A 56,537-nucleotide genomic window follows, 5' to 3' on the forward strand; every position below is an offset into this window, starting at 1 on the left:
CTCCTGCTTATCCTGAGTATGGTCTGGGTGTTGCCTGCCAATGCTGTGATTCACGGCTCCGCCGCAGACCCGGTTTCTGTCTCTACCGGTAAAATAAGTATCGACCAGTTACGCTGGCATGCCTCTGTCAAAGGCCTGATAACCGAAACCAGTGAATGTAGCTCGGTGGTCGTTGGCACTTCACCATTGACACTGCTGACAGCGGCGCATTGCCTGCGCAATGCCCGGCTCAACCCCGTGACTAAAACCCCTCTGATTCAACTGTTCTTGGGTGTGCCCGTGCCACCTATTCGAGCTGCGGTTTACAGCGAATATGACAGTCTGGATGAAAATATGGCCAGGGACATTGCGGTGCTGATTTTTGATGGCGATGCCCCAAGTAGTGTTGAAGCTGTTCCTGTGACACCGGCAAGTGCATCTCCCAAAGCGCTGTTATGTGGTTATGGCCAGGGCTACAAAGCGATGGTGACAGAAGTGCCCAGTTGCGCGATTAAACCCCTGATGACGGCCGATGAGGAATTTCAACGTTTTGTACCAGATACCTATGAGCCTCTGGATCCGTTGCTTTATATGCAGTTCCGCACACAGTTCGAAGCCAAAAAACTGCTACTTCGTTCCTACAATGCCTTGCTGGCCGTCAACCGGCTGCATCAGAATGAATACCAGACATCCCTGCCCATGCCCACCCGAGGCGACTCCGGCGGTCCCTGGATGATTAACCTACCTGGGCCTAAACGTGGCGTGGTGGCATTAACCAGCTTTATTGAAACCTTTTACCGCAAGAACAAACAATGGCCGTTTTTCAAACAGACACGTGCTCCACTCAGTGACTTCCCCTATGTCGCCTACGGCGTGCGACTGGATACCGATGAGGCACGGGCTATATTCAAGCAGGCAAGACTCTTGGGCGCGGATATCGACACCTGGCAGTAACTGCCTCTACAAAATCAGGCACCAAAATCAGTTTGGGCTGTCACAGATTTAAGCCCGAAGTTCAGAGGGGATGCCCCGATGATAATCAATTTCGAAGAATGGTCATTACTGGCAAAACAGGATCAGGCGGCATTTGAAAAAAAACGCGCAGCTGTGATTCGTCAATGCATTAACGAAACTGCTCAGAGCGATGCTGAACGGCGTCGTCTCAATGGTCTACAGTTTAGAATCGATATGGTTCGTCGACGTCACAGTCATGCGCTCGGCGCCTGTATCGAAATTTCAGACATGTTGATGGCACAGTTTAATCGACTGATTAAGCTGGATTTGGGACAGATTATTCAGCAGGATCGGCATGAATCGAAAAACAGCTGCCAGATACTGCAATTCAGGCCTGCATGCAAAAGCAAGAACTGGCTTGGATGAAATCCGTTTGCTGACACTTTCAGACACACACAAAAAGTTTTTCACATTACTCACATTTTCTGTGGAGAAGTATGTGGATAAGTTTCTGGAAAGACGCTAAGTGATTCTTTTATGACAAGCTTTAAAATATGGTTAATTTTTAACCAGCATCAAACAAATCAGACTTGACAAACAGGTTTGCCATTCAACGCCCACTGCCCTATCAAAGACTTAAAGACGGGCTTCTTTTTGTAACAATATTTTTTTGCGTTCACGCCCCCAACGATAGCCAGAGACCTCACCGTCCTGCCTGATTATACGGTGACATGGAATCGCCAAAGCCAGTAAATTTGCGGCACAGGCACCCGCGACCGCACGCACAGCGCTGGGCGAACCAATTTCGTCGGCAATCTGCGTATAGGTCCGGGTTTGTCCTGGTGGAACCCTCAGCAAGGCTCGCCAGACCCGTTTCTGAAACTCCGTTCCCTGGATATCAAGTTCAAGCTTGAGATCCGCATCCGGCCATTCGGCAAAATTTAAAACCTGTTGCAGACGTGACAGTAAAACCCGGTTCTGCTGCCCTTTTTGCACATGTGGATATGTTTGCTTGAGCCATTCAACCAGTGGTCCCGGTTCATCACCAAGCGCAATGGCACAAATCCCATTATCACTGCTTGCTACCAGCACGCACCCAAGTGAACAGCTGCCCAATTCGTATTCAATCATCCTGTTCCTCCTTGACTGTCATTAAAACGGGCGCGGCGAACTTCCATCTCGGTCGAGTACTCATAAAAGTGATTATGATAAAACGTGTCGGTCAGGGAATCATTGCCCCGTTGTCTTACTGAGATAAAGCTGGCCGGATGCGTTATCATCTGACTATACACTCAATCAGCTATGGAGCAGAATCTTGAGACTGAGTTTATTTTTTGCCCTATTTTCCCTCTCGTTCACAGCCTTGGCTGGCGGCGTGCCGCCGGGTGTCTATCAGCATAGTGACGATACATTACAAAAACTCTATGCAGAGCTGCATTACCTGAATCAGGTGGGTCGGGAGATACATCAGAAATATGACGACAAAATCAAAGCCGATCCTGCACAGATGCGATTCTGCCTGGGTGAATACAGCTATATCAGCAGCAGGGCGAAAGCGACCATTGGCATTGCAAACCGCCTGGGCGGTCCGAACCGGGAGGAATATATTAATACCGGCTGGCATGCCCTCGAATGTATTAAATGCAGTGGAGATGTCAGTCACTGCGATGCTATCCCGCCTACGCTTGAGACCATCAAAGCAGAATACAAATCGCAGCAGTGAAGTTTATAAGTCGAACGCAGCCAGGATGGCACAGGGCTGAGTTTTGGCGCCACAGGCGCAGTCACTGGCAAGCTTTTTCAGGCTATCTCTTGCCTGCACCATCTCCCTGATCTTTGCTTCCAGCTGCTCAAGCCGCTTCATTGCGAGTCGATAGGCCTGCTCATGATCCTGCGTGGCATCCAGCTTGATCAGCGTTTTGATCTCACTGAGGGTAAAGCCTGCTTCCTGAGCTTTCCGGATAAATTTCAACTGGCGTAGTGACGCTGGACCATAGCGCCTGACGCTGCCATCCGTTGAGGCAGGGACTGCCAGTAAACCTTTGCGCTGATAAAAACGAACCGTTTCAACGCTTACGTCTGCCATGGCAGCAAATTTTCCAATGGTCAGTGATAGCTTCTGTGTCATCAGCGCTTGACTCCGTACCCAGGTACGTACTTTATAGTAGAAATTAACCTACTGACACAAGCTGAGTCTGGTTGGCAGTGCCCCGAATGAAGATTTACATTGGCACTGCGCCACAATGCTTAGCTAAGGAGATAGCATGGCAATCGACCCGGTATGCGGTATGACTGTTGATGCAGACAACGCGCGCTATCACGCGCAGCATAATCAGCAGGATTATGTGTTCTGTTCCCAGCATTGCATGAATAATTTCAAAGCCGATCCAGGGCGTTACCTCAAGCAATCAGAAGCAGATCACAACTGCTGTGGAGGTGATGACAAAGCACCGCATACTGAAAAACGGCCACACAGCTGTTGTGGCAGTCATGAACAGGCTTACAGACCAGCAGCATCACGACAAGGCAGTGGCGATTATATCTGCCCGATGTGCGAAGGCGTGCGCCAGGCAGGGCCGGGCAGTTGCCCCAAATGCGGTATGGCCCTGGAGCCCGAATCACCGCAACTGGGGAACACCAGAACTGAATACACCTGCCCGATGCATCCGCAAATCGTTCAGGATCATCCCGGTAACTGCCCAATCTGTGGCATGGCGCTGGAAGCGAACACAGTCGAAGTCGAAGAGAACAACAGTGAGTTGAAAGATATGTCCCGGCGCTTCTGGATTGGCGCAGTGTTAACGCTACCGGTGTTTATCATCACGATGCTGCTGGATATGGCACCCGCCCTCTTGCCCGCCAGTATCCCAACACAGCGCTGGTACTGGCTGGAGTTCCTGCTGGCAACACCCGTCGTGCTCTGGGCCGGATGGCCGTTTTTCATCCGTGCTGTGCAGTCAGTCAAAACCATGAACCTGAACATGTTCACACTGATTGGCCTCGGTGTCAGCGTTGCCTGGCTATACAGTGTCATCGCACTGATTTTCCCGGCTATTTTTCCAACCTCGATGCAACATGCTGATGGTAGTGTCGCCGTCTATTTTGAGGCAGCAGCGGTTATTACCGTGCTGGTATTGCTGGGCCAGGTACTTGAACTGCGCGCCCGCAGCCAGACTAATACCGCCATCAAAATGCTGCTGGGCCTTGCGCCCAAAACAGCCAGACTGGTGACTGAGGATGGTCAGGAGCAGGATATTCTGCTTGAAGAGGTCCGGGTAGGCCAGCAATTGCGGATCCGTCCCGGAGAAAAAATACCCGTTGACGGCACGGTGATAGAGGGTAATAGCAGTGTTGATGAGTCCATGGTCACCGGTGAGCCGATACCGGTCAGTAAGCAAAAAGATGACAAGCTTATCGGTGCTACCGTCAACGGTACCGGAAGCCTGCTGATGCGTGCTGAGCGGGTCGGCAGTGACACCCTGCTTTCCCAAATTGTGCATATGGTGGCCGAAGCGCAGCGTTCACGCGCGCCGATTCAGAAACTGGTCGACAAAGTGGCGGCCTGGTTTGTGCCCGCAGTGGTACTTATCGCTATCCTCACCCTCGGCGCCTGGTTTATCTGGGGGCCAGAACCGAAACTGGCACATGCCATCGTCAATGCCGTTGCTGTGTTAATCATTGCCTGTCCCTGTGCCCTGGGTCTGGCGACGCCGATGTCGATTATGGTCGGAACCGGTCGCGGCGCCTCGATGGGCGTCTTGATTAAAAATGCTGAAGCGCTGGAAGCCATGGAGCAGATTGATACCCTGGTCGTAGATAAAACCGGCACGCTGACCGAGGGTAAACCGAAGCTGGTCATGGTTGAGTCAATGACCGATCTGGATGACAACACCCTGCTCACTCTGGCTGCCAGTCTGGAACAAGGCAGTGAACATCCGCTTGCGATGGCGGTAATTGAAGGTGCCAAAGAAAAAGGCCTGAGCTTATCCAGGCTAAACCAGTTTGACTCTGTAACCGGCCAGGGTATTAAGGGCGAGATTGACGGTCACCCTGTGGCGTTGGGTAACACTGCCCTGTTTACCACGCTGGGAATAGATTCAGCGCCATTACAGGAAAAAGCAGAGGCTTATCGCAAACAGGGCCAGACCGTGATGCTGGTTGCCGTTGATAATCAAGCAGCCGGCCTGATTGGTGTGGCTGATCCAATCAAGTCATCCACCACAGAGGCCATAAAAGCCCTGCATCAGGAAAATATTCGCCTTGTCATGTTAACCGGCGATAACCAGGTCACCGCAGAGGCCGTCGCCAGTCAGCTTGGCATTGATGATATCCGAGCCGATGTCTTGCCTGAGCAGAAAAATCAGGTGATCAAAGAGTTACAGGCAGAAGGCAGAACCGTCGCCATGGCGGGTGACGGTATCAATGATGCCCCAGCACTGGCCCAGGCAACGATTGGTATCGCTATGGGTAGCGGAACCGACGTGGCCATGGAAAGTGCCGGCATAACCCTGGTTAAAGGTGACTTGCGTGGCATTCATCAGGCATTGAAATTAAGCCGGGCGACGATGCGTAATATCCGCCAGAACCTGTTTTTCGCCTTTGTTTATAACTCGATGGGCGTACCAATCGCAGCCGGTGTCCTGTATCCCTTCTTCGGCCTGTTGCTGTCACCGATGATTGCAGCAGCAGCCATGAGCCTGAGTTCGGTATCGGTGATCGCTAATGCGCTCAGACTGCGGCGGGTGAAACTCTAATTTGTCACTGTTTAAAAATTAACCACAGAGGCACAGCGGGCGCAGAGTTATAAAATGCTCTACAGATTACGCAGATGAGCGCAGATTATTTTGGCAGAAAACATTCAAAGCTCAATTTAGAAGCCCTGTCGCTGGATAACGATATCAATGAACTGTTGTTTTAATCTGTGAAAATCAGCGAAATCTGCGGATAAATTTTTAGCCATTCTGAGCTTTGTGCCCTCTGTGCCTCTGTGGTTCAAACTTTTCAATCAGGCAAACCGTCCCTCACGGTAATCGTCAAAGGCCTGCTCAAGCTGCTCGCGGGTGTTCATCACAAACGGTCCACCCCGGGCAACGGGCTCTTTCAGCGGCTGCCCCGACACCAGTAGAAACTGGCTTTGCGTTTCTGCCAACAAGCTCACAGTCTGTCCTTTCTCCAGTACACCCAACTGCCCCTGATTCAACGGCCGTTGATGATCACCAACAGATAGCTGCCCCTCAATCACATAAACAAAACTGTTATCTGTCTCCGGAACCTGCTGTACGAAGTGGCTGCCTGCCGGTAATGTCACGTGCAGGTAGAGCGGTTTGACATAGGCGTTGTCAATCACTCCCCGGGTGCCTTGATCGGTCTGCCCGGCAACGACTTTAATCTCCCCACCATTTTCAAGGGTCTCAACCGGGATCTCAGCCGCAGAACGTTCCTGATAACGCGGTTCACGCATTTTTTCAGCGGCTGGCAGGTTGACCCAGAGTTGAAAACCGGCCAGCAAACCTGCTTCCTGCTCTGGCATTTCTGAATGGATAATGCCCCTGCCCGCAGTCATCCACTGCACGCCCCCTGTCTCGATCACACCCTGGTTACCGGCGTTGTCTTCATGCCGCATTTTGCCGGCAAGCATGTAGGTGACTGTCTCAAAGCCACGATGTGGGTGGGGTGGGAAACCGGCGAGATATTCCTGTGGTCTGTCTGAGCCGAAAGCATCGAACATCAGAAACGGATCCAGCATATTCAACTGTGGTGAACCAATCACCCGTTTCAGCTGCACGCCGGCACCATCAGAGACCGGGATGCCGTTCACGATTTGTCTGAGTTCTCTTATGCTCATCACTGTTCTCCTGCTGCAATCGCTGCCAACTGTTGTTGAATATCGCCATGATCATTGGCTGCCCTGTTCAGATCATTGGCATTCACCAGGGTGACATCATCGATACCGAGAAAGCCCATCACATGCCGTAAATAGCTCGAAGCATAGTCAACCTCGCTGCCCAGAGGAACACCGCCTGAGGCAATAACCAGATAGGCCTTTTTGCCTTTAAGCAAACCTTCCGGTCCATTTTCGGTATATCGAAACGTCACTCTGGCTCGTGCCACCTGGTCAATCCAGGCTTTGACCACCGCCGGCACGCTGAAGTTATAAATAGGCGCAGCAATCACGATATGACTGGCCTGCTTTAATTCGTTAATCAGGCGGTCCGACTCTGCCAGTGCGGCCTCCTGCTGTGCGCTGCGTTCTGCAGGATCGGTAAAATTGGCGCCGACCCACTGTTCATCAATAAACGCGATGCCGTCTGCCAGATCACGTTCAATCGTGCTCAGGCCGGTTTGTTGCTGAAGCTGCTGTACCAGTTGTGCTGAGATATCACGTGTTACCGAACCCTGAATCCGGCTACTGGAGTTGATCAGTAAAATGCTGTTGTTCATTGGATTCTCCCTGTTTTGTTGCGTTTGGTTAAACGATGGTGACAGTTTATCGTTTCCATTTTTTTGAAAAACACGCTATTAATAAACTTATTGTTTCTTATAAGAGAACATTTAATGAATCAACTGGAAGAAATGCAGACTTTAGTCCGGGTTGTGGAAGCCGGCAGTATCACCCGTGCAGCAGAACAGATGAATACCGTCAAATCGGCTGTCAGCAAACGACTCAGTGAGCTGGAAAAACGGCTTGGCGTCAGCCTGCTTAAGCGCACCACCCGCAAACAGACCCTCACTGACGCCGGCCGTGATTATTACCAGCATTGTGTGCGGATTCTGGATGATATCAATGAAGTGGAAACCGCCATCAGTGAGAGTCAGTCAGCAGTATCCGGCCGAATCAGGGTGGCGGCCCCCATCAGTTTTGGTCTGATGCATCTGAATCAGGCCATACGGCAGTTCAATCAAGCCAATCCGGATATCATTTTTGATATCGACTTTAATGACAGGCAGCAGGATCTGGTGGCAGAAGGCATCGATCTGGCCATCCGGGTATCAAACCTGGCTGACTCCAGCCTGATTGCCAGAAAACTCTCCACAACGCGTTTATTACTCTGTGGAAGCCCGGACTACTTTGCGCGCAACGGTAAACCGCAGACCGCCGAAGATTTATTCTATGGCCACGTCAAATTACATTACAGTCACGTCAGTCCGAGCTGGCAGTTGAAAAATCACCGGGGAGAACGTCTGTCGGTCAATCTGCCGACAGTCATGACGGCTAATAACGGTCAGTTTCTTATGGATGCCGCAATAGAGGGTAAAGGATTGATCCTGTCGCCGGATTTTATTTGTGCCGGGGCCATCCGCAGCGGCGAGTTACTACCCGTCCTTGATGATTGTTTATTAAATAATGATATTGGCGTTTATGCGGTCTATCCACATACCCGATTTCTGTCGCAACGCGTCAGGCTCCTGATTGAATTTCTGCGCGATTACTTTGCACAACGGCCAGACTGGCAGTGCCCGAAATAAGACACAGAATTGCAGGACCCAAGCGGTGTCAACTGAATCAAACAGCTTATCAACTGGCTCTGAGAGTCCCTTGACACGCTCTTTGATGATGCCAGATGCAGAGGATATTGACCGGCAGTGTGAGTGTAGCGATCCATCTCAATCGGCATTAACCCGGTCGATACCGCTATCCGGCCCAGGCTGAACCTAATCATAAACATCAGGGTGTTGAGCGCCAGCACAATCAGCAGGATTTTTTCTTCTTACCGGTCAGATCCTTGATGCCACTGTCATTTCAACAATCATTCATAACCCACTGACAGGATTAGTTTAGAAAGTAGTCAAAATCGCGTTTATGCCGGTCCACACTGGCTTTACCCTCCTCAATAGCTTCACTGCCCCGGTAAAATTCCAGGATGCCGATCTGAGAGAGCCTTGGCGATAAAATGATTTCCGGCGGATCGCCGGCCATGCGACTGCGGGTAATGCGATCCTGAGTGATATTAATTGAAGCGGCTATGGCATCCATCAAATCCGGTGCCTCGTCTTCTTTATCAGCATTGCTAAACAGATTACTGGTGTAATCAGCGATCATATCGGTGAAACGCTCAGTGAAACTTGGGTTGGCCGGTTCACTGGTATCGACTTTTTCCGGTGACTCGGCCCGAAAATGTTTGCCGACAATGTCGCTGTTGAGATTCACAGCAATGACAACATCTGCTCCCAGTGCCCGACAGACGGATACCGGCACCGGATTAACCAGGCCACCATCAATCAGCCAGCGGTCATCGTGCTTTATCGCCGGAAACAGACCCGGTAGTGAAATCGATGACCAGACCGAATCCAGCACTTTTCCTTTTGTATTCCATATCTCTCGTCCCGTATTGAGGTCGGTGGCGACGGTAGCAAACGCCTTATTCAAATCCTCAATCTGTTGTTCGGCGCCGACAACATATTCATCCAGAAAGTGATGTAGTCTGTGCTTATTAACGAACCCTCGCAGAGAACGGTTGATGGTGAAATAGCGAACTGTTTTCAACTTATCCAGCTCAATGACCCAATTCTGCAGTTTATTAATATTACCGCTGACATAGGCCGCACCAACCAGGGCACCAATAGAACTTCCGCACACCACATCGGGTTCGATTCCCTGCTCGATCAGGCGTTGGATGACACCGATATGGGCCCAACCTCTGGCAGCGCCACTGCCCAGCGCGAGACCGACTTTAATCTTTTTCTTCATTAATTTATTTCTATATTATTCTGAATATTACATAGGTAAATTAAAGTAAAATGAACAATAAATACTTATTTGTCTACGGCACACTGATGCACAACAGTGAGCATCCCATGCATCAGGTATTACAAGCCCATAGTGAGTTTGTCTGCCACGGCAGGATACGCGCACAACTGTATCAGATTCATGATTATCCGGGCGCGGTCCTTTCAAATATGGCTGACGACGAGGTGCATGGCGAGGTTTATCGTCTGGCCACCCCTTCAGTCCTTGCGCAACTGGATGACTTTGAGGAATGTTCAGCGGCCTTCCCCGAACCACGTGAATACCGGCGACAAACTGTAGAGGTCACAGTCTCTGGCGGCAAATCAATCAGCGCCTGGGCTTATATCTATAACCACCCGGTCGATCCGAACAAACGTATTGTCAATGGGCGTTTCCAATTAAAATCATGGCAGTGAATTAAATTTCTAAAGTTCATCAAAATCAAGTCGATAGAGAAGTTACAGAAGATGAAAGTGAAGCATGATGAACGAAATACCGCGTCTCAGTCACTACGATATGGTCACTGTCAGCAGCCCGACTCAGGTCGGTCCTGCACGTCCGATTGCGGACAAAACCAGAACCGTGTCGGAAAATGACAGAAGACAACAGCCTGACCGACGTAAACGCAATAAAAAACCGATGATTGAGCGCAGGGTCTCATCAGATCGTCGCGGCCCACGCTTTGATGCCAGAGTCTGAGGAATTAATCTGCCGCTGGAAAATCAGCCGCATTTTCAGCTATCCAGCGAAAAGCAGCCTGCTCACTGGTGAGTTTTACCCCTGTCTCCTGCTCCAGGCGATGTCGGAAAGCTTCAATATGGCAGACCTGCTCCACCATCCGCATGGCATATTGCACTGCCCTGTCCCTGAAGCCGACACCAATTAAATATTTTCTGCCTTCCCTGCTACACCAGCGCACAATGCCCTCTGCACTAAAGCCTGGCCTGCCGCATTTGATTTCGACAAAGATACTCTCACCGACCAATGCCCGCTCTTGGCTCGTAAAGCAGAGTCCGCCCTGACTGATATCTCTGGCTGGCTGAATATGATGCCGCTGCCCCAAACGGTAACTGATAGGGATGCTGCTTGGGTGGCGGATATACTGCCGTAGTTCTTCAATCATTCCAGCAACTTAGCACAAGCGGCTAAAAGTGTGAATCAATAGAGCTTTTTTAGCTTGTCATTGATTAACCCCAGCCGGCCGGTGCTGACCGCACGACGGCGAATACCACGAACCGGGGCAATAAAAAACAGATCCCCATTCTGACCTTCCAGTTGCTCCGGCACTCCGACCGATTTTGCCACCCGGGCATTGGCCCGCATATGTCGATACTCCCCGTGTACAGGAATTGCACAGGCCGGCTTCACCCACTGATACATGGCTTTCAATTCATCCTGAGCCGGATGCCCTGAAGCATGGATGGGAAGACGGCTGTTATCTACCGTGATGACATCAACCTGCATGGCTTTGAGACGATCGATTAAGGCTTCGACTGCCGCCTCGTTGCCAGGGATAACTTTAGCGCTGAATATCACCGTGTCGCCGGGTTCCAGCTGCATATCCCGGAAGCTGTTCTGACTGAGCCGATTCAGTGCCGTGCGCGGCTCACCCTGACTGCCTGTTGCCACCAATAGCACCGTCTGTCTTGGCAGGTACCCCAGATGATGCGGATCAACAAAGGTCTCCACATCGTGCCAGAAGCCGGTTCGTTTGGCTGCGGTGTAGGTATTGATCAGTGACCGTCCCAGTAGGCCCAGATGACGTCCGGTTTGCTGAGCGATATCGGCAATGGTCCTAAGCCGCGCGATATTACTACCGAAGCAGGTCACCACGACACGACCTTTGGCCTGTTCGATATGGTGCTGCAGGCCACGTCTCAACGAGGCTTCTGATGCTGACCAACCGGGCAAATCGGCATTGGTAGAGTCACACACCATGGCATCAATATTGAGTTCAGCCAGTGCCTCGAAGTCAGCTGGCTGATACCGCTCCCCGACCACAGGATCACTGTCAAGCTTCCAGTCCGCAGTATGAAAGACGCTGCCGGCCGGTGTGCTGATCAACAGGGCAAAAGGCTCGGGAATGGAATGTGTTAACTGAATCCAGCGCACATGGAATACCCCGATATCCATTTCCGCTCTCGGCTCAACGATGCTGACCGGAACCTTATCCTGCAGGCCAACCTCTTTGAGCTTGCGGCGCAGAATTTCAGCGGTGTATGCCGTGGTGTAGACCGGGCATTGAAACCGTGACCAGAGGTAAGGCACGGCACCAATGTGATCTTCGTGCGCATGGGTAATAATAAGTCCATCCAGACGATCCTTACGATCAGCGATGAACTGCGGATCAGCCATTTGAATTTCAGCACGGCTGCCGGAAATTGGCTCTCCATCGACATCGGTACGGGATTCGAAAGTCAGTCCGCAATCCACCATCAACCAGCGGCCATCATGACCATACAGGTTGAGATTCATACCGATTTCGCCCGTTCCCCCCAGGGGCAGGAACCAAAAATCTTCTGCGTCCGGCGTCATACCATCCTCATTTATTCAAAATCGGCACCATTATGCCAATTGAGACCGGATTCCGCAGTGGCTGACTGCAATCATGCTCAGCCCTGAGTGTGAATTGCCTCACAACCCGATGCCATGCCATTTGCGTTAAGCGGGCCAAACCCAGACCGTCCAACAGTGGTATAATCTGCGGCTGTTTTGAATCAAGTCATTGATTTAATGACGTTCGCGATGCACAGAGGAGGTCGCTATGACTGCATCCAATCTGATGTCTGAAGGTCTGAACCTGATGCTGGTGGGCATGGGGTTTGTCTTCGTATTCCTGACATTACTGGTTTTCGTGACCAGTTTGATGTCAAAAATCATCACACGCTATGAAAAAGATGTCGGCACCCTGCCGGAAGAAGGTATTCCCGCCCCGACGGCTGTTATCAGCCAGGCGATGAGCAACAGGCAGCACGCCAACGATGATAAAAACCTGATCACCGTCCTTTCCGCTGCGATTCACAAGTTTCGCTCTCGTCGTTAAATAAAACCGCCTGCGTCAGTCAGGCAGTTTCCGTTAGATCAAACCAAGGCCATGAACATGACCGAAGCAAAAAAACCACTTGGCATTACCGACGTCGTTCTGCGTGATGCCCATCAATCTCTGTTTGCCACCCGGCTGCGTCTCGACGACATGCTGCCGATTGCCGACAAGCTCGATCAAGTCGGTTTCTGGTCAGTGGAAAGCTGGGGCGGTGCCACTTTCGATGCCTGTATCCGCTACCTGGGTGAAGATCCCTGGCACCGCATCCGTAGCCTGAAAGCCGCGATGCCAAACACCCGTCAGCAAATGCTGCTACGGGGGCAGAATCTGCTGGGCTACCGTCATTATGCTGACGATGTGGTGAAAAAATTTGTCGAGCGTGCGGCAGTCAATGGGGTCGATGTGTTCCGCGTATTTGACGCAATGAACGACCCACGTAATCTGGAAACCGCGATAAAAGCCGTTCTCGAAAATGACCGTCATGCCCAGGGCACCATCGCCTACACCTTGAGTCCGGTCCACAACCTGCAGATGTGGATTGATATGGCAAAGCGCATCGAGGATATGGGCGCTCATTCCCTGGCCATTAAGGATATGGCTGGTTTGCTTAAGCCTTACGCAGCTTACGAGCTGGTTCAAAATCTTAAGCAAGCTATTGATATCCCGATTCATATGCAATCGCACGCCACAACCGGCCTGTCGACTGCCACCATTATGAAATGTGTTGAAGCCGGCATTGATAATGTCGATACCGCGGTTTCTTCGATGTCGATGACCTACGGTCACTCTGCAACCGAGTCTGTGGTGGCGATTTTTGAAGACACCGATCGCGATACTGGTCTGAATATGCAGCTGCTGGAGGAAATTGCTGCCTATTTCCGTGATATCCGTAAAAAATATGCCCAGTTCGAAGGCTCCCTGCGTGGTGTCGACTCCCGCATTCTGGTGGCCCAAGTGCCGGGTGGCATGCTCACCAATATGGAAAGCCAGCTGCGTGAACAGAATGCACTGGACCGGATGGATGAAGTATTGAAAGAAATTCCCCGTGTGCGTGAAGACTTAGGCTTCATTCCACTGGTCACACCCACCTCGCAAATCGTAGGTACACAGGCTGTGATCAACGTGATGACCGGTGAACGATACAAAACTATCAGCGCCGAGACCGCCGGTGTACTCAAAGGTGAATATGGTGCGGCACCCGCGCCTTACAACAAGGAGCTTCAGGACCGGGTACTGGAAGGCGCAGAACCGATCACCTGTCGACCTGCGGATCTGCTGGAACCGGAAATGGACAAACTCACCACTGAGTTGCTGGAGAAAGCCGATCTGGACGGTATTCAGCTGGCAGAAGGCGAACATCAGGTCGATGATGTACTGACTTACGCCCTGTTCCCGCAAATTGGTCTGAAATTCCTGCAAAACCGTGATAATCCGGATGCTTTTGAACCGGTACCCAGCGATCAGCCACAAGCATCAGCGACATCGGCTGCCAGTTCTGCAGGCGATCAGGAAACCTACACCATCAAGGTCAACGGTCAGGCTTATGTAGTGCAAGTTAACGAAGGCGGCGATATCAGCCATGTTGAAAGCAGTGAAACGACTGCACCACCTGCTGCGTCAGCAGAACCAGCCGGCGAAGGTGAACCGGTTACAGCGCCGTTGTCGGGCAATATCTGGAAAATTCAGGTTAGTCCCGGCCAGCAGGTCAACGAGGGTGACACCCTGCTGATCTTGGAAGCCATGAAAATGGAGACCCAGATTGTGGCATCCAAATCCGGCACTGTCTCGTCTATCTCCGTTAAACAGGGCGACGCCGTCAAAGTCGGTGACCATCTCGCCACTATTGCATAAGCAAGGATTCAATTCATGGAAAAACTGATTCACCTTTGGGAAGTGACAGGTATCTACCAGATCACCCTTGGTCAGGGCGTGATGATATTGATCGGCATGCTGCTGCTCTATCTCGCCATCAAGAAGAACTTTGAGCCATTACTGCTGGTACCAATCGGTTTCGGCGGTGTGCTGGCCAACATCCCCGGCGCCGGTCTCGCTGAAGCCGGCGGTATTCTGCATATCTTTTACACGGTGGGGATTGAGAGTGGTGCCTTTCCGCTGATTATCTTTATGGGGGTCGGCGCAATGACCGACTTCGGACCGCTGCTGGCGAACCCGAAAACCCTGTTTCTGGGCGCGGCGGCGCAATTCGGTATCTTTGCCACGTTGATGGGCGCCGTTGTTCTGTCCTACTACGGTATTTTCGACTTCAGCCTGGCGGATGCAGCGGCTATCGGTATTATCGGTGGCGCCGATGGACCCACTTCCATTTATGTGGCCAGTAAACTGGCGCCGGAATTACTGGGCGCCATTGCTGTTGCCTCCTACTCCTATATGGCGCTGGTCCCGCTAATCCAGCCGCCGATTATGCGTGCTCTGACCTCCGAGGCCGAGCGTAAAATCAAAATGGTCCAGCAACGCCATGTTTCACAGCGTGAGAAAATCGTATTCCCATTGCTGCTGTTGATTCTGGTCGCTTTCCTGCTGCCTGATGCGGCGCCACTGTTGGGTATGTTCTGCTTCGGCAACCTGATGAAGGAATGTGCCGTGGTCGATCGCTTGAGTAACACCACCCAGAACTCATTGATCAACACCGTGACTATCTTCCTGGGTCTGGCAGTGGGTTCCAAGCTCAGTGCAGAAAGCTTCCTGGATATGGCGACACTGGGCATTCTGGTCCTGGGTATGGTGGCATTTGCGATAGGTACCGCGTCCGGTGTCATCATGGCCAAGATACTGAATAAGCTGGTAAAAGCACCGATTAACCCGTTGATTGGTTCCGCCGGTGTATCGGCAGTGCCAATGGCTGCACGGGTGTCGAATAAGCTGGGGCTGGAATCAGATCCGCATAACTTCCTGTTGATGCATGCGATGGGGCCGAACGTGGCCGGGGTGATTGGTTCCGCGGTGGCGGCCGGTATCCTGATAAATTATGTTGGCGCTTAAACCCTGATAAAAACCCGCTTCGGCGGGTTTTTTATTCTTCCTCAAGCAGGCGGGCACTGGCAATTTTATCAACCGCGCCGCTGATGACACAGGCAAAACGATCAATACTGGCTGAGGAGTCAACAGATGTCATCCATTGCCCGGTTTCATTACTGTTGGGAATATGCAGGCTGATATGCTTTGTTTCAGCCAGTCTTTGCAGCTCTTTGGTACTCATGCCGGGCTTAATGAGGTTACAGAACGCTTCGACACGACTGGTATCCCAAATGTAATAAACCGGGTATAAGAGCGCAATAACAATCAAGATTTGAACCAGGCCGACCAGTCCTTTCATAAGCAATACCCCGTTAAGGTAGAATCGCTACACTAACTTTATCCGACGCAAAAATACGCGCTGTACGTCACAGATACTGATGCCTATTTTTTGCTGTTTTTACGAACAGGTCAATTTTCCTGAAATCACCTGTTATCCATATATCAAATTTCGACAAAGGCATACGATGAGTCAGACTATTCAGGTTACGCTGAGCAAGAGCCCGGTTGAGTTATACAAGATTCTCAAGTTTGAAGGTATTGCCGCCAGTGGCGCCGAGGCAAAAATGATGGTCGAACAAGGCCTTGTTCGTGTCAATAATGAAGCGGAGACACGCAAGCGCCGTAAAATTATCGGCGGTGACCGGATTCAGATTGATGACATCTATCTGGTGATATCTGACTGAGCTTCACTATCATCGGCCAACAATTTTTTAGCCTGAAGACGGGGTTTTCTAGCTGCCTGCCTCCCTGTACTGGTGCCATGACAATCGTCTCCTCTTTCAACCGTTTACTCAGGAGCCAGTGATGACTGATATCGAGTCCGAACAGAATCAGATTGTCATTCTCCTGCATGGCCTTGCCCGCTCTGCACGCTCAATGCGCAAGCTGGAAAAGGCACTGCAACAGGTCGGCTATCAGACACGCAATATCGACTATCCCTCTCGCAAGTTTCCTATCGCGAACTTGAGTCAGCAGGTTATCAGCGAGGCGTTGAGAGGGATACCACCATCGATGACAATCCATTTTGTCACGCACTCGCTGGGCAGCATTCTGGTCCGGCATTACCTGGCATCTCAACCGATCCACAACCTGGGTCGTGTGGTGATGTTAGGGCCGCCGAACCAGGGTAGTCAGATTGCTGATTGGCTTCAGCCTTACACCCTGTATCATCGTTTTTTCGGACCGGTCGCTGCACAATTAGGTACCGATCCGCAGAGCCCTCTCAAACAGTTAGGCAGTGCAAAGTTTGAGGTTGGCATTATTGCCGGCTACCGTGCTGTGAATCTTTTATGTGCACCGTTCCTGCCCAAACCCAATGATGGTCAGGTCACGGTGGCAAGTACCCGACTTGAAGGGATGCACGATCATCTCTGTCTGCCTGTCAGCCACGCTTTTATGATGAACAGGCCGATGGTCATCAGACAAGTGCTGTGTTTTTTGAAACAGGGTCATTTTGACCATAACGGGAATCATTGCTGAACGCTATCTGTCAGCAATAGCAGCTGAAATAGAAACAAGGAGAAAACATGCATATATTGATGGTTTTGACCTCTCATGACCGACTGGGCACCACTGGTAAGAAAACCGGATTCTGGCTGGAAGAGTTTGCTGCCCCCTATTATGTCTTTCATGATGCAGGGGTAAAAGTAACCCTGGCCTCGCCCAGAGGCGGCCAGCCACCACTGGATCCTAAAAGTGACAGCCCGGATTTTCAGACAGAGGCGACAGAGCGCTTCAAGCAGGATAACGCTGCTCAGAAACTGCTCGCCAACACCTTGCCCCTGGCACAGGTTCGTGCAGCGGATTACGACGCCGTGTTTTATCCAGGTGGGCATGGACCAATGTGGGATTTGGCGCATTCCTCTTACTCAATCAGTTTGATTGAATCCTTTCTCCAACAGGATAAACCGATCGGCTTTGTCTGCCATGCGCCAGCCGCTTTAGTGAATGTTCACGATAAAGACGGCCAGCCTGTGATCAATAATCGTGCCGTGACGGCATTCAGTAACAGCGAAGAAGCAGCGGTTGGCCTGACTGACATTGTTCCTTTCCTGCTGGAAGATGTACTCAAAGCCCGGGGTGGCTGCTATGTGAAAGCTGATGACTGGACTGAGAACTGCTGTGTAGATGGCCCTCTCATCACTGGCCAGAACCCTCAATCCTCAGAAGCCACAGCCGAGGCCTTGCTCGAGAGCCTCAAACTGGCCGCTTAACTGTTATAATCTGCGGTTTTAACTGAACGGAATAATACCGATGGCAAAAGCGACAGCAAGACATATCCTTGTCGACAGCGAAGAAATCTGTCTGGAACTGAAACGAGAAATCGAACAGGGCGCAGATTTTGGCGATATCGCTAAAGAGCACTCATCCTGCCCTTCAGGCCGCAGCGGCGGCGATCTGGGTGAATTCGGCCCGGGCATGATGGTGCCGGAATTCGACAAGGTCGTTTTTTCAGCACCGGTCAATACCGTGCAGGGTCCCGTGAAAACCCAGTTTGGTTATCACCTGCTGGAAGTGACCAGTCGCAGCGAATAAGACTGACAGTCTTGTGTATGAAAAGCCCCTTGATTGGGGCTTTTTTGTTTTTAACCACAGCAGTACAGATCACACAGACTGATTAAAAAGCCAGAGGCGTTTTTCAGCAACTGCGAGTCCGTGTCTGATACAGCGAATTATTTTAATTTTCCCAGTCATCTTGAGCGAAAGCCGAAGGATCTCGCCCCAACCCTGGAAAAAGATGCCTCCACTGCGGTCGGCATGACAGCCATGGAATCGTTTTCATCCCCCCTGTCATCCTGAGCGGAAGCCGAAGGATCTCATCCCAGCCCTGGAAAAGTTACCTCCACTCCAGTCGGTATGACAGCCACGGCGTCGTTTTCATCCCCCCTGTCATTCTGAGCGAAAGCCGAAGGATCTCGCCCCAACCCTGGAAAAAGATGCCTCCACTGCGGTCGGCATGACAGCCATGGAATCGTTTTCATCCCCCCTGTCATCCTGAGCGGAAGCCGAAGGATCTCATCCCAGCCCTGGAAAAGTTACCTCCACTCCAGTCGGTATGACAGCCACGGCGTCGTTTTCATCCCCCCTGTCATTCTGAGCGAAAGCCGAAGGATCTCATCCCAACCCTGGAAAAGATGCCTCCACTACGGTCGGCATGAGAGCTATGGAACCGTTTTCATTCCCCCTGTCATCCTGAGCGGGAGCAGAAGGGTCTCATCCCAACACTAGAAAAGATGCCTCCACTACGGTCGTCATGACAGCTATGGAATCGTTTTCATTCCCCCTGTCATCCTGAGCGGAAGCCCAGGGATCTCATCCCAGCCTTGGAAGAGATGCCTCCACTACGGTCGGCATGACAGCTATGGAACCGTTTTCATTCCCCCTGTCATCCTGAGCGTGAGCCGAAGGATCTCATCCCAACCCTAGAAAAAATACCTCAAGAACGGACGCCATAACAGGTTTGCTGGATACCGCCGTTCAGATCACTATGACAATCTTGTGTAGTCACTACTCTCTGTGAAGTCTGTGTCTGTGTTTTAACAACATCAGCGGACAAGACGATAATCCGGCAAATGCGCAAGCAGTTGCTTACCGTAACCTTTCGTTAACAAACGCCGATCCAGAATCGTAATGCGGCCGCTATCCGTCTCTTTGCGTAGCAAACGCCCACAGGCCTGAATCAGTTTTACGCTGACTGCCGGCAGAGACAAGGCTGTAAATGGCTGACCGCCACGGCGAATGATCCATTCCTGCTTGGCTTGCTCTATAGGCCGGGTAAAGACAGGAAACGGCAGCTTGGTGATAATCACATGCGTGCACAGATTACCCGGCAGATCCACGCCCTCGGCAAAGCGATCCATGCCGAAAATAATGCTACCGTGACCCGCTTCCACTTGGCGAATATGGCGCTGCACCATGTTTTTCGGTGACAGCGTATCCCCCTGAATCAATACCAGCCGGCTGATCTCAGCAGGCAACTGCCGATACACCGCTTCCATCACCTCACGGGAAGTAAACAGCACCAAGGTCGCTTCAGAGGTATCAATCACCTCTTTCAACCTGGTGACTACCTCCCGACGCCACTGTTGTTGCTGTTCATTAGGCAGGTATTGCATCGCCGGCAGATTCAGGGTGGCCTGATCGTTGTATTTGAATGGCGACGGCACCGCCAGAAAATGCTGCTCATCAAACCGGTGCAGACCACAGTCCATTCGGAAACGATGAAACAACCCCATTCCCCGCAAAGTCGCTGAAGTCAGCACAACACCGAATGCCCGTGTCCACAGACTGCGATCCAGAAAATAGGCCGCTGTCATGGGCCCGGCATGAATCACCAGGGTTTGTTGTTTGGCAAACTGGTCCACAGATAGCCAGCGGACATTGGGTGGCCGGTCTTCCTGATCAGGCTCCAGAAACAGTGCCATAAAATCAATCAGGTAACCGAAAATGTTCTGCACAGTACCGACCTGCGGTAGCAGCGCTTCACCGACTTTGTTGGAGAGCTGGGTTTTCTCCAGTCCTTCTTTAATCCATTTAGCCAGTACCGAATAATGCTTATAGATGTTGTTTGCTCTTTGCAGCAGATTCTGACAAGGGATCAACAGGGCATTGACCAGCGGACTGTTCCAGAAAATACGCGGTTCGCTAATTCGTTTTTCCAATAAATCATGGACCAGTCCGTCACTTTGCAGGATGGTTTCCATCTGTTGTAGATGGCTGATCACAGCAGGTAAATCGCGTCGTAATTCACTGAGCATATAACCGAAATCATGCTGACGAAATGCCAGCGCTGATGGAATTTTCTTCAAAACACTGTCAGCGGTTTCGGTGGTCTGATACAGCTGCATAAAATTGAGTGCTTTCGCCGCATGGTCGAGTGCTTTGCGCGGCAGGTTATGTGCTTCGTCGAAGACAAACAGCACCTCTTCCGGGTTGGGTAACACTAGCCCCCCCCCCAGATCGGCATCACTCAATATCAGATCATGGTTTGCCACCACCACCTGGGCACTGACCATCTCACGGCGTAATTTGTAATAGGGGCAGCGAAGATAAAACGAGCAGCTCTTACCGGCACAGCCCTCGGAATCAGTGGATATCTGGTTCCATAAATCCGCGCTGACCTTATCCCGCCGGCTGTCGCGATCACCATCCCAACGTTCCTGGTCCCACTCACTCAACATCTGCTTCGCTGCCGCCATATGCAGCGCCTGCTGGTATTTGGCGTCGATATCAATATCCAGCGTTTGTTGCTCGGGTGCGGTTGCCAGTTGGCTGAGTTTACTGGGACAAAGATAACGCCGCCGTCCTTTCACCTGAACAAAGCGAATCGGTTGCGCCAGGGCTGCGGAGAACTGGGGCAAATCTTTCTGGATCAACTGTTGTTGAAGATTGACCGTGGCGGTGCTTATCACCAGTGTTTTTTTGTTATTGATGGCCGACTCAATCGTGCCACTGAGATAGGCCAGTGTTTTGCCAACACCGGTGGGGGCTTCTACCACAGCAATACGCTGTTGCGGTGGTCTCGCCATTTGCATGGCGATAAAATCACTCATCTGCTGTTGCTGTGGCCGCGGTTTGAAGTCAGGGATCGCCGCCTGCAAACGACCGAAGATCGATTCTGACAAGTTCAGCCTCCGACCTGATAAGTCAGCGGCTCATCACGGAGGTATTCGAGAATGTTGCTGACCGTGGTCTCTGCAATGTGCTGCAGCGCTTCTTTGGTGAAATAAGCCTGGTGGCCGGTGACGATGACATTAGGCAAGGTGATGAGACGCTGAATCACATCATCCTGAATAATATCCAGCGAATGATCCTCAAAAAACAAACTACCTTCCTGCTCATAAACATCGATTCCCAGGTAGGCAATGTGATGGGCTTTCAGACCGTCCAGCACGGCCTGAGTATCCATTAATGCACCGCGGCTGGTGTTGATCAGCATCATGCCCTGCTTTAGACGGGCGACGCTGTCACGGTTAATGATATGCCGTGTGTGTTCATTCAACGGACAATGCAGGCTAATGATATCGCTGGTCTCAAACAGCATCTCAAGTGTTGCGGTCTCATAACCCCGTTGACGGCAGTTGTCTTCGTTAAAGGGATCGTAAATCAGTATCCGGCAACCAAATGCCCGCATCCGCTCGGCGACCAGCATGCCAATTTTGCCGCCCCCTATAATGCCAAGCGTTTTACCGTAAAAATCAAAACCCAGCAGCCCATCCAGTGAAAAGTTGCCATCGCGGACACGATTATAGGCGCGCGGTAGTTTCCGGCTCAGCGCCAGCATCAGAGCAATGGTATGTTCTGCCACCGCATAGGGAGAATAAGCGGGCACATTAACAACACGAATGCCGAGTTCTTTCGCCGCCGTCAAATCCACCTGATTGAATCCGGCACAACGCAAGGCAATCAATCGGGTGCCCCCTTCCGCCATTAGCGTCAGGGTTTCTCGCCCTAAATCGTCATTGACAAAGGCGCTGACGATTTCGGCGCCCTGTGCCATTACGGCCGTCGACGGCTTGAGCTCCAGTTCAAAACACTGAAACGCCAGTTCAGCGGTAGCTGCCCGGGCTAGAAATGTCTGGTCATAGGGTTTGGCACTGAAAACAGCTATCTGCACGATGTAGCCTGATCGGTTGGTGATGATTTAAGCCCCTATTGTCCTAATCTGACCCAGGCAATTCAATCTTTATCCGGTGCAAATTGTCTGGAAATTTCTTACACTGCTAATAAGCGTCGACAGGAAGCACGGCATTATGGCGATAACACCTCACCGCCCCATTAGCACCTTATGCCTGAATCCGGCACTGGATGTGACTTATCATGTCAACAGGCTGATTCCTGATGAGAAGTCCCGTGCAGACTCCGCGCGTTACGATCCGGGTGGTAACGGCATCAACATTGGCCGGGCCCTGACCCGCCTTGATATTGAATCTCACACTATCTGCGTCATCGCCGGCGCTGTCGGCCAAATTTTCAGAACCCTGCTATATGAGCAGTTGCCTCATGTCGTCTATGAAGAAGTCAGCGGTGAAACCCGTATCAATACCACCATTATTGAAACAGGCACGCACAATCAATTTCAGATAACCAGTAGTGGCACTGATATCCCTGAGCCGGATATCAAGCGGATCGCTGATGATTTTATTGAAGTTACCGGTGATGGCTACGGCATTATCACCGGTTCCTGTCAGCCCAATGTCTCGCTCTCCCTTTATGCCGAGTTGGTAGAGCGAATTAACCGCCAGGGCGGCCGTGCTGTGGTTGATGTGCATGGCGAAATGCTGAAACGGGCTATTGCTGCCAAACCGTTCATGATTAAGCCCAATAAGTACGAACTGGAAATGATGCTGGATGAGTCCTTACCGACGCCGGAAGCCGTCGCCCACAGTGCCCGCTTGATCCAGCAGGGTGGCGTGGCCTATGTCTGCGTCTCACTCAGTCATGAAGGCGCCCTACTGGTGACACCGGAAAACAGCTACTTCGCCAAAGCGCTGGACGTGACGGTTAACACCACTGTTGGGGCGGGTGACTCAATGGTTGCGGGTCTGGTTGCAGGTTTCAGCCTGCATGACACGCCGGAAAAGATTCTGACTCTGGGACTGGCCTGCGGTGCCGGCACAGTCATGCATCCCGGCACCGAATTATTTGACGGGAGCGATATCGACTGCCTGAGCAAACAGGTTGTCATTACCAAGCTCGATATCTAGCAGACAGCTCAACCGTATTCAGCTCATTATTATTGCTGTTCAAACTACTCTGCGCTCAACGCTTCTCCAGACCAGACCAATCAGTGCCAGCCCCACTGTGACAAAAAGCATGATTGCTGTCGGTATATCCAGAGCCCACAAAGTCAGGCCTGAGTATGATAACCAGAGGATAGGGATCAGTGTCATAAGCCACGAGCGCCAGCCTCTGAACAGGACCAGGGCCAGCCCCAGTGTGGTGACTGAGGTTGGGTCAGGAAAAACGCCGAAAACCTCAGCCTGCCACCAATTGCCAGTCATTAAAAGACCGGCAACGGGCAGGCCTATCAGGCCAGAAAGCGCTATTATGCTAGCAAGAAAAGTAACAACAGCATTGCCAGGGCTGCTATTGAATCCAGGGCTGAGAAAAGCCGTCAACAACAATCCGGCCTGGATAAAAAACGCATAGGCCATATAGCGGCCAGCCCAGTTAAGTTCGGCGTACAACTGTATAAAAAAGGCCACCGCAACAAATGCCCATAGTGGTGCCATCAGCAGGCTTACGATCCGTGCACGTTGATGCAGCGCCAGCCAGACACTGACCATCCCCAGTATCATTGTCAGCAACTGTAACGGCCAGTAAGACTCGCTCATGCGTTCCAGTAAGCGGAAATAGATATCAGCGGTAAAAGGAATAAAATCCTGCAGCGAATAGCTCAAGCCGGTGCTCATAGCGACTCAATATATTTCACCATCTTCTGCCGGGTGTTAGCTGAGGGCATCGCCCCCATGCCGGCCCGCATATTTTCACGCAGATGCGCGACTTGCGTGGTCGCTGGAATGGCACAAGTCAAAGCTGGGTGACTCACGATAAACTTCAACAGAAAATCGGCCCAGCTTGTGCAAGCAAATTCTTCGACCGCCCACTCAGGCAAGGGCTCATTACGGCGTTTCAAGCCTTTAATCAGGCTACCGCCATCATAAGGCCGGTTGGCAATGACAGCGATCCCCCGCTCCTGAGCCAGCGGCAGCAGCCGCTTTTCCACTTCACGATGCCTGATGTTATAAGTCAGCTGTGCAAAATCAATCTCCTCAGACGCCATGATTTGCTCAAACTCGCTGTGGCGGCGTCCATGCGAAGTGGTAATACCAATATGTCTAATGAGGCCTGCTTGTTTCATTTCCCGTAGCGCCGCGAGGTGCTCGCGCCAGTCTGTGAGGTTATGCACCTGCACAAGGTCAAATTGCTCGAGATTCCAGCGGTCGAGCAAGTTAGCAACCTGCTCACGGGCACTGCCACCGGCCGGACTCCAGACCTTTTCCGCAGAAAACAGGCTGTCGGGTACGCCCAGCTGTTCTAAAGCATAGCCCATCACATCGGGCGCTGAACCATACATCGGCGAGGAATCAATCAGCCCGCCATTCAGTTCAAAAAACGCTTTGACCACCTCGGTTCGGACATCCAGCAACTTCGGATCGCTACCCACATTGAAAGTTTGCCAGGTGCCGAGGCCAATAACCGGTAGTGTTTTGTTATCAGAATAAGGTTTGCGTAGTAGTTTCTCGCTTGCAGCGAAGCTTGATATAGGTGGCAGGAGCGTCACAATCAGACCGGTGCCGAGCATTTTGAGACTGTGCCTGCGGGTGAAGCGGTTTTTCATAGGCCACGCTCCTTGAGGTATTTTCAGAACACTGCACCGGGGATGCTGAAGATTTCATCAAACCATAGCAGCACTCTGCGTTGACTGACAAACCTCTGCACTCATCTAATCCGGCTCGTAGCTCGTAGGTTGGGCTAAGGCACGAAGCTCAATAATATCAGGATGTTGGGCTTGATAAATCAGCCCAAGCTACCACGCTAATACATCACCCTGCCGTAAATCATACCTTCAATTTCTGCTTCAGTTGCCGGATGTTTTGCTAGATGCCGTTTTAAGCGACCACTGGCAGGAAACTCTGCCCCCTTTTCCCTTAAAATATCGATAGCCTTCTCCTTGTAGGGTTGCATTTCCGCATTTGCCATAGCACCCTCAACATAAGCGGCCAGCGTCTGGAGATCACCATCAAAACCTTGCTCCAAAAAAAAGACTGTTAAATCAAATCGGCCAGGAGTTAGACACATAGATGCCGCAGTCTCTCCGAACCGGTTGCTCCATGTCATATCAGCACCGTTATCCAATAAAATCTGGATATTCTCCAACCGCCCCTGACCTGAAGCCACCATCAGCATAGACTCATCACGTCTACCTATTTGGTTGACATCGCCGCCATAACGAATAAGAAGCTTCAAAAATTCTGGCTTGTTCCCGCCTGAGGCCAGCCACATGGCTGATACTTCTCGCTCAGGATCTTGATAGTTGGGATCGGCGCCGTTTTTTAACATAAATTCGATGGCGGTCAGATCATTGGCATGCTCTTCAGAGATTAGCCAGAACAGTGGTGTGATACCCTCCTTGCCTACGGCATTAATATCTACGCCGGCCTTGAGCAGCTTATCCGCCCGCTGGTAGTCATTATCGATGACAGCATCAACAAACCGACTCACCTCAGGGCTAAATACCTCATTCAACGTCATGCCACCTATCCCATCAGCTTTACATCCGGTTATAGTGATGAGTGCGAAAGCCAGGCAATACCTGAAAAAAAATTCTAGCGTAGTTCTCTTTGAAGCGATGTTAAGTCGCTTACGAAGATGACTTCTGTTCATTTTTTATTCTTCTAGTCCGGAGCAGCTTAACAAGTGCGTAACCGATAAATGGAATGATCGCTACATAAAGAGCAAAGATGTTTGCACGCTCTTTTTCCTCATCGAACAACACTAGCTCTCTACCTCCTATTTTAAGCTGCATTAGAGTCGATGCTATAAAATACCCCTCAAAATACAATCCTTTCGGAGAAGGTATATTTTTATACAGGTAATCACACGTTTTATGCGGAAAGTAAAAGTCAAGGTTATGACTATTATCGAGATTCACCATGATTCGATATTCTTCAGTTTTACCTTTGTCCGTAAGATAACATTTCAAACTTAGTATCTTTCCTTGATAAAGGTTTAGCCGCTGAACCTCGGAAGGCTTATCCGTTTTAACCCATAAAAGAGAATAAACACCAAGTAAGTAGAACCCTGAAATTAAGATGATAATTATCGACTTCAACTTATGCTCAGTAATTTATTTCAATTGTAAGAATGTTGTCATTATCGGAAATAGCCTGTTTGGACTCCAGCGAAGAAGATATAGTTAGTCTTGTATTTCCTCGAACTACTATATGTATATAGAGCCAAGGATGCATCCAGTTGGAACTGTGGTGTAAATTATCGGTACTTCAGTCTTCTAATTACCATCACAAATAGAATTGAAAAGATTGGAGTCAGAGATAGAAAAAGAGCAAACCCTCGCTGACTTTCTTTTTGCTCTTGAAAATTAATCCACTCCTGCCCATCAAAACTGACAAACAATGGAGCAGTTCCCAAGAAATAACCTTCGAATACAAGCTCGGGATACATCTCTCCACGAATTTCAGTTGTGAGTGGTCGTTTACCACCACTATTTTCTCCTAAGAGCATTTCCTCAAGTTGTTGATAGAAATCTTTACAGTTCTTTCGGGCTACCCCCCGATCAAGAAAACTTAGTTCCTGCCCATATTCTAATTTTATATAAACCCTATCATTAGTTACTCCAAATTTTTTCTTGTATGTCGAACACTCTATTCTAGAAATTGAACCAGAATAGTGTTGGACACCTTCTACTTCTGAGACGGCATTAGCATCTGTCCAAAAGAGGGAATAAACCCAGTATTGATATAAGAAAATTAGCAATAAAGCGACACACCACTTAAACATCCAGTCTCCTGAATTCCGATAACTTCAATATTATCCGCTCTTACATAACCGGCTATCTATCCGTAATATTAATTGCGTTATTGTATTTCATTTCATATTCATACTAGACTTTGCCTTTATTAATTTCTTTTCGGTAAATCATGTACTTACGCGCACATATCACTGCAAAAGGAAATATTAATATCCACAAAGCCAGTATATTCGCACTTCTCTTTTCTTCATCAAAATTTACTATTTCCACCCCTCCTATTTCTAACTGCATAACTTTAGCAGCTATAAAATGCCCCACAAACTGCTTTTTTAGTGGTTCTTGTACTTTTTCATAGAAATCATCGCATTGCTTATCAGGTAGTCGAAAATTTAAGTATTCTTCCGTGGACAGAAGTGTGTTCAATCGTGTCTCTCTAGCTCCTCTGGACTTATCAATATCAACACACTCAAAAGCTAATATTTTTCCTTCATAACGATGAAGTCTCTGAATGTCTTCGACAGAATCAACCTTTACCCAAAAAACAATATAAACAGCAATCAGATAAACAATTCCTAGTGACAACAAAAAAATCCGTTTGTACATTACCTCGATCTCCTTAATAGTACTCTTGTCATCGTGTTTAATTTGGAGGCCATCATGGGGGTAAACCTGAATAGCCACCGATTTGCTAGACACCTCTCAGCCATTAAAATGGCACTCAGAGAGGTGCAAATGAGCGACAAACGTTATCCCGAAGAATTAAAAATCGAAGTCGTTCGTCAGATCACTGATCGCGGCTAATCAGAGCCGGTAGCACCATTTATGGAAAAGCTTATACTTATTGCTCCCACCATGGCTATTCATAAGGAAATGTCATCTTTCAAAAATTCAAGCAGGCCTGCGAAAAGCTGATTTATTCTCGTCACCTTCTTGTGGGCGTGGGATTTATTTCCTTTCTCGAGTCACTCATCCTGCCCATCCCTCTTGAGGCCATGTTGATCCCGCTACTGCAGAGTCGTCGCGATCGATTATGGGCAATTTGCCTGTCAGCACTTCTGGGTTGTCTGCTCGGTGCTTCTCTGGGGTATTTCTTCGGTTATTATCTTTTCGAGCAGATAGGTGACCAGTTGGTAAGTTGGCTTGCATCACCTTCGGAATTCGATAGCATCCGCGCCGATATCCATGAACAAGGCTTCTGGTTCGTATTGAGTGTTGGTATCACCCCTGTGCCATTTCAGATCGCGATGCTGGCAGCTGGCGCCACGGGCTATGCCTTCTCGTTGTACATTGTGGCCACGTCACTTGCTCGGGCTGCCCGTTATTTCGGATTGGGCTTACTTGTCTGGCTGCTGGGCAATCAAGCACAAAAGTGGTTTCAGCAATACAANACGCNGACAGCCACGATATCTTTCCTGCTTGTTGCCCTTGTCTGGGTGGGGGCCAGTTATTTTTATTGAAACAAGCATGTTTCAATGAGAACACATTTACCCTTCATCCGGGTTTATACTAACTGACCTTTTCTCTTGCTGATTATCAATCTGGCTGCAATAAATCATCCACCAGAAACTGCACCGATTTAGTCGCCCGAAATTCGTTCACGGCCAGCCGGTAACGAATCAGGACTTGTGTGCCCCGCTCCAGCCAGTCGGGCTTGCCTTGCCTGAAGGCCATGGCGGTGATTTGCCGGTTATCGGGCAGGCTTAAACTAAGACGTAAATGGTCCTGTTCCTGCCCCACCAGACGCCAGTCAGCGACTTCAAACAAACCATGGAAGCGGGGTTCTTCAAAACCCTGCCCCCACGGGGCGGCGTTGGGTAATTGCTCAGCCAGAGTGAGATTGATTTCACCGTGATGCAGTTCACCATCGGAATGCAGGTGTTGCTGGTAAACCGCCGGTTCGACCATTTCTGTGAGCACGGTTTCAAAGGCATGGGCAAAGGTTTGGAAATCATCCTGTTTCAGCGTTAACCCGGCTGCCATGGCATGGCCGCCAAAGCGTTGCAGCATGTCCGGGTGACGGGTAGCGATACGGGCTAATACATCACGAATATGTACGCCGGCAATCGAGCGCGCTGAGCCTTTGATTTCACCTTCATTACCCGGTGCGAAGGCAATCACCGGCCGGTGCAGTTTTTCCTTGATCCGTGAAGCCAGTAAACCAATCACGCCCTGATGCCATTCTGAGTCAAACAGACAAAAACCGGGGGCAGTGTTATCGGCGTCCAGTGACAGTTTTTCGAGCATGCTTAGCGCATCCTGCTGCATCTGCTGTTCGACACTGCGCCTGTCCTGGTTTATCTGGTCCAGTTGTGCGGCTGCAGAAAGCGCCTGCTGCCAGTCATCAGAGAGCAGCAGGTTAATGCCCAGGCCCATATCATCCATCCGCCCCGCCGCATTGAGCCTGGGCGCGATGCTGAAGGCTAAATCCGGACTGGCCAACTTGACGGCCTCACGGCCGGCTACCTGAGCCAAAGCCAGGATACCGGCACAGGCACGCCGCTGGCGCATCCGTTTCAGGCCCACATCCACTAAAGTCCGGTTAAGCTGATCCAGCGGCACCACATCGGCCACCGTGCCCAGCGCCACCAGATCCAGCCAGTCGCTGACATTGGGTTGTTTTATCCCCTGCTGTTCAAACCCGCTCTGCTCACGTAAAGCTTGTCTCAGCCCCAGCAGCAGATAAAAGCAGACGCCAACGCCGGCCAGGTTTTTCGAGGGAAAATTATCACCGGGCTGATTGGGATTAATAATGGCATCGGCTTGCGGCAGGGTTTCACCGGCCAGATGATGATCCGTGACCAATACCTTAATACCACGCGCCCGGGCGGCATCCACCCCCGCCACTGCGGCAATACCGTTATCAACCGTGAGCAATAAGTCCGGCTGGCTGTCAGTGGGGATTTCATCGAGCAGTTCTGGCGTCAGCCCGTAACCGTGAACAAAGCGGTTGGGGACAATAAAGTCGATATTTTTCAGTCCCATGGCTTTGAGCCCACGAATGGCCAGTGCACAACTGGTGGCACCATCGCTGTCAAAGTCGGCGACGACGGTGACTTTCCATTGCTGTTCTATCGCTTCAAGCAGCAAAGCTACGGCCTGCTCCATACCCAGCATCTGCTCGGGCCGGGGCAAATCAGTCAATTCAAAAAACAGGTTTTCGGCCTTTTGTATACCTCTGGCGGCCAGCACCCGGCGCAGGCAGTCCGGCCAGTGCTCCGGCAGGTTCTCCCAGCCGCTACTATCGCGTTGTTTGATGTCGACCTGTTTCATTTCCACACTTGCCAGCTTTTCATTGGTGTCAACCGGTAACGGCCCCACTCCGGTATGATGATATCCAGCTCTTTAAGCTGGCCGCGACGAAGTGCCTGAAAGGCTGGTACAAGCCAGTTATCAAGCAAATCATCCAGTTGCTGCTGCCAGTCCTGCTCGATTTCAAACTTGATCATATGAAGTGCCTGTTTGCCTGCCATCTCTTGATAGGCTGACACCACAGCGTGAAAAACCGAGTGACTCTCTTTGGCCAGTTTCGCCAGCACCTTGTCATCACCGGATACATGCGGCCATGATTGTAGCGTCGGCAAGCTGCCCTGCCCCCAGAACCAGAGACTATTGATGGGTACTTTGCCAGCCTGTTCGCGGGCCAGATTTTCCTGACAATCAAACAGCAGCATCTGGATTTCATTCCACAGTCTTATCCAGTCGCTTGCCTGTAAACCTTGTGGCAGCTTATCACTCACAGGCAGACCATTAAGGCCTTCTTTGGGCGTAAAGTCCACCTCGGGCAAGCTGTGCAGTTCCAGTAACCACTCCTCGGCACTGATCACGTTAAGGTGGCCCTGGTACGCATCCAGCAAAGGCTGAATACGGCAGGCGAATGCATGCGCTTCTTCAAGCGTGATATCCAGATCACGATAAAACAGCAGCAATTGATCCCGATCCGGGTGCAGGTAACAGGGATCAGCACAGAGTGAATTGACGCTGCCCCCGCGCAGCTGCGCTACCGGCAAACCGGCCGCTTGATTAGATTCGGAAAATAAAGCCAGTAAATGCAGATAATAAGCGCGACTATCGGGCTGAAAACGGGCTTTATTAAGTATTTTGTGCAGTGCGTCAGGCCATAAGGCCCGATTCAGTTCATTGGCAAATACAGCGGCAGCATCAGGCAGAATCAGGCTGAGATGGCTTTTAGCCATTGCCCAGCACCTGCCTTACAAAAGGAATAGTCAAACGACGCTTGGCCTGCAGTGAGGCTTTATCGAGCTGCTGCAATACCGTCATCAGTGCCGGCATATCACGGCCATAATGGCGAAGCAGATATTGCGCGACCTCGTCACTCATGCTCAGCCCGCGCGACTGCGCCTGCAATATCAAAGCCTGCTGCTTTTGTTCATCACTCATGCTGGTGAGCTGATACACTAGACCGGTGGCTAGTCTTGAACGTAAATCAGGCAGTTCAATTCGGGTGTTGGCCGGATTATTTTCAGTGGCCACCAGTAAATGACCTTTGGCATCGTGCAGCCGGTTAAAGCAGTGGAATAAAGCCACTTCCCACTCCCGGTTTCCGGCAATCGCTTCCAGATCATCCAGACAGAGCAAGTCAGCCTGTTCCAGGGATTCCAGCACCCCAGGCTGAGCAGTTTGAGTCAACTCAGCCAGTGACAAGTAGATCACACGGTAGCCCAATTGCTGAACGCGCTCAGCACAAGCAATCAACAAGTGGGTCTTACCGGTGCCACCCTCGCCACAGAGATAGAGAAAATCAAGACTGTCGAGATCACAAAACGCCTTGAGCGCCTGCTCGGTTTCGGGTTTGGCGAACAGAAAGTTATCCAGGCGATAAATTTCCTGTGGCGTCAGGCGCAGCGTTAACTGAGTTTGGGCGACCGTCATGATAATCAGAAAAATCAGGAATAAAGGTGGCTGCTGACGTAGCGCTGATGCGCATGACGCAGGAGCACCATGACTACCGCGGCCACCGGTAACGCCAGCAAAACACCGGTAAAGCCAAATAACTTACCGCCGGCCAATACCGCAAAGATGACCGCGACCGGATGCAGACCGATACGTTCGCCGACAAAATGCGGGGTCAAGAGCATGCCTTCTATTGATTGAGCAACAGTGAACACAATCACCACATAAAACACCGGTAACCACTCGCCGAATTGGAAAAAGGCCGCCAGGCCCGCCAGCGCGATACCGACAATCAAACCAAGGTATGGGACAAAGCTGACCAGTCCAGCAATCACGCCCAGCAACAGTGCCAGTTCCAGACCAATAAGACTCAGGCCAACGGTGTAAATAATCGCCAGTGCCAGCATCACCATCAACTGCCCTCGGATAAAGCCTGCCAGCATGTCATCACATTCCAGTGACATTTCGATGAATTTACCCGATATTCGACGGGGTAACAGCTCACGAAAACGCGCTACGAGCACATCCCAGTCACGTAACAAATAAAACGTCAGCACCGGGATCAACACCAGGTTCCCGACCCATTGCAGCAGTGCCATGCCGGACTGGGTGACATAACTGAACACACCACCGGCAACATTGCCCATCTCAGACCAGTAGTTGTTGAGTGCCTGTTTCAGCGTTTGCAGATTAAACACATCGCTGGGCAGTCCCGCACCGATAAGCAACGGCTCCAGCGCTTTTTGTGCCATGTTGAGATAACCCGGCAAATTGGTAAACAGCTTGGTCACCTGACCACTGAGCATCGGCAACAGCACCAGCAACAGGATAATCATGGCGATAAACAGCACAGCAAACACGACAGTCACGGCAACGGTGCGTGACAGTTTCCAGTTTTCCAGTCTATCGACCAGCGGATCACCAAGATAAGCCAGCAGAGCGGCAATAAAAAATGGCATCAGCACCGGCGATAGCTGGAACAGCAACCAGCCGCCCGCAATCAGACTGACCAGTAAAATCAGTTTATTGGTGTCACTCATCGTTTTTGTTTGATCTGCCGCCATGCTCTTGTTCCCCATACCAGAACATATTCCGTGCCGCTGTTAATGACACTGGCAACAACCAGCCAGATGCCAATCGTGACAACCTTGTCCAGACCCGGCAGCCACGGTTGCTGGATCATCACCAGCAGGACCAGTGCTATCTGCAATGTGGTATTAATTTTACTGCTCCACAACGGGCTGAGATCGAATTGTCCGAGATAGTAATGATAAGCAAGCCCACCGCTGATTATGATGACATCGCGGGCCAGCACCAGCCAGAGCAACCACACTGGCAGTAGTCCCAGCCAGGTTAATGTCGCAAAGCTGGCGACCAGCAGGAGTTTGTCGGCAATCGGATCCAGAATCGAACCCAGCCGGGATTCCCAGTGAAAATGCTTGGCCAGAAAGCCATCCAGCCCGTCGGAAATCCCCGCCACGGCGAACAACAGCAGGGCTAACAGGAACTGCTCTGATGCCAGTGCCCACACGACGGGCGCAACCAGCAGAATGCGAAGCATGGAAATCAGATTGGGAATATCTTTCAGACTCAAGGTGTTAACCGATAAAGTTTGGCATCGTTGCTGTTAGATTGCGGTTCTTCGACTAATAAACTGCCAACACTGAGCGTTCTTTGCAACACTTCCAGACTGCCCCTGAAGGCGATATCCAGGTCCAGTTGCTGGGCACCCAGATTAATAACACGGATATCGCTGATCAGTTCAAGCTGTTCCAGATAGGTCATCAGGCGTGTGAAATCAGCGTAACTCAGCACGTCTTTTATTTGCAGGGTCAGTCTCTGAGCTTCACCGCCGTTATCCACGCGTTGCCCGTATTGCAGCGCCAGTTTATCAGCCAGATGGCCAACCCCGGCAGCAAATGCCTCCTGCACGTCCCCCTGCGACTGCCAGGTGTCATTCAGGCCAGCGCCGTTAGCAGACCATGACACCTGAGCCTCATCATCATTCAATTTCACCACTGCAGTCATCACAATGTCGGCACCGTATCGATCAGAGGCACTGTCAATCGCAGCCTGATTACTTTGTTTGAGATCGCTTATCGTCAGCGCGCGCTGATCCTGCAAATCCATCAATGGCATCAGGATGGGCAAACCACGCTGATCGGCGGCCTGACTCAATGGACGAAATACGACCATGGGCGCCGTTTCCAGTCCCAGAATGCTGGATTCACCGCTGGCCTCAATGACAGCCCAGATTAAAATATCAGGCCGGTTACTGCCCCAGATGGGCAGCTCAAGCGCTGTTAAAGCCCGATTCACTGCAGCGGGGTCAAATCGTAACGTGAGGGAAAGTTGATCGGGCTGGGTTAAATCTGCCGCCGCAATATTGGTGCGGCGGTATTCATATTGCTGCATGTACTGTTCTGCTTCAGAGAGAACCGGCGCCAGCGCTGCAGTTTCCAGCAGGGCTTTATTACCCACCACTTTGAGCATCACCTGTTGCAGTAGCTGGGGCATCAATGCTGCCCTTTCCTGCGCATCGCGGGAACTGACCGGCGATGAAGCCTGGTAAAGATTATCCACCTCGGCGGCATGGCTGCCACAGGTCAGACTGAGTAAAATTAGGGTAATAAATAGTCGATGCATTGTGGTATTCTAACACGCTGTTTTCAACGTGTGACGACCTATCAACCGGTCCGTCAGGATCGAACTTTTAAGCGTCAACAATCCATATTTATTTTCAGGAACAAACCATGACCGATCGCGCGGATTCTTCTCGCACTTCTCTCAGTTACCGTGATGCCGGTGTCGATATCGAAGCCGGTAATGCACTGGTAGATCGCATCAAGCCCCATGCTGCCAAAACCCGCCGTCCGGGCGTTATGGCAGGACTGGGTGGTTTCGGCAGTCTGTTTGAATTGCCTCTGGACCGCTACAAGCAGCCAGTACTGGTCTCCGGCACCGACGGTGTCGGTACTAAGCTGCGTCTTGCTATCGAATCCGGTATTCACAATACCATCGGTATCGATCTGGTGGCCATGTGTGCCAACGACATCGCCGTACTGGGTGCCGAACCCCTGTTCTTCCTGGACTACTATGCCACCGGCAAGCTCGATGTTGATGTTGCTGAATCTGTGGTGTCGGGTATTGCCGAAGGCTGCCTGCAGGCCGGCGCCGCCCTGGTCGGTGGTGAAACGGCAGAAATGCCCAGCATGTATGAAGACGGTGACTACGATCTGGCCGGTTTCTGTGTCGGTGTCGTGGAAAAAGACAACGTCATTGATGGCAGCAAAGTGGCTGCAGGCGACAAACTCATCGGCCTCGCCTCCTCAGGTCCTCACTCCAATGGTTACTCGCTGATTCGCAAGATCCTGGAACGCAGTGGTCAAGCCCTGGATGACGAGTTTGATGGCGGCACGCTCGGCGAAAAACTGCTGGCACCCACCCGGATCTACGTCAAGTCTTTACTTGAACTCAATAACAAAATCAGCATACATGCCCTCTCCCACATTACGGGCGGCGGGCTGCTGGAAAATATTCCCCGCGTATTGCCGGCGGACAAAAAAGCCGTGATTGCCGCCGACAGCTGGCAGCGACCCGCGGTGTTTGACTGGCTCCAGCAACAGGGTAATGTCGAAGACAGTGAAATGTACCGAACTTTCAATAACGGTATCGGCATGGTCGTTGTCGTCTCGGCTGAACAGGCAGACACGGCCCTCAGCCTGCTGCATGGTCTCGGTGAGGAAGCGAGCCTGATTGGTCAGATTGAGGATCGCAGCACCGATGAAGATAGCGTGGTCATCGATTAAATGAATGATTCACGTCGCTCAGCCCGGCTGGTGATTCTGATTTCCGGCCGTGGCAGTAATATGCGCTCAATTGTCGAAGCCGCGCAGCAAGGTCAGCTGGCTGTCGATATCGCCGCCGTTATCAGTAACCGTCCGGGGGCTGCCGGTCTGGAATTTGCTCAACAGGCCGGTATCGACACGCAGGTCATTGATCACAAGCAGTTCGCCAGCCGCGAGGTATTTGATACCGCCATGGCAGAAGCCATTGATGTTTATCAGCCTGACTATGTCATTCTGGCCGGTTTCATGCGTATTCTGACCGCGGACTTCGTTGCGCATTATGCCGGTCGGCTGATTAACATCCACCCGTCTCTGCTGCCCAAGTTCAAGGGACTGCACACGCACGAACGCGCCATCGAAGCGGGTGAGAGTGAGCATGGCGCCAGTGTGCATTTTGTCACAGCAGAACTGGATGATGGTCCGGTAATATTACAAGCCAAAGTCCCGGTATTGCCGGGGGATGATGCCGACACCCTGGCAGCAAGAGTCCTGGAGCAGGAACATCTGCTCTATCCGGCTGCCATACAGAAGCTGGTCTCGCAACAAACGGAATAATTATGCTCAGAATGTTCAGCTATGTCCTGCTTTTTTGCCTCAGCAATCTTGCTGTGGCCGAGGATATTCCTGACTTTTCCGCTAACTACCTGGTTAAGCTCAACGGCATTCAGGCCGGTGAACTCAAGCGCACGCTCGAGACTCAGGACAACGGTTTACGCAAATTCAATTCCGTGTCCCAGGCCAAAGGCGTATTTTCATTCTTCAAGCCCGATGTCATAGAAGAAACCAGCGTCTGGAAACTGGTTGACGGCCGCGTAGCACCTCAGCGCTACCGTTATCAACGCACCGGCGGTAAGAAAGACAAGTTTTTACAGATGCAATTTAACTGGCTAGATAACAAAGTCAGCATCGACGACCGTGAGCACCCCTGGCAACTGGATATTGAGACCGGCGTACTGGATAAACTGGTTTATCAAATCAGTCTGATGCGCGACCTGAGCCAGGGTATCGAACAGGTCGACTACCGCATTGCCGACGGCGGACACCTCAAGACCTATGAAATCAAAGTGCTGGGAAAAGAGACCATCACCACACCCATGGGTCAGATTGAAACCATCAGACTGACCCGTCACCGGGAAAAACCCAGCGACAGGGAAACCACGCTGTGGTGCGCTCCGGCACTCAATTATCTGCCGGTCAAACTGGAGCATGTCGAGGATGATGCTGTCTTCACTGCGCTACTGCGTCGCCTGCAGGGAATAGATAGCAAACAGGCCTTCACCCCCATGCAATCAGCTAAAGCCATCAACCCATCATGAGCGAGAAACGTTTCCGCATACTGAAAGAGGAGATGCCTTTTAAGGGCTTCTTTAACGTCAAGAAATACACCCTTGAGCACACACTCTATGAGGGCGGCTGGAGTCAGCCGGTTGAGCGTGAAGTCTTCCATCGCGGTAATTGTGTCGGCATCCTGCTCTATGATCCACAGCGCGATGAAGTCGTTATTATCGAACAGTTCCGCGCGGGTGCGGTACTCAAAGCGGAACAGGAACAAGCCTGGCTGCTGGAAATTGTCGCCGGTGCCATGGAAGCGGGTGAGATGGCTGAAGCGGTTGCACGGCGGGAGTCACTGGAGGAAGCCGGCTGCGAAGTCCATGAAATCATCAAAATCCGTGAGTTTTTCACTTCCCCCGGTGGCACCTCTGAATATCTGACCTTATTCTGTGGCCGTGTCGATGCCAGTGAAGTCGGAGGTATTCATGGCCTTGATCATGAGGATGAGGATATAGCCGTCCGCAGTGTTTCCTTTGATGAAGCCTGGCAGCTTCTGGAAAACGGTCGGATTGAATCAGCCATCCCCATCATTGCATTACAGTGGCTGGCACTGAACCGGGAAGCGCTGCGCCAGCGCTGGTGCTGACTAGTCAAATTCCAGCGGTGCCCGACCTGCCCGCCGTCTAAGCCACGCCACACCCCGATAGACAGATGGCCGCTGAATCAACCAGCGTTCAAACGTGTATTTACCGGGGAAGTTAAGCAATAACACCCCTATCAACAGCGTTAACAACCCCTGCCCGGGCAAGACCAGCATCGCCAGCCCCATAAGCACAAAAATCAAACCGAAGACATTCTTCACGACCATCACAGCCCAGCGAATCACAATGTGCTGCTCCGCCCAGGGTGAGCGCTGGCGTTTGTTTCGCGCGAAATAATCTACCGGAATTCTGACCACCAGAAAAGGGATCAAGAACAAGCTACCGACAAACATGGCAAAGGATAGCAACCCCAGTATCAGTAACAGGGTTTCGTTTCCCCAGATGCTATCAAACAAATTCTGAAACACACTCATTAAGGCGACATCAGCCAATGGATAGGCAGTATTCAGTTATCGGGATTGATGCGGTAACTCACCTGCATATGATGCACCGCCCCCGGTGCCACTATGATGCTGTTAGCAATGGCATTGGCAGTTTCCACGCAGATGAACTGTTCGTAGTCCTCTGCAGACATATCATTGAGCTGCGCGGCCTTGTCCCAGGGATTCCAGACCACGAAGTTGTCCGCGCCCTGGTGTTCAATTTCAATACGACGCTTCAGGCTGGGGTCTACAATTTCTACCCGGCTTGGTGCATTGAGGTAAACCCGATCGGTTTCGCCTTTAGCGGTGATGTCACCGGTTTGCTTCTGGCGAGCAAAGCCAAGCGTTTTATCCAGGTAGTCAACACCATCCAAACCACTGACCCGGGTTTGCTTGACGTCACCAACCCGGAAATAGCTATGCAGGGCTTTAGAGACACTGAAAGGGATATCCCCCTTGTTTTCAGTGGTGAGCGAAATATTCAGCTGGTCGCCGATATGAATTTTTTTGCGCAGACGAAATTCGCTTGGCCACCATTGTTTACTGGTGGCGGTGGATTCCAGGCCCAGGGTAATTTCAACATTGTCATCATGCAGCTGACTATCGAGCACATCCCAGAACAGATTACGGGCAAAGCCATGGGCCTGACGACCAAGGTCACCCGGGTCATCGCCGAACCACGGCCAGCATAGTGGCACGCCACCGCGAATCGCTTTACCCTGCTCATAAATCGCTTTTTTGCTTAGATAAAACAGATCATGGTCGGCACGGGCCGGTTTAAATGACAGCAACTGGCCGCCGTAGAGTGCCACACGGGCCTGTGCTCGGGCCGTTGATACCTGGATCAGAGGCATGCCAGACGGGCCCTCGATAAAACTGACCTTATCTTCACGCCCGAAAATGCGATTAAGTGTGTTTAGATCCTGCATGTGTCAATGTCCAGACAAAAAAGACGGGCTGTTTGCCCGTCTTTCCATAGACATGGCTGACTGAAAATCAGTCAAGCCACCCCTTAGTGCTGGTGACCACCCTCACCGTGAACGTGACCGTGTTCCAGTTCTTCTTCACTGGCTTCACGCACTTCACGAATGGTCACATCAAAATTCAGATGCACGCCGGCCAGTGGGTGGTTACCGTCAACGGTGACGCTTTCCTCTTTGACATCCACGACGGTTACCAGAACCGGCCCCTGTTCGGTTTCGGACTGGAACTGCATGCCAACCTCGACGTTATCGACACCACTGAACAATTCACGTGGCACGTCCTGTTTCAGTTGTTCGTGACGCTCACCGTAGGCTTTAGCCGGTTCGATACTGGCCTGCACTTCATCGCCGGCTTCTTTACCCAGCAGTGCGTCTTCAAGACCGGGAATAATATTGCCGGCACCGTGCAGGTATGCCAGCGGGCCTGCGCCTTCAGAGCTGTCGATGACGCTACCGTCGTTATCTTTCAAAGTGTAATCGATAACAACGACTGTATTCTCTGCAACTTTCATTGATTGTCCTCTACTTGGATGTGTTGGATTTCAGCTGCAGCTTACTCACTACAACCTAAGGGCATTGACGCCAGTGGCCTCAGCCATATCACAGCGGCGCTGTGAGTCTAAGTCAGCGTCAGAAACAGCAACTACTGATCAGCGGGCTCTGGTGTCCCGGAAGATGCAATAGTCTGTGTACAGATGCTCTAATAATGACCGATTTGTCATTGTTTTACCAGCCGCTACCGGGACAACGATGCCCACATCGGTATGACTGTTATACTCAAACGCCACAACAAAACCTGTTGTCACGCTGAAAGGCGGGCATTCTAACATCAATACCAGACAAGCACATAATATGAGCAGACTGCTTTTATTTAACAAGCCTTTTGACGTCCTGACCCAGTTCACTGACAACGAGGGTCGACAGACACTCAAAGATTACATTGATGTCGCCGGCGTCTATCCCGCCGGTCGTCTGGATCGCGACAGCGAAGGACTGCTTCTGCTCACTGATGACGGCGTACTGCAACAACTGATTGCCAACCCCCGTTTCAAACTGGCAAAAACTTACTGGGTTCAGGTCGAAGCGATTCCCGATGCAACAGCATTACAGCAGTTGCGGGAAGGTATCATGCTGAAAGATGGGCAGACGCTGCCCGCAGAAGTTGAACTGATTGATGCCCCTGACATCTGGCCGCGTCAACCACCGATCAGAGAGCGAAAACACATCCCGACCCAATGGCTGGCACTGACCATCCGAGAAGGCCGCAATCGACAGGTCCGGCGCATGACCGCCGCGGTCGGCCACCCGACATTGAGGCTGATACGTTCAGCAATCGGTCCCTGGCAGATAGGGGAACTGCAACCGGGACAATGGCGAGCCCTTGATGAAAGAGACGTGATAAAATGGCGTGATGATTTGGAAACCAAGAACCACCGTCGCCGCCGTCGTCGAGCGCAACAACCAGTTCCTACTGGTCGAAGAAGAAATCAACGGCAAAATGACACTCAATCAACCCGCCGGTCATCTCGAGCCAGACGAAAGCCTGATTGACGCCGTCATTCGTGAAACCCAGGAAGAAACCGCCTGGCAGTTTGAACCCGAATCACTGGTCGGTATCTATCGTTGGGTGCATCCGGTCAAAAAAGACACCTATATCCGCTATTGTTTTTCCGGCCGGGTGACACAACATGATCCGGAACAGCCGCTTGATGGTGATATTCATCGCGCGCTCTGGTTGTCACTGGATGATATCAGGGCCAGACAGGCGCAGCACCGCAGCCCGCTGGTTTTGCAATGCTTTGAAGATTATCTGGCGGGTCATCGCTATTCATTGAGTTTATTACGTAACTGACTATGGCAGAAAAGAAAAAAGTAGTCGTCGGCCTCTCCGGCGGGGTCGATTCTTCCGTCGCAGCGCTGCTGCTCAAACAGCAACATGACAAAGTCGAAGGCCTGTTTATGAAAAACTGGGTCGACTTTGCCGATGAAAGTGAGTGCACGATTGAGGAAGACCGCAAGGATGCGATGTCCGTCGCCGACACCGTCGGTATTGACTTTCATGAAGCCAATTTCGCGATGGAATACTGGGACTATGTGTTCAAACATTTTCTCGATGAATACCGTGCCGGCCGCACGCCGAACCCGGATATTCTGTGCAACCGGGAAATCAAATTCAAAGCCTTTCTCGATCATGCGATGGAACTGGGCGGGGTGCTGATTGCGACCGGTCACTATGCGCGCGTTCAGGAACGCGACGGCAAATTCCACTTGCTCAAAGGTAAAGACAATAAGAAAGACCAGAGCTATTTTCTCTACACGCTGGGGCAGGAACAGTTGTCACGCACCCTCTTCCCCCTGGGCGAACTACCTAAAACTGAAGTCAGGGAAATCGCCGAAAAAGCCGGCTTTATCAACCACGACAAAAAAGACAGCACCGGTATCTGCTTCATCGGTGAACGCCAGTTCCGCGAGTTCCTCAGTCGTTATATCCCTGCCCAGCCCGGCGAGATGCGCACCCCAGAGGGTGAATATATCGGTGAACATGCCGGCCTGATGTATTACACACTGGGCCAGCGTCAGGGCCTCGGCATTGGTGGTCGCAAGAACAGCACCGGCGAGCCCTGGTTTGTAGCTGGTAAAGATATGGATAGCCGAACGCTCTATGTCGTCCAGGGCGATCATCCCTGGCTATGGAGTCAGAGCCTGAAAGCAGAACAATTATCCTGGGTGATGGGTGAAGCCCCTGCCTTTCCCTGCCGCGCTGCCGCCAAAACCCGCTATCGCCAGCCCGATCAGCCCTGCACCATTAGCCAGGATGAAAACGGCCTGATTCATGTCGAATTTGATGATAAACAGCGCGCGGTGACGCCGGGTCAGTCCGTGGTGTTCTATCAGGGTGATGACTGCCTGGGTGGCGGGATTATTGTTTCCACCGATGCGCCCGGGGTGCATCCATGAGTATCTCTGAACGCCAACGTGACCGAACCATCGCGCTTGCCGCTGTCGTGCAGTCAGCGATGCTGGTGCAGCATATTGCCGAGAGTGGTCAGGCCAGTGCCACCGATATCGAAACCCTGTTACAGAGCCTGCTGGTTGAAGAAGCCCCGACTACCGAGGCCGTGTTCGGTGGTATTGGCAGTCTTCGCCCGGGTCTGCGTGAGCTGAATCAGCAGCTTTCGAAAAAGAAACAACAAAAAGATGTCGTATTGCTGCGTTATGTCATCAGTCTGTTGCATCTGGAACGCCAACTGGCCAAAAACCCTAAAATGATGGACACCATCGGCCTGGAACTGGAACAGGTGCCTCAGCAGATTGAATATTTCGGAGAGATTATGGCACCGCAGGTCATCGCCCGTTTTGCTGATATTTATCACCGAACCTTAAGCCAGGTGAAACCCCAGATCCAGGTTTATGGCGATCCCAATTACCTGCAGCAACCGGATAACGTCAATAAAGTCCGGGCTCTGCTGCTCAGTGGTATCCGCGCCGCAGTTTTATGGCGCCAGAAAGGCGGTCGCCGCTGGCAGTTTCTGTTCCAGAGTAGCAAGATCCTGGAAGCGGCTCAGGAGCTTTACGCCGCCTGCTGAATTAAACGCTATTGCCAACGACTGATCGAAACTGAGCGTGGCGATTTTCGCTTATAAAAAAAGGCTGTTTTCCGTCAGGAAAACAGCCTTTTTTGTTTTGGTGTATTAACCCGGATCAGCTTGCTACCTGACGATACTCATCCAGTTCGTTGAAGTTGAGATAACGGTAGATTTCCGCCGCCATGGGTTTGATGCCAGCTACCGCTTGCAGATATTCCGCCACCGTCGGGATTTTACCCAAGCTGGCCACCACAGCAGACAGCTCTGCTGAAGCCAGGAATACATCCGCATTGTTACCCAGACGGTTCGGGAAGTTACGCGTTGAGGTCGACACCACAGTCGCGCCGTCAGCAACCCGGGCCTGGTTACCCATGCACAACGAACACCCCGGCGTTTCCGTCCGGGCACCAACCCGACCGAAAGTGCTGTAAACGCCCTCTTCGGTCAGCTGATGCTTGTCCATTTTGGTCGGAGGTGCAATCCACAACTTGACCGGCAGGCTCTTCATGTTTTCCAGTACCTTACTGGCGGCACGATAATGTCCGATATTGGTCATACAGGAACCGATAAACACCTCATCCACCGGCGTGTCCTGCACTGCCGACAGCGGCTTGATATCGTCCGGATCGTTCGGGCAGGCCAACAGTGGTTCAGTGATTTCATTGAGGTCGATATCAATCACCGCGGCGTATTCGGCATCAGCATCCGCTTCCATCAATTCCGGATTTGCCAGCCATTCTCGCATTGAATCGATCCGACGTTGCAGCGTACGGGCATCCTGATAGCCTTCAGCAATCATCCATTCCATCAATGAAATATTGGAGTTAAGGAACTCGATAATCGGCTCTTTGTTGAGTCGCACGGTACAGCCATTGGCACTGCGTTCTGCTGAGGCATCAGACAGTTCGAACGCCTGCTCGACTTTCAGATCCGGCAGACCTTCAATTTCCAGTACGCGGCCGTTAAAGATATTTTTCTTGCCTTTCTTCTCAACGGTCAGCAGACCCTGCTGAATCGCAGCATAAGGAATGGCATTCACCAGATCACGCAAAGTGATACCAGGCTGCATTTCGCCTTTGAAACGAACCAGAACCGACTCCGGCATATCCAGTGGCATCACCCCCAGTGCGGCACCAAATGCGACCAGGCCGGAACCAGCCGGGAAGCTGATACCGATCGGGAAACGGGTGTGCGAGTCACCACCGGTGCCGACTGTATCAGGCAGGATCATCCGGTTAAGCCATGAGTGAATAATGCCGTCACCCGGACGCAGCGATACACCGCCACGGGTACTGATAAAGTCAGGCAGTTCGTGTTGCAGCTTGATATCCACCGGCTTCGGGTAGGCAGCCGTGTGACAGAAAGACTGCATCACCAGATCGGCAGAGAAACCGAGACAGGAGAGTTCTTTCAACTCATCACGGGTCATCGCACCGGTGGTATCCTGAGAACCGACTGTGGTGACTTTGGGTTCGCAGTATGTGTTGGGACGGACACCTTCGACACCACAGGCCCGACCGACCATTTTCTGCGCCAGGGTGAAGCCTTTGCCGGTATCGACCGGGTCAACCGGACGGACAAAAATATCAGATGGCTCCAGGCCCAGCGTTTCACGGGCTTTGTCTGTCAGGCCCCGACCGATAATCAGTGGGATGCGGCCACCGGCACGGACTTCATCAGCCAGTGTAGTCGGACGCATGGTGAACTCACTGATCGTCTCACCGGCTTCGTTGACGATTTTGCCCTCGTAAGGGTAGATGGTGATGACATCACCGCTTTCCATATGCTGGACATCACACTCAATGGGCATGGCACCGGAATCTTCGGCGGTATTGAAGAAAATGGGGGCAATGTTATTGCCGAGAATCACCCCGCCCTGGCGCTTGTTAGGCACGTAAGGCACATCATGTCCCATATGCCAGAGCACCGAGTTAATCGCGGATTTACGAGATGAACCGGTACCGACCACATCACCAACCAGTGCCAGCGGGTAGCCTTTTTCCTTCAACTTTTCAATGGCAGCAATCGGATCATCCATCTTGCTCTGTAGCATGGCTTTGGCATGCAACGGGATATCCGGACGGCTCCAGGCTTCGGTCGCCGGGGACAAATCATCGGTATTGGTCTCACCCGGCACTTTGAACACGGTCAGGGTAATCTTATCTTCCAACTTGGGTCGTGACGTGAACCATTCAGCTTCAGCCCAGGACTGCAGTACACGTTTTGCGTATTCATTGCTGTCCGCTTTTTCCACCACATCATGGTAGGCATCGTAGACCATCAGGGTTCTGCATAACGCTTTCTCAGCGGCTGGCGCAGTCTCTTCAATATCCAGCAGTTCTATCAGAGACTGAACGTTATAGCCGCCCATCATGGTACCCAACAGTTCAGTAGCACGGACCGGCGTAATCAAATCGCATTGGGTATTGCCCTTGGCAATGTCGGTGAGAAAACCGGCTTTGACGTAGGCGGACTGATCAACACCGGGCGGGACGCGGTGAATCAGTAAATCTAGCAAGGTTTCGCTGTTCTCATCACCGGCCTTGAGCGCTTCAATCAGGCTGGAAACCTGTTCAGCATCAAGCGGTAATGGTGGCAGCCCCTGCTGGGCCCGTTCCTCAACATGTGATTGATATTCAGTCAGCACAGATAGTCACCCCAAAAGTTTCCAAATTCAGATGCAGGCATTTTACCTGAAAGCATCTGGAGACCGCGAACTCTGATATAATTTCGTTCACTTTTCTATCTAATCCAATTAACACAGTTTCATCGGAGTATTCATGGATTTAACTGCTTTAACCGCGATTTCGCCGGTTGATGGTCGTTATGCTTCCAAAACCGAAGCCCTGCGCCCGTTTTTTAGTGAATATGGCCTGATGCGTGCCCGCGTCGAAGTCGAACTGCGCTGGCTGCATCTGCTCGGCAATAATGCGGAGATTCAGGAAGTCCCCAAGCTGAGCAGCGAGGCGGAATCCTTTATCAATGACATGATTGCCAACTTCTCGGTCGCAGATGCGCAAGAGATCAAAGATATCGAGCGCACCACCAATCACGATGTTAAAGCGGTTGAATACTTCATCAAGAAAAAATTCAAAGCCAATCCAGAACTGCATGCGGTCAGTGAGTTCGTACACTTTGCCTGTACCTCGGAAGACATCAACAACACCGCTTACGGCATCATGCTGAAAAATGCCCGTGAACAGGTCATTCTGCCGGAAATGGACAATATCATTGCCGCCGTTCGCAAGCTGGCACAGCAGCATGTCGATACCCCGATGATGTCACGCACCCATGGTCAACCGGCCTCTCCGACGACACTGGGTAAGGAGCTGGCCAACGTGGTTCAGCGACTGGAACTGCAACGCACTCACGTCGCTGCGGTGCTGCTCTACGGCAAAATGAACGGTGCGGTGGGTAACTACAATGCCCACTACGCCGCCTATCCCGAGGTAGACTGGCCAATGATGGCGCATGCTTTTGTGACCGGTCTGGGTCTGCGCTGGAATCAATACACCACACAGATTGAGCCGCATGACTACGTGGCCGAACTGTTCCAGGCAATGATTCGTTTCAACACCGTACTTATCGACTTCTGTCGTGACGTCTGGAGCTACATCTCAATCGGTTATTTCAAACAAAAAACCGTCAAAGGCGAGATCGGCTCCTCCACCATGCCGCACAAGGTCAATCCAATTGATTTTGAAAATGCAGAAGGCAATCTCGGTATTGCCAATGCCGTGTTTGATCACCTGGCGCTGAAACTGCCGATCTCCCGCTGGCAACGTGATCTGACCGACTCCACTGTACTGCGAAACCTGGGCGTCGGCTTTGCCCACTCCCTGCTCTCCTACAGCTCGGCACTCAAAGGAATCGGTAAGCTGGAACCGGCACCGGATGTTATGGCTGCCGATCTGGATGCGAATTGGGAACTGCTGGCAGAGCCGATTCAAACCGTGATGCGCCGTTACGGCATTGAGAACCCCTACGAGAAACTCAAAGAGCTGACTCGTGGTCAACGTGTTAACAGAGAAATCATGCAGGATTTCATTGATGGCCTGGAGTTACCGGAACAAGCCAAAGCCAGTCTCAAGGCAATGACACCGGCCACCTACCTCGGTAATGCTGCGGAACAAGCCAGAAACGGATAATCATGACTGAACATATGCCGACTGCCGAAAATAACACCCTGTTGCACTTCGACAGTCGGGATCAGGCTGCCAGGCTGGCACTGGACCTCATCAACGAGGCCCGCCATGAGATCTGTTTTTTCGGTCCCATCATTGATCCGGTTTTCTTTGATAATGACGCGGCAGCGGCAGCACTCAGTGAGTTCGCTCGCCGCAGTCCCCGTACCCGAATCCGCATCGTCGTTCATGACACGCAGAAGAATGTGGTTAATAGCCATCGCCTTCTACCACTGGCGCAGAAACTGACCAGTTCCATCGCCATCCATCTCAGTAGTCACAAACACCGTGATCTGCGTCAGCAATATCTGCTGGTAGATGGCCGTTCCTATCTGTTTTGTCCGGTTGCCGATCGTTATCAGGGAAGGTCTGAAGTGCAGGCTCCGGCCGCAGTCAAACAAATGCAGCAAGAATTTGAAGAAATCTGGAATCAGAGTAAACCCGATATCAATACCAGGCGGCTGAACCTATGAGACTCTCTCTGTTAGTGAGCGCACTGCTGTTATCGTTGTCGGCTTATGCTGAAACACAAATCCACACCATCAATTTAAAACATCGACTGGCATCTGAGGTGCTACCTCAGGTAGAAGCATTCCTGCCCGACGATGCCACAATCACCGCTTATGACAATATACTGATACTGAAATCAGACCGGGCCACACTGGCTAATGTGCAGCAGATTCTGGACAAACTGGATAAACCACAGCAAAGCCTCATCGTCACTGTGACCCGAAGTACAGAAGATTTATCGCAACAACGCGGCAGCAGCAACCGGGTTGAAGTTGAGGCTGGTGAGGATATCAACGCCTCAGTAGGTATCAAGCGCTGGTCCACTCAGGGACGTGATGACCGTGATCAACGCTATCGGGCCCGCACACTGAGTGGTCAGCCGGTGTCGATTTCCCTGGGCGAGGATGTGCCTCAGCAGCAACAACTGGTTTTCATCGGTCCGCGGGGTGTCGCTGTCGCCAATGAAACACGCTACATCAGCACGAGTAACGGTTTCCAGGCTGTACCCACGCTGTTGCCCGACGGTCAGGTCCGGGTTGAAATACATCCTTTCTTCAGTAAGCTATCGCGGGTCGATGGCGACATTCGCAACAGTGAAGTGATCACCACGGTCGTGGGTCAAACCGGTGACTGGCTGGAAATAGGCCGTATCACAGAAAACGCCGAGCGTGAACGTGACGGCGTCACCTACTACCGCAGTCACGGCGAACAGAATCAAATTTTGTATCTGAAAATCGAATTATCCAATTAAGCAAGAGCGAATATGAATGTGAAAGAAGCGATCGTCAGCCGACGGTCTGTGAAACACTACGACCCTGAGCATGAGATGAGTAATGCTGAAGTTCAGGAACTGATGGAACATGCGATCCTGTCACCGACGGCGTTTAATATCCAGCACTGGCGATTCGTCAACGTGGTCGACAAGGACATGCGTGAGCAGATAAAAATTGCCAGCTGGGGCCAGTCACAGGTGACAGATGCTTCGATGCTGCTGGTACTTTGTGCCGACCTCAATGCCTGGGAGAAAGACCCACAGCGCTACTGGCGCAATGCCCCCAAGGAAGTGCAGGACTTTATGCTGCCGGCCATCGAGAACTACTACACTAACCACCATCAGGGCATGCGTGATGAGTGTATCCGCTCAGCCGGTATCGCCGCGACCAATATTATGCTGATGGCACGGGAATTGGGTTATGACTCCTGCCCGATGGATGGCTTTGACTTTGATAAGGTGGCGAGAATCATTAACCTGCCCCACGACCACATTATCGTGATGATGATTACGATTGGTAAGAAACTGCAGGATGCCAAACCGCGTGCCGGCCAACTGCCGCTGGAGGAAGTGCTTTTTACCGATCACTTCCCGGGTAAAGACAATAAGGCCTAGATTATCGGCGGCGGCGCTTCTGAAACGCAGTTGCGCCCTTTGCGTTTAGACATATACAGTGCCCGATCGGCGCGTTGCATGAAGCTCTCGACACCTTCAGTCGGCACATAGCGCGCCACGCCGAAGGAAATCGTGATCTGACCCAGTGATTCATGAGTGTCTTTACGCTGAATACGTTTGGATGCGATTTCCTGACGAATATTGTCGGCGACGGTCTTGGCATTCTGCAGACTGGTATTGAGTAGAATAATCGAAAACTCTTCACCACCGTAGCGTGCGACAAGATCGCGCCCTTTGACGCTGTCCCTCAGTGAATTGGCAATCACCTTCAGTACCTGATCACCGACCAGATGCCCATGCTGATCGTTGATCTCCTTGAAGTTATCCAGGTCACAGAACAACAAACAGACATCGAGCCCACTACTGTCGGCATCATCGGTGACCTTAGCCACCAGATCATCAAAAGCTTTGCGATTGGCTAAACCGGTAAGGGTATCGGTCTTGGCCTCACGCTTGGTGACTTCCAGTTCTTTCTTAAGCTTGTTGACCTCGACCATCGCTGTGTTGAGGCGCTCAGTAAGCAGTTCCCCGTTATTGATGGCCATTCGGGTTTCATTCAGGATTTCATCGACAATCTCATGAATCTGCTGCGGCGTCATGTCCCGGTTGACTTTGGCCATTAACGTATTCAGGTGCTGATTGACCTTGTCATTATGCGCCACACTGCTGCAGACAAAGTTGACCACCTCGCGTAGTAACCGGGCCAGCTCCAGACGCAGTTCAATCACTTCCTGCCGATCTTTTTCCAGGTTGAAAAACTGATCATGCAGTGCCTTGCACTGCGCCTGACTGAGCTCGGGATTGACCGCCAGCATAGACTGGATTTGTTCAGACAACTTCGCGTTGGCGCCTGACACATGCTCGTACCAGACCGCGTAATTATCAGGTGTCATTGGCACACCGTGCTTACGCATCAGTGGCAATGCCAGCCGCATGTATTCAGCAGCTTTGTCTGATAACTCGTTGTAGTCCATCCAGCCTTACCTCGACTCTGTGCTTAACGTTTTTTGTTGCCGGCGATTTTCAGACGCAGTGCATTCAGTTTAATGAAGCCTTCCGCATCTTTCTGATCATAAGCACCGGCATCATCTTCAAAGGTCGCAATCGATTCGTCGAACAGGCTGTCTGTTTCAGACGCTCGGCCAACCACGATCACATTGCCTTTGTAGAGCTTGACTCTGACCACACCGTTTACGGTTTTTTGCGACTCATCAATCATTGACTGCATCATCACCCGTTCCGGTGCCCACCAGTATCCGTTGTAAATCATCTGCGCATATCGTGGCATCAGCTCATCTTTCAGGTGAGCGACTTCACGATCCAGTGTCAGCGATTCAATCGCACGGTGTGCTTTCAGCATGACGGTACCGGCCGGCGTTTCATAACAGCCGCGGGACTTCATACCGACATAACGGTTTTCGACGATATCCAGACGGCCGATACCATTGTCACCGGCGACTTTATTCAAGTAGCTCATCACGGTAGCCGGTGTCATCCGTTCCCCGTTGATGGCGACGATATCACCCTGCTCATAGGTCAGTTCCAGATAAGTCGGCTCATCCGGCGCATTTTCCGGTGATACTGACCAGCGCCACATGGATTCTTCCGGTTCGGCCCATGGGTCTTCCAGAATGCCGCCCTCATAGGAGATATGCAGCAGGTTGGCATCCATCGAATAGGGCGATTTCTTGCCCTGCTTCATTTCCACCGGTATGCCATGCTGTTCTGCATAATCCAGCAGTTTCTGACGCGACAGCAGATCCCATTCACGCCAAGGGGCAATGACTTTGATGCCAGGCTTCAGCGCATAGGCACCCAATTCGAAACGCACCTGGTCATTACCTTTACCGGTGGCACCGTGAGAGACGGCTTCGGCGCCTGTCTCGCTGGCGATCTCTACCAGCCGTTTGGCAATCAAAGGCCGGGCAATGGAAGTACCCAGCAGGTACTCACCTTCGTAAATGGCATTGGCACGAAACATCGGAAAAACATAATCGCGGGCGAATTCTTCACGCAGGTCTTCAATAAAGATTTCCTTGATGCCCAGCGACTTGGCCTTGGCACGGGCCGGCTCGACTTCTTCACCTTGTCCCAGATCGGCAGTAAAGGTCACTACCTCGGCGTCATATTTATCCTGCAGCCATTTCAAAATAACTGAAGTATCAAGGCCTCCTGAGTAGGCCAGCACGACTTTATTAATCTTAGACATGGGCAAAAATGATTCCTGTAAATTGAGGCCCGGCTACCCTTTTCCTGTAACCACAGTTAGCGGTCAACCGGCGCGTTTCTTGAATAAAAAATGAGGCGCTATTGTATCAAAGTCCCTTCAGCGCAAGCACTTCTTTCACTGCCTGACGCTCATTACCTTTGCAGCTGATGAGCCTGGGCGCATCGAGAAAGCGGAGACGAAAACCCAGCTTGCGGTAGAGCTTGAGCACTCTGTCGGTGGCCTGATTGGATAAGATCACCGGCCCGGGATGGCGACTGAGCCATTTAGCCAGCCTTTCCTGGTCGTCCCAGTCAAAACCCTGCTGAGAGTATTGATGAAACGGTGTGTCGTAGGGTGGATCAGCATAGATAAAGTCGTCATCAGCCACTTTCAGTTGTTCAAAGTCGACATTACTGAACTGCCACTGTGATAGCACCGGCTGATAATGACTGAAGTCATCCTGATAGTTGATGGTTTTGTAGCGACCGAACGGGACGTTATAACCACCCTTTTTATTAAACCGGCACAAGCCGTTATAACCGGTACGGTTAAGATAATAAAACAGCTGGGCGGCCATCAGTTTCGAGGCCGGGTCGCCATTGAGACGGTTAAAGGTGTCACGACTCTTGTAATAAACCTTCTCGTTATTGACCATCTCGATATCAATCACCAGCCCCTGTTTGAGATGCTGGTAAAAATTAATCAGAGCCGGATTCAGATCATTGAGCAGTGCGCGCTCGGGATTAAGTCCCAGCGCCACCGACAGACCACCGCAGAACGGCTCGACCAGCCGCTTTTCTTTATGCTGACGCCAGTAATACTGGAGATACTGTATTAACCAGCGTTTGCCTCCAGCCCATTTAAGTGGCGGTTTCAGTGTGTGAGTGTGTTGCTTTTTGACGGCCATGAATACGGGAGAATATCACGCAAAAAAAGGGCATGCTTGCATGTAAAGCAGGCATGCCCTGATTTCATCTGCTCTGGCGGCTGCCAGGTAAATCCAGCATTACTTGGAATGCAGGGTTTTACGCGGAGGCATCAAATCGGTAATGCTGCCCTCTGCCATTTCGGCAGCAAAACACAGCGTTTCCGACAGGGTCGGATGCGGATGGATGGTCAGGCCGATATCTTCAGCATCTGCCCCCATTTCCAACGCCAGCGTGGCCTCAGCAATCAGTTCACCGGCATTCGGTCCGACAATACCGGCACCGAGCAGACGACCTGTCTCTTTTTCGAACAGTGCTTTGGTCAGGCCTTCGTCACGGCCGAGACTGAGGCTACGGCCACTGGCTGCCCAGGGGAAGGCGCCCTTGACGTAGTCGATGCCCTGCTTCTTGGCTTCATCTTCGCTGATGCCCATCCAGGCCACTTCCGGATCGGTATAAGCCACTGACGGAATGGTCATTGGTTCAAACACGGATTTCTGTCCGGCAATCACCTCAGCAGCCACTTTGCCTTCATGGGTGGCTTTATGTGCGAGCATCGGCTGGCCGACGATATCGCCAATCGCAAAGATGTGTGGCACATTGGTGCGCATCTGACCATCGGTGGCAATAAAACCCCAGTCATCGACAGAAACACCGGCAGCTTCGGCATTGATCAACTTGCCGTTAGGAGTACGGCCCACCGCCACCAGGATCTTGTCGAAAGTATCTTCCTCCGGCGCATCTTTACCCTCGAATTTGACCTTGAGGCCTTTTTTCTGTGGTTCGATGCTCGCCACTTTGGTGCTGAGGAAAATATTTTCATATTTATCCTGAACCCGTTTCAGCAGCGGTTTGACGATATCCTTGTCCGCACCAGGAATCAGGCTGTCCTGCATTTCGACAACGGTAATTTTAGAACCCAGTGCGTCATAGACAGTGGCCATTTCCATACCAATAATGCCACCGCCGATGACCAGTAGTCTCTCTGGCACATCTTCCAATTCCAGCGCATCGGTGGAGTCCATCATGCGTGGGTCATCGTGCGGGAAAACAGGGATCTTGGTAACACGTGAACCGGCTGCAATAATGCAGTTCTCGAATGAAATGGTCTTAGTGCCATTTTCACCCTCCACCTGCAGCGTATTAGGGCTGGTGAAGCTGCCTTCACCGTGGACGATGCTGACTTTACGTTGTTTGGCGAGGCCCTGCAGACCACCGGTCAGCTGTTTGACCACACTGTCTTTCCAACCGGCCAGTTCTTTCAGGTTTATTTCAGGCTTGCCGAACTTAATACCATGGCCGCCCATTTCATCGGCTTCATTGATGATCTGTGCCGTATGCAGCAGCGCCTTGGACGGAATACAACCCACGTTAAGACAGACACCACCGATACGCTGATGGCGCTCGACCATCACCACGTTTTTACCTAAATCAGCGGCGCGGAATGCGGCCGTGTAACCACCAGGACCTGAACCCAGTACCAGTACTTCGGCATGCATATCAGCATCGCCTGCTGGCGCAGCGGCTGGTGTCGGTGCCGGCTTGGATTCTGTTTTAGTCTCGGTTTTGCTTTCCTGTTTGGCTTCGGCTGGTTCTTCATCAGACTGTTCAGACTCGGCCACTTCCACAGTCAGAATGACATCGCCTTCACTGACTTTGTCACCGACACTGACTTTCAGGTTGGCGACTTTGCCGCTCACCGTGGAAGGGATTTCCATCGCAGCCTTGTCAGATTCCAGGGTAATGATGTCCTGATTTTCGCTGATCTCTTCACCTTCGCTGACCAGCACTTCAATAATTTCAACGGCGTCAAAATCGCCGATATCGGGGACTTTAACCTCGATTACACTCATAGTAATACCTTCCTGATATCTGACAACATCTGGCTCAACATCACGGTGAAACGGGCACCGGCAGCGCCGTCAATCACACGGTGATCGTAGGAGATGGATAATGGCAGCATCAGACGCGGCTCAAACTCTTTACCGTTCCAGACGGGTTTCATGCTGTGACGGCTGACGCCCAGAATGGCGACCTCCGGTGCATTCACAATCGGTGTGAAAAACTGACCACCGATACCACCCAGGCTGGAAATCGAGAAAGTACCACCCTGCATGTCTTTGGCGCTCAATGCACCATCACGGGCGCGCTGGCTGATTTCACCCAGCTCACCGGCCAGTTCCAGAAAGCCTTTCTTATCGACATCCTTGATGACAGGCACCATCAGACCGTTCGGTGTATCCACCGCCACCCCGATGTTGTAGTACTCCTTCAGAATCAGGCTTTCTTTGTCTTCACTCAAAGAGGCATTGAATTCCGGATAGGCTTTCAGACAGGCGACCACGGCTTTCATGATGAAAACCAGCGGGGTCAGGTTGACGCCGCGATCTTTGGCCATCTGTTTGTTTTCCTGACGGAATTCTTCCAGCTCAGTAATATCGGCTTCATCAAACTGGGTCACGTGCGGAATATTGAGCCAGCAGGCATGCAAGTGCTTGCCGGAAATCTTCTTGATACGTGACAGTTCCTGGGCCTCGATATCGCCGAACTGTTCAAAGTTGACGGTCGGTACCGGTGGGATGGCACTGCCACCCTGAGCAGGCGCCGCTGCTGGCTGGGTCAGGGCATTCTTAACATAACCCTGCACATCTTCTTTAGTGATACGGCCTTTAGGACCGGTACCGGTCACTGAAGTCAGAACGACACCCAGTTCCCGGGCAAAGCGACGCACCGATGGTGAAGCATGGGCCCGGCGGATACCGGACTTGTTATCAGGCGCATAAGGAATCGGATCCTTCAACTGCGGCTCCTGGGAGACACTGCCCGCCTCTGCCGTTGTTGGTGCCGGCGCCTGATCCTGCTTGGGCGCTTCTGCTTTTTTCGGCTCAGCAGGTTTTTCTTCTGCTTTGGGCGCTTCAGCAGGCTTTTCTTCCTGCTTGTCTTCTGCAGCAGCGCCACCGGCGGCCTCAACCAGTGCAATCACCGTACCTTCACTGACCCTGTCACCAACGGAAACTTTCAGTTCCTTGATTACCCCGCCCTTGTCGGCCGGGATTTCCATCATCGCCTTATCAGACTCTACCGTGATGACTTCCTGGTTTTCATCAATGCTGTCGCCCTCGGCAACCAGCACTTCAATGATTTCAACGTCTTCGAAGTCACCAATATCGGGTACTTTAATTTCAATCAAATCTGCCATTGTTTATGCCTTAACCGGGTTCATTGCATCCGCTTTGATGTCGTATTTCTTGATCGCATCAGCGACAACTTCAGGCTTGATTTCGCCCTGCTCTGCCAGCGTGCTCAAGGTAGCCACGACAACGTGATAGCGGTCGACTTCAAAGAAACTACGCAGTTTCTCACGGGTGTCGCTGCGGCCAAAGCCGTCAGTGCCCAGCACAGTAAACGGCGCTTTAACCCATGGGCGGATTTGCTCAGCATAGATGCGGATATAATCCGTTGCAGCAACCACAACACCCGGCTCGTCATCCAGGCATTCAGACACGTAACTGCGTTTCTTGTCAGCACCCGGATGCAGGCGGTTATAACGATCAACTTCCTGACCGTCACGGGTCAGCTCATTGATGCTGGTCGCGCTCCAGACGGTGGCAGCCACTTTCCAGTCTTTTTCCAGCAGTTCTGCAGCCGCTTCCACTTCACGCAGGATAGTGCCGCTGCCCAGCAGTTGTGCTTTCAGCTTATGCTTACCACCCGCTCTGAGTTTGTACATACCTTTGATGATGCCTTCCTCGGCACCTTTTGGCATTTCAGGGTGCTGGTAGTTTTCGTTCATCGCGGTGATGTAATAGAAAACATTCTCCTGCTTCTCGTACATACGTTTCATACCGTTATGTACGATAACCGCCATTTCATAGGCATAAGTCGGGTCGTAGCTGACACAGTTCGGAATCGCGTTTGCCATCAGCAGGTTATGACCATCCTGATGCTGCAGACCTTCACCATTCAGGGTAGTACGACCGGCAGTACCGCCAATCAGGAAACCTTTGGCCTGCATATCGCCGGCCAGCCACCACAGGTCACCGACCCGCTGGTAACCGAACATGGAGTAATAGATGTAGAACGGCACCATGTTTACGCCATAGTTGGCATAAGCGGTTGCCGCAGACACCCACTCGGCCATGGAGCCGGCTTCGTTGATACCCTCTTCCAGGATCTGGCCTTTGGTATCTTCGCGGTACCACATGACCTTACCGGAATCTTCCGGTTCATATCGCTGACCGGATGAAGAGTAGATGCCAATCGAGCGGAACAGGCCTTCCATACCAAAGGTACGGGCCTCATCCGGTACGATAGGCACGATGTTCTTGCCGATTTTCTTGTC

General features: G+C 51.5%; 61 protein-coding genes (2 of these 61 running past the window's edge). 29 read left to right on the top strand and 32 right to left on the bottom strand.

Going from position 1 to position 56,537, the window contains the following annotated elements:
* Nucleotides 1-933 carry the 3' portion of a trypsin-like serine protease gene (locus tag OMQ46_RS03035; protein WP_266235739.1) on the top strand. The gene continues 12 nt to the left of window position 1, outside the view, so 933 of the gene's 945 nt are visible here — the last part of the coding sequence; its start codon lies beyond the left edge, outside the window; its stop codon occupies nt 931-933.
* 78 nt (nt 934-1,011) lie between these two features.
* Nucleotides 1,012-1,359 carry a DUF3135 domain-containing protein gene (locus tag OMQ46_RS03040; protein WP_266235741.1) on the top strand — a complete coding sequence of 116 codons (348 nt, stop codon included), beginning with the start codon at nt 1,012-1,014 and terminating at the stop codon, nt 1,357-1,359.
* A 210-nt stretch (nt 1,360-1,569) separates the two neighbouring features.
* Here OMQ46_RS03040 and OMQ46_RS03045 read toward each other — a convergent pair whose 3' ends face one another.
* A complete protein-coding gene (locus OMQ46_RS03045; RefSeq protein WP_266235743.1) occupies nt 1,570-2,064 on the bottom strand; it encodes a methylated-DNA--[protein]-cysteine S-methyltransferase in 495 nt (164 codons plus the stop codon).
* Nucleotides 2,065-2,248: 184 nt separating this feature from the next.
* Between OMQ46_RS03045 and OMQ46_RS03050 the strand changes: the two genes are divergently transcribed.
* Entirely contained in the window at nt 2,249-2,656 is a 408-nt protein-coding gene (locus OMQ46_RS03050; protein ID WP_266235745.1) for a hypothetical protein, read from the top strand.
* A gap of 3 nt (nt 2,657-2,659) precedes the next feature.
* Here the strand turns inward: OMQ46_RS03050 and OMQ46_RS03055 are convergent, their stop codons facing one another.
* Complete coding sequence (locus tag OMQ46_RS03055) at nt 2,660-3,061, bottom strand: MerR family transcriptional regulator (RefSeq protein WP_266235746.1); 402 nt, start codon at nt 3,059-3,061, stop codon at nt 2,660-2,662.
* Between the two features lie 136 nt (nt 3,062-3,197).
* Here OMQ46_RS03055 and OMQ46_RS03060 point away from each other — a divergent pair, with 136 nt between their 5' ends.
* Nucleotides 3,198-5,687 carry a heavy metal translocating P-type ATPase gene (locus OMQ46_RS03060; RefSeq protein WP_266235748.1) on the top strand — a complete coding sequence of 830 codons (2,490 nt, stop codon included), beginning with the start codon at nt 3,198-3,200 and terminating at the stop codon, nt 5,685-5,687.
* Between the two features lie 251 nt (nt 5,688-5,938).
* Here OMQ46_RS03060 and OMQ46_RS03065 read toward each other — a convergent pair whose 3' ends face one another.
* On the bottom strand, nt 5,939-6,778 hold the full coding sequence (locus tag OMQ46_RS03065) for a pirin family protein (RefSeq protein WP_266235750.1): 840 nt from the start codon (nt 6,776-6,778) through the stop codon (nt 5,939-5,941).
* On the bottom strand, nt 6,778-7,374 hold the full coding sequence (locus OMQ46_RS03070) for an FMN-dependent NADH-azoreductase (RefSeq protein ID WP_266235752.1): 597 nt from the start codon (nt 7,372-7,374) through the stop codon (nt 6,778-6,780). The genes OMQ46_RS03065 and OMQ46_RS03070 overlap by 1 nt, the downstream gene beginning before the upstream one ends.
* 114 nt (nt 7,375-7,488) lie before the next feature.
* Between OMQ46_RS03070 and OMQ46_RS03075 the strand changes: the two genes are divergently transcribed.
* Complete coding sequence (locus OMQ46_RS03075; RefSeq protein ID WP_266235754.1) at nt 7,489-8,400, top strand: LysR family transcriptional regulator; 912 nt, start codon at nt 7,489-7,491, stop codon at nt 8,398-8,400.
* A gap of 304 nt (nt 8,401-8,704) precedes the next feature.
* On the opposite strand, the gene OMQ46_RS03080 is transcribed toward OMQ46_RS03075, so the two are convergent.
* Nucleotides 8,705-9,622 (bottom strand): patatin-like phospholipase family protein, encoded by a 918-nt coding sequence (locus OMQ46_RS03080; RefSeq protein WP_266235756.1) that lies wholly within the window; start codon nt 9,620-9,622, stop codon nt 8,705-8,707.
* A gap of 50 nt (nt 9,623-9,672) precedes the next feature.
* Between OMQ46_RS03080 and OMQ46_RS03085 the strand changes: the two genes are divergently transcribed.
* Both OMQ46_RS03085 and OMQ46_RS03090 read left to right on the top strand, forming a co-directional pair.
* A complete protein-coding gene (locus OMQ46_RS03085; RefSeq protein ID WP_266235758.1) occupies nt 9,673-10,077 on the top strand; it encodes a gamma-glutamylcyclotransferase family protein in 405 nt (134 codons plus the stop codon).
* Nucleotides 10,078-10,141: 64 nt separating this feature from the next.
* Entirely contained in the window at nt 10,142-10,360 is a 219-nt protein-coding gene (locus tag OMQ46_RS03090) for a hypothetical protein (protein ID WP_266235760.1), read from the top strand.
* 4 nt (nt 10,361-10,364) lie between these two features.
* On the opposite strand, the gene OMQ46_RS03095 is transcribed toward OMQ46_RS03090, so the two are convergent.
* On the bottom strand, nt 10,365-10,784 hold the full coding sequence (locus tag OMQ46_RS03095; RefSeq protein WP_266235762.1) for a PilZ domain-containing protein: 420 nt from the start codon (nt 10,782-10,784) through the stop codon (nt 10,365-10,367).
* 35 nt (nt 10,785-10,819) lie between these two features.
* The gene (locus tag OMQ46_RS03100; protein WP_266235764.1) at nt 10,820-12,196 is read right to left on the bottom strand and encodes a ribonuclease J; all 1,377 of its coding nucleotides are present in this window, start codon (nt 12,194-12,196) and stop codon (nt 10,820-10,822) included.
* 229 nt (nt 12,197-12,425) lie between these two features.
* Between OMQ46_RS03100 and OMQ46_RS03105 the strand changes: the two genes are divergently transcribed.
* Genes OMQ46_RS03105 through OMQ46_RS03115 form a run of 3 tightly spaced genes read left to right on the top strand, consistent with a single transcriptional unit; the run spans nt 12,426 to nt 15,704 of the window.
* The gene (locus OMQ46_RS03105; protein ID WP_266235766.1) at nt 12,426-12,704 is read left to right on the top strand and encodes an OadG family protein; all 279 of its coding nucleotides are present in this window, start codon (nt 12,426-12,428) and stop codon (nt 12,702-12,704) included.
* Nucleotides 12,705-12,761: 57 nt separating this feature from the next.
* Nucleotides 12,762-14,555: a sodium-extruding oxaloacetate decarboxylase subunit alpha gene (oadA, locus tag OMQ46_RS03110; RefSeq protein ID WP_266235768.1), complete on the top strand. Its 1,794-nt coding sequence runs from the start codon at nt 12,762-12,764 to the stop codon at nt 14,553-14,555.
* Nucleotides 14,556-14,570: 15 nt separating this feature from the next.
* Nucleotides 14,571-15,704 (top strand): sodium ion-translocating decarboxylase subunit beta, encoded by a 1,134-nt coding sequence (locus OMQ46_RS03115; protein ID WP_266235769.1) that lies wholly within the window; start codon nt 14,571-14,573, stop codon nt 15,702-15,704.
* 31 nt (nt 15,705-15,735) lie between these two features.
* Here OMQ46_RS03115 and OMQ46_RS03120 read toward each other — a convergent pair whose 3' ends face one another.
* On the bottom strand, nt 15,736-16,038 hold the full coding sequence (locus OMQ46_RS03120) for a hypothetical protein (RefSeq protein ID WP_266235771.1): 303 nt from the start codon (nt 16,036-16,038) through the stop codon (nt 15,736-15,738).
* Between the two features lie 166 nt (nt 16,039-16,204).
* Here OMQ46_RS03120 and OMQ46_RS03125 point away from each other — a divergent pair, with 166 nt between their 5' ends.
* From OMQ46_RS03125 to OMQ46_RS03140, 4 genes are all read left to right on the top strand, one after another.
* A complete protein-coding gene (locus tag OMQ46_RS03125) occupies nt 16,205-16,423 on the top strand; it encodes an RNA-binding S4 domain-containing protein (protein ID WP_266235772.1) in 219 nt (72 codons plus the stop codon).
* 121 nt (nt 16,424-16,544) lie between these two features.
* Nucleotides 16,545-17,219: an esterase/lipase family protein gene (locus OMQ46_RS03130; protein ID WP_266235773.1), complete on the top strand. Its 675-nt coding sequence runs from the start codon at nt 16,545-16,547 to the stop codon at nt 17,217-17,219.
* A 47-nt stretch (nt 17,220-17,266) separates the two neighbouring features.
* Nucleotides 17,267-17,953, top strand: a complete 687-nt coding sequence (locus OMQ46_RS03135) for a type 1 glutamine amidotransferase domain-containing protein (protein WP_266235775.1) — start codon at nt 17,267-17,269, stop codon at nt 17,951-17,953.
* A 40-nt stretch (nt 17,954-17,993) separates the two neighbouring features.
* The gene (locus OMQ46_RS03140) at nt 17,994-18,275 is read left to right on the top strand and encodes a peptidylprolyl isomerase (RefSeq protein WP_266235777.1); all 282 of its coding nucleotides are present in this window, start codon (nt 17,994-17,996) and stop codon (nt 18,273-18,275) included.
* 1,010 nt (nt 18,276-19,285) lie between these two features.
* Here OMQ46_RS03140 and dinG read toward each other — a convergent pair.
* Nucleotides 19,286-21,364, bottom strand: coding sequence for an ATP-dependent DNA helicase DinG (dinG, locus tag OMQ46_RS03145; protein WP_266235779.1), 2,079 nt, complete (start codon nt 21,362-21,364; stop codon nt 19,286-19,288).
* A gap of 2 nt (nt 21,365-21,366) precedes the next feature.
* Nucleotides 21,367-22,356: a 2-hydroxyacid dehydrogenase gene (locus OMQ46_RS03150; protein WP_266235781.1), complete on the bottom strand. Its 990-nt coding sequence runs from the start codon at nt 22,354-22,356 to the stop codon at nt 21,367-21,369.
* A gap of 136 nt (nt 22,357-22,492) precedes the next feature.
* On the opposite strand from OMQ46_RS03150, the gene OMQ46_RS03155 reads away from it, so the two are divergent.
* Nucleotides 22,493-23,446 carry a 1-phosphofructokinase family hexose kinase gene (locus OMQ46_RS03155; RefSeq protein WP_266235783.1) on the top strand — a complete coding sequence of 318 codons (954 nt, stop codon included), beginning with the start codon at nt 22,493-22,495 and terminating at the stop codon, nt 23,444-23,446.
* Between the two features lie 39 nt (nt 23,447-23,485).
* Here the strand turns inward: OMQ46_RS03155 and OMQ46_RS03160 are convergent, their stop codons facing one another.
* The 6 genes from OMQ46_RS03160 to OMQ46_RS03185 all read right to left on the bottom strand — a co-directional run bounded on the left by OMQ46_RS03160 (nt 23,486) and on the right by OMQ46_RS03185 (nt 27,837).
* The gene (locus OMQ46_RS03160; RefSeq protein ID WP_266235785.1) at nt 23,486-24,154 is read right to left on the bottom strand and encodes a DUF6064 family protein; all 669 of its coding nucleotides are present in this window, start codon (nt 24,152-24,154) and stop codon (nt 23,486-23,488) included.
* The gene (locus tag OMQ46_RS03165) at nt 24,151-25,083 is read right to left on the bottom strand and encodes an aldo/keto reductase (RefSeq protein WP_266235787.1); all 933 of its coding nucleotides are present in this window, start codon (nt 25,081-25,083) and stop codon (nt 24,151-24,153) included. Before OMQ46_RS03165 ends, OMQ46_RS03160 begins: the two co-directional genes overlap by 4 nt.
* 197 nt (nt 25,084-25,280) lie before the next feature.
* The gene (locus OMQ46_RS03170; RefSeq protein ID WP_266235789.1) at nt 25,281-25,997 is read right to left on the bottom strand and encodes an ankyrin repeat domain-containing protein; all 717 of its coding nucleotides are present in this window, start codon (nt 25,995-25,997) and stop codon (nt 25,281-25,283) included.
* Between the two features lie 109 nt (nt 25,998-26,106).
* Nucleotides 26,107-26,577 carry a hypothetical protein gene (locus OMQ46_RS03175; RefSeq protein WP_266235790.1) on the bottom strand — a complete coding sequence of 157 codons (471 nt, stop codon included), beginning with the start codon at nt 26,575-26,577 and terminating at the stop codon, nt 26,107-26,109.
* 158 nt (nt 26,578-26,735) lie between these two features.
* On the bottom strand, nt 26,736-27,263 hold the full coding sequence (locus OMQ46_RS03180) for a hypothetical protein (RefSeq protein ID WP_266235792.1): 528 nt from the start codon (nt 27,261-27,263) through the stop codon (nt 26,736-26,738).
* Between the two features lie 103 nt (nt 27,264-27,366).
* Nucleotides 27,367-27,837 carry a hypothetical protein gene (locus OMQ46_RS03185; protein WP_266235794.1) on the bottom strand — a complete coding sequence of 157 codons (471 nt, stop codon included), beginning with the start codon at nt 27,835-27,837 and terminating at the stop codon, nt 27,367-27,369.
* A gap of 54 nt (nt 27,838-27,891) precedes the next feature.
* On the opposite strand from OMQ46_RS03185, the gene OMQ46_RS03190 reads away from it, so the two are divergent.
* Together OMQ46_RS03190 and OMQ46_RS03195 are read left to right on the top strand one after the other, a co-directional pair.
* Nucleotides 27,892-28,035, top strand: coding sequence for a hypothetical protein (locus OMQ46_RS03190; protein WP_266235796.1), 144 nt, complete (start codon nt 27,892-27,894; stop codon nt 28,033-28,035).
* Nucleotides 28,036-28,226: 191 nt separating this feature from the next.
* Entirely contained in the window at nt 28,227-28,691 is a 465-nt protein-coding gene (locus OMQ46_RS03195) for a YqaA family protein (protein WP_266235798.1), read from the top strand.
* Nucleotides 28,692-28,767: 76 nt separating this feature from the next.
* Here OMQ46_RS03195 and recJ read toward each other — a convergent pair whose 3' ends face one another.
* The 6 genes from recJ to OMQ46_RS03225 are packed head-to-tail and all read right to left on the bottom strand — an operon-like array spanning nt 28,768 to nt 34,791.
* The gene (recJ, locus tag OMQ46_RS03200) at nt 28,768-30,504 is read right to left on the bottom strand and encodes a single-stranded-DNA-specific exonuclease RecJ (RefSeq protein WP_266235799.1); all 1,737 of its coding nucleotides are present in this window, start codon (nt 30,502-30,504) and stop codon (nt 28,768-28,770) included.
* Nucleotides 30,501-31,427: a hypothetical protein gene (locus OMQ46_RS03205; RefSeq protein ID WP_266235800.1), complete on the bottom strand. Its 927-nt coding sequence runs from the start codon at nt 31,425-31,427 to the stop codon at nt 30,501-30,503. The genes recJ and OMQ46_RS03205 overlap by 4 nt, the downstream gene beginning before the upstream one ends.
* The gene (gene hda, locus OMQ46_RS03210; protein WP_266235801.1) at nt 31,420-32,124 is read right to left on the bottom strand and encodes a DnaA regulatory inactivator Hda; all 705 of its coding nucleotides are present in this window, start codon (nt 32,122-32,124) and stop codon (nt 31,420-31,422) included. The genes OMQ46_RS03205 and hda overlap by 8 nt, the downstream gene beginning before the upstream one ends.
* A gap of 14 nt (nt 32,125-32,138) precedes the next feature.
* Nucleotides 32,139-33,209, bottom strand: coding sequence for an AI-2E family transporter (locus tag OMQ46_RS03215; RefSeq protein ID WP_266235802.1), 1,071 nt, complete (start codon nt 33,207-33,209; stop codon nt 32,139-32,141).
* Nucleotides 33,182-33,739 (bottom strand): CDP-alcohol phosphatidyltransferase family protein, encoded by a 558-nt coding sequence (locus OMQ46_RS03220; RefSeq protein ID WP_266235804.1) that lies wholly within the window; start codon nt 33,737-33,739, stop codon nt 33,182-33,184. The genes OMQ46_RS03215 and OMQ46_RS03220 overlap by 28 nt, the downstream gene beginning before the upstream one ends.
* Complete coding sequence (locus OMQ46_RS03225) at nt 33,736-34,791, bottom strand: DUF2066 domain-containing protein (RefSeq protein WP_266235806.1); 1,056 nt, start codon at nt 34,789-34,791, stop codon at nt 33,736-33,738. The genes OMQ46_RS03220 and OMQ46_RS03225 overlap by 4 nt, the downstream gene beginning before the upstream one ends.
* A gap of 107 nt (nt 34,792-34,898) precedes the next feature.
* Between OMQ46_RS03225 and purM the strand changes: the two genes are divergently transcribed.
* From purM to OMQ46_RS03245, 4 genes are read left to right on the top strand one after another with little or no spacing between them, the layout of a single operon-like run.
* Nucleotides 34,899-35,954 (top strand): phosphoribosylformylglycinamidine cyclo-ligase, encoded by a 1,056-nt coding sequence (gene purM, locus OMQ46_RS03230; RefSeq protein WP_266235807.1) that lies wholly within the window; start codon nt 34,899-34,901, stop codon nt 35,952-35,954.
* Nucleotides 35,955-36,548: a phosphoribosylglycinamide formyltransferase gene (gene purN, locus OMQ46_RS03235; protein ID WP_266235808.1), complete on the top strand. Its 594-nt coding sequence runs from the start codon at nt 35,955-35,957 to the stop codon at nt 36,546-36,548. It begins immediately after the preceding gene.
* A gap of 2 nt (nt 36,549-36,550) precedes the next feature.
* A complete protein-coding gene (locus tag OMQ46_RS03240; RefSeq protein WP_266235810.1) occupies nt 36,551-37,309 on the top strand; it encodes a DUF3108 domain-containing protein in 759 nt (252 codons plus the stop codon).
* A complete protein-coding gene (locus OMQ46_RS03245; RefSeq protein WP_266235811.1) occupies nt 37,306-37,911 on the top strand; it encodes an NUDIX domain-containing protein in 606 nt (201 codons plus the stop codon). Before OMQ46_RS03240 ends, OMQ46_RS03245 begins: the two co-directional genes overlap by 4 nt.
* On the opposite strand, the gene OMQ46_RS03250 is transcribed toward OMQ46_RS03245, so the two are convergent.
* The 3 genes from OMQ46_RS03250 to OMQ46_RS03260 form a co-directional block, all read right to left on the bottom strand.
* Nucleotides 37,912-38,340, bottom strand: coding sequence for a PGPGW domain-containing protein (locus tag OMQ46_RS03250; protein ID WP_266235813.1), 429 nt, complete (start codon nt 38,338-38,340; stop codon nt 37,912-37,914).
* 32 nt (nt 38,341-38,372) lie between these two features.
* The gene (locus OMQ46_RS03255; RefSeq protein WP_266235815.1) at nt 38,373-39,278 is read right to left on the bottom strand and encodes a D-hexose-6-phosphate mutarotase; all 906 of its coding nucleotides are present in this window, start codon (nt 39,276-39,278) and stop codon (nt 38,373-38,375) included.
* Nucleotides 39,279-39,361: 83 nt separating this feature from the next.
* Nucleotides 39,362-39,844 (bottom strand): FKBP-type peptidyl-prolyl cis-trans isomerase, encoded by a 483-nt coding sequence (locus OMQ46_RS03260; protein ID WP_266235817.1) that lies wholly within the window; start codon nt 39,842-39,844, stop codon nt 39,362-39,364.
* A 340-nt stretch (nt 39,845-40,184) separates the two neighbouring features.
* Between OMQ46_RS03260 and OMQ46_RS03265 the strand changes: the two genes are divergently transcribed.
* The 4 genes from OMQ46_RS03265 to hflD are packed head-to-tail and all read left to right on the top strand — an operon-like array spanning nt 40,185 to nt 42,919.
* A complete protein-coding gene (locus OMQ46_RS03265; RefSeq protein WP_266235819.1) occupies nt 40,185-40,883 on the top strand; it encodes a pseudouridine synthase in 699 nt (232 codons plus the stop codon).
* Nucleotides 40,804-41,184 carry an NUDIX hydrolase gene (locus tag OMQ46_RS03270; RefSeq protein ID WP_266235940.1) on the top strand — a complete coding sequence of 127 codons (381 nt, stop codon included), beginning with the start codon at nt 40,804-40,806 and terminating at the stop codon, nt 41,182-41,184. The genes OMQ46_RS03265 and OMQ46_RS03270 overlap by 80 nt, the downstream gene beginning before the upstream one ends.
* 2 nt (nt 41,185-41,186) lie before the next feature.
* Nucleotides 41,187-42,290 (top strand): tRNA 2-thiouridine(34) synthase MnmA, encoded by a 1,104-nt coding sequence (gene mnmA / locus OMQ46_RS03275; protein WP_266235821.1) that lies wholly within the window; start codon nt 41,187-41,189, stop codon nt 42,288-42,290.
* Nucleotides 42,287-42,919 (top strand): high frequency lysogenization protein HflD, encoded by a 633-nt coding sequence (gene hflD / locus OMQ46_RS03280; protein WP_266235823.1) that lies wholly within the window; start codon nt 42,287-42,289, stop codon nt 42,917-42,919. The genes mnmA and hflD overlap by 4 nt, the downstream gene beginning before the upstream one ends.
* Nucleotides 42,920-43,034: 115 nt before the next feature.
* Here the strand turns inward: hflD and acnB are convergent, their stop codons facing one another.
* Nucleotides 43,035-45,566, bottom strand: coding sequence for a bifunctional aconitate hydratase 2/2-methylisocitrate dehydratase (acnB, locus tag OMQ46_RS03285; protein WP_266235825.1), 2,532 nt, complete (start codon nt 45,564-45,566; stop codon nt 43,035-43,037).
* Nucleotides 45,567-45,699: 133 nt separating this feature from the next.
* Between acnB and purB the strand changes: the two genes are divergently transcribed.
* The 4 genes from purB to OMQ46_RS03305 are packed head-to-tail and all read left to right on the top strand — an operon-like array spanning nt 45,700 to nt 49,000.
* Nucleotides 45,700-47,067, top strand: coding sequence for an adenylosuccinate lyase (gene purB, locus OMQ46_RS03290; RefSeq protein ID WP_266235826.1), 1,368 nt, complete (start codon nt 45,700-45,702; stop codon nt 47,065-47,067).
* A gap of 2 nt (nt 47,068-47,069) precedes the next feature.
* A complete protein-coding gene (locus OMQ46_RS03295; RefSeq protein WP_266235827.1) occupies nt 47,070-47,576 on the top strand; it encodes a hypothetical protein in 507 nt (168 codons plus the stop codon).
* Nucleotides 47,573-48,364 carry a secretin N-terminal domain-containing protein gene (locus OMQ46_RS03300; RefSeq protein WP_266235829.1) on the top strand — a complete coding sequence of 264 codons (792 nt, stop codon included), beginning with the start codon at nt 47,573-47,575 and terminating at the stop codon, nt 48,362-48,364. Before OMQ46_RS03295 ends, OMQ46_RS03300 begins: the two co-directional genes overlap by 4 nt.
* Before the next feature lie 12 nt (nt 48,365-48,376).
* Complete coding sequence (locus OMQ46_RS03305; protein WP_266235831.1) at nt 48,377-49,000, top strand: nitroreductase family protein; 624 nt, start codon at nt 48,377-48,379, stop codon at nt 48,998-49,000.
* Here OMQ46_RS03305 and OMQ46_RS03310 read toward each other — a convergent pair.
* The 6 genes from OMQ46_RS03310 to aceE all read right to left on the bottom strand — a co-directional run.
* Nucleotides 48,997-50,034, bottom strand: coding sequence for a GGDEF domain-containing protein (locus OMQ46_RS03310; RefSeq protein WP_266235833.1), 1,038 nt, complete (start codon nt 50,032-50,034; stop codon nt 48,997-48,999). The genes OMQ46_RS03305 and OMQ46_RS03310 overlap by 4 nt on opposite strands.
* Before the next feature lie 23 nt (nt 50,035-50,057).
* Nucleotides 50,058-51,269 (bottom strand): argininosuccinate synthase, encoded by a 1,212-nt coding sequence (locus tag OMQ46_RS03315; RefSeq protein ID WP_266235834.1) that lies wholly within the window; start codon nt 51,267-51,269, stop codon nt 50,058-50,060.
* Between the two features lie 106 nt (nt 51,270-51,375).
* Entirely contained in the window at nt 51,376-52,176 is an 801-nt protein-coding gene (locus OMQ46_RS03320; protein ID WP_266235835.1) for a DNA adenine methylase, read from the bottom strand.
* Nucleotides 52,177-52,275: 99 nt separating this feature from the next.
* Nucleotides 52,276-54,048: a dihydrolipoyl dehydrogenase gene (lpdA, locus tag OMQ46_RS03325; protein ID WP_266235836.1), complete on the bottom strand. Its 1,773-nt coding sequence runs from the start codon at nt 54,046-54,048 to the stop codon at nt 52,276-52,278.
* Nucleotides 54,045-55,394: a dihydrolipoyllysine-residue acetyltransferase gene (locus tag OMQ46_RS03330; protein ID WP_266235837.1), complete on the bottom strand. Its 1,350-nt coding sequence runs from the start codon at nt 55,392-55,394 to the stop codon at nt 54,045-54,047. The genes lpdA and OMQ46_RS03330 overlap by 4 nt, the downstream gene beginning before the upstream one ends.
* A 3-nt stretch (nt 55,395-55,397) precedes the next feature.
* On the bottom strand, nt 55,398-56,537 hold the end of the coding sequence (gene aceE / locus OMQ46_RS03335; protein ID WP_266235838.1) for a pyruvate dehydrogenase (acetyl-transferring), homodimeric type. 1,515 nt of this gene lie beyond the right edge of the window; 1,140 of the gene's 2,655 nt are visible here — the last part of the coding sequence; its start codon lies off the right edge, out of view; its stop codon occupies nt 55,398-55,400.

The sequence above is a fragment of the Methylophaga sp. OBS1 genome, from assembly GCF_026319365.1.

Coding starts and splice junctions, on each gene's coding strand:
- recJ (WP_266235799.1), bottom strand. CDS start 30,504: ATGAAACAGGTCGACATCAAACAACGCGATAGTAGCGGCTGGGAGAAC.
- OMQ46_RS03115 (WP_266235769.1), top strand. CDS start 14,571: ATGGAAAAACTGATTCACCTTTGGGAAGTGACAGGTATCTACCAGATC.
- hflD (WP_266235823.1), top strand. CDS start 42,287: ATGAGTATCTCTGAACGCCAACGTGACCGAACCATCGCGCTTGCCGCT.
- OMQ46_RS03160 (WP_266235785.1), bottom strand. CDS start 24,154: ATGAGCACCGGCTTGAGCTATTCGCTGCAGGATTTTATTCCTTTTACC.
- OMQ46_RS03075 (WP_266235754.1), top strand. CDS start 7,489: ATGAATCAACTGGAAGAAATGCAGACTTTAGTCCGGGTTGTGGAAGCC.
- lpdA (WP_266235836.1), bottom strand. CDS start 54,048: ATGAGTGTAATCGAGGTTAAAGTCCCCGATATCGGCGATTTTGACGCC.
- purB (WP_266235826.1), top strand. CDS start 45,700: ATGGATTTAACTGCTTTAACCGCGATTTCGCCGGTTGATGGTCGTTAT.
- OMQ46_RS03055 (WP_266235746.1), bottom strand. CDS start 3,061: ATGACACAGAAGCTATCACTGACCATTGGAAAATTTGCTGCCATGGCA.
- OMQ46_RS03250 (WP_266235813.1), bottom strand. CDS start 38,340: ATGAGTGTGTTTCAGAATTTGTTTGATAGCATCTGGGGAAACGAAACC.
- OMQ46_RS03060 (WP_266235748.1), top strand. CDS start 3,198: ATGGCAATCGACCCGGTATGCGGTATGACTGTTGATGCAGACAACGCG.
- OMQ46_RS03330 (WP_266235837.1), bottom strand. CDS start 55,394: ATGGCAGATTTGATTGAAATTAAAGTACCCGATATTGGTGACTTCGAA.
- OMQ46_RS03320 (WP_266235835.1), bottom strand. CDS start 52,176: ATGGCCGTCAAAAAGCAACACACTCACACACTGAAACCGCCACTTAAA.
- OMQ46_RS03310 (WP_266235833.1), bottom strand. CDS start 50,034: ATGGACTACAACGAGTTATCAGACAAAGCTGCTGAATACATGCGGCTG.
- OMQ46_RS03305 (WP_266235831.1), top strand. CDS start 48,377: ATGAATGTGAAAGAAGCGATCGTCAGCCGACGGTCTGTGAAACACTAC.
- purM (WP_266235807.1), top strand. CDS start 34,899: ATGACCGATCGCGCGGATTCTTCTCGCACTTCTCTCAGTTACCGTGAT.
- OMQ46_RS03105 (WP_266235766.1), top strand. CDS start 12,426: ATGACTGCATCCAATCTGATGTCTGAAGGTCTGAACCTGATGCTGGTG.
- OMQ46_RS03040 (WP_266235741.1), top strand. CDS start 1,012: ATGATAATCAATTTCGAAGAATGGTCATTACTGGCAAAACAGGATCAG.
- oadA (WP_266235768.1), top strand. CDS start 12,762: ATGACCGAAGCAAAAAAACCACTTGGCATTACCGACGTCGTTCTGCGT.
- purN (WP_266235808.1), top strand. CDS start 35,955: ATGAATGATTCACGTCGCTCAGCCCGGCTGGTGATTCTGATTTCCGGC.
- OMQ46_RS03240 (WP_266235810.1), top strand. CDS start 36,551: ATGCTCAGAATGTTCAGCTATGTCCTGCTTTTTTGCCTCAGCAATCTT.
- OMQ46_RS03245 (WP_266235811.1), top strand. CDS start 37,306: ATGAGCGAGAAACGTTTCCGCATACTGAAAGAGGAGATGCCTTTTAAG.
- OMQ46_RS03045 (WP_266235743.1), bottom strand. CDS start 2,064: ATGATTGAATACGAATTGGGCAGCTGTTCACTTGGGTGCGTGCTGGTA.
- OMQ46_RS03155 (WP_266235783.1), top strand. CDS start 22,493: ATGGCGATAACACCTCACCGCCCCATTAGCACCTTATGCCTGAATCCG.
- OMQ46_RS03185 (WP_266235794.1), bottom strand. CDS start 27,837: ATGTACAAACGGATTTTTTTGTTGTCACTAGGAATTGTTTATCTGATT.
- OMQ46_RS03070 (WP_266235752.1), bottom strand. CDS start 7,374: ATGAACAACAGCATTTTACTGATCAACTCCAGTAGCCGGATTCAGGGT.
- OMQ46_RS03165 (WP_266235787.1), bottom strand. CDS start 25,083: ATGAAAAACCGCTTCACCCGCAGGCACAGTCTCAAAATGCTCGGCACC.
- OMQ46_RS03190 (WP_266235796.1), top strand. CDS start 27,892: ATGGGGGTAAACCTGAATAGCCACCGATTTGCTAGACACCTCTCAGCC.
- OMQ46_RS03300 (WP_266235829.1), top strand. CDS start 47,573: ATGAGACTCTCTCTGTTAGTGAGCGCACTGCTGTTATCGTTGTCGGCT.
- OMQ46_RS03225 (WP_266235806.1), bottom strand. CDS start 34,791: ATGCATCGACTATTTATTACCCTAATTTTACTCAGTCTGACCTGTGGC.
- OMQ46_RS03260 (WP_266235817.1), bottom strand. CDS start 39,844: ATGAAAGTTGCAGAGAATACAGTCGTTGTTATCGATTACACTTTGAAA.
- OMQ46_RS03100 (WP_266235764.1), bottom strand. CDS start 12,196: ATGACGCCGGACGCAGAAGATTTTTGGTTCCTGCCCCTGGGGGGAACG.
- OMQ46_RS03080 (WP_266235756.1), bottom strand. CDS start 9,622: ATGAAGAAAAAGATTAAAGTCGGTCTCGCGCTGGGCAGTGGCGCTGCC.
- OMQ46_RS03315 (WP_266235834.1), bottom strand. CDS start 51,269: ATGTCTAAGATTAATAAAGTCGTGCTGGCCTACTCAGGAGGCCTTGAT.
- OMQ46_RS03215 (WP_266235802.1), bottom strand. CDS start 33,209: ATGGCGGCAGATCAAACAAAAACGATGAGTGACACCAATAAACTGATT.
- OMQ46_RS03255 (WP_266235815.1), bottom strand. CDS start 39,278: ATGCAGGATCTAAACACACTTAATCGCATTTTCGGGCGTGAAGATAAG.
- OMQ46_RS03205 (WP_266235800.1), bottom strand. CDS start 31,427: ATGGCTAAAAGCCATCTCAGCCTGATTCTGCCTGATGCTGCCGCTGTA.
- hda (WP_266235801.1), bottom strand. CDS start 32,124: ATGACGGTCGCCCAAACTCAGTTAACGCTGCGCCTGACGCCACAGGAA.
- OMQ46_RS03265 (WP_266235819.1), top strand. CDS start 40,185: ATGAGCAGACTGCTTTTATTTAACAAGCCTTTTGACGTCCTGACCCAG.
- OMQ46_RS03295 (WP_266235827.1), top strand. CDS start 47,070: ATGACTGAACATATGCCGACTGCCGAAAATAACACCCTGTTGCACTTC.
- OMQ46_RS03095 (WP_266235762.1), bottom strand. CDS start 10,784: ATGATTGAAGAACTACGGCAGTATATCCGCCACCCAAGCAGCATCCCT.
- OMQ46_RS03120 (WP_266235771.1), bottom strand. CDS start 16,038: ATGAAAGGACTGGTCGGCCTGGTTCAAATCTTGATTGTTATTGCGCTC.
- OMQ46_RS03170 (WP_266235789.1), bottom strand. CDS start 25,997: ATGACGTTGAATGAGGTATTTAGCCCTGAGGTGAGTCGGTTTGTTGAT.
- OMQ46_RS03140 (WP_266235777.1), top strand. CDS start 17,994: ATGGCAAAAGCGACAGCAAGACATATCCTTGTCGACAGCGAAGAAATC.
- OMQ46_RS03180 (WP_266235792.1), bottom strand. CDS start 27,263: ATGTTTAAGTGGTGTGTCGCTTTATTGCTAATTTTCTTATATCAATAC.
- OMQ46_RS03085 (WP_266235758.1), top strand. CDS start 9,673: ATGAACAATAAATACTTATTTGTCTACGGCACACTGATGCACAACAGT.
- OMQ46_RS03090 (WP_266235760.1), top strand. CDS start 10,142: ATGATGAACGAAATACCGCGTCTCAGTCACTACGATATGGTCACTGTC.
- OMQ46_RS03135 (WP_266235775.1), top strand. CDS start 17,267: ATGCATATATTGATGGTTTTGACCTCTCATGACCGACTGGGCACCACT.
- OMQ46_RS03125 (WP_266235772.1), top strand. CDS start 16,205: ATGAGTCAGACTATTCAGGTTACGCTGAGCAAGAGCCCGGTTGAGTTA.
- mnmA (WP_266235821.1), top strand. CDS start 41,187: ATGGCAGAAAAGAAAAAAGTAGTCGTCGGCCTCTCCGGCGGGGTCGAT.
- OMQ46_RS03065 (WP_266235750.1), bottom strand. CDS start 6,778: ATGAGCATAAGAGAACTCAGACAAATCGTGAACGGCATCCCGGTCTCT.
- OMQ46_RS03130 (WP_266235773.1), top strand. CDS start 16,545: ATGACTGATATCGAGTCCGAACAGAATCAGATTGTCATTCTCCTGCAT.